Genomic DNA, 54,474 nt, shown 5'->3' on the forward strand with positions numbered 1-54,474 from the left:
CGCGTGGGCGCTGCCCTGGCGGGCGACCCCCGACCAGGTCCGCGAGTACGCCGCCGACCGGCAGGCGAAGGGGTTCAACGCGGTGCTGCTGATGACCGTCCAACCGGACATGCGCGCCGTCGGGCCGCGCGACCGGACTCAGGACGAGGGGTTCGCGGTCGGCTTCGAGGATCTCGCCGACGGTCACCTGAACCAGATGAACGTCGAGTACTTCCAGTACCTCGACGTACTGCTCGACACCTTGGTCGAGCACGGCCTGGTCCCTGTCCTGCAGCCGGTGTTCCAAGGCTTCGGGTGGAAGGGCCTAGACGTCGCGGGCACCGTCGTACCGCCATCCGAGTACGCCGCCTACTGCCGCTATCTCGTCGCGCGGTACGGCGCTCGGCCGGCCGTCTACCTGGTCGGCGGGGACGGCTCTGGTCACGAACCGCAGACTGCCGCCGGAGGTGCTGAGGTGCACGCCGCCGACTGCTACGGGCAGCCGACCGGTATCCATTACCGGCCGCACATCCGCGCGAATGCTCACCAGGACGCGGACTGGCTGGACTTCCAGTGGTGTCAGACCGGCCACACCGGCGAGCACGTACCGGAGCGGGTCGCGGACATGTGGCGGAATGAACCGGTGAAGGCGGTCGCGAACGGCGAACCGACGTACGAGCACACCGGCCGGACAGGTATGGCTGAGGGCTGGTGGCAGGGGCACGAGGCGTGGAGCAACCTGTGCGCGGGCGGCACGATGGGCGTCGTCTACGGTGCGGGCAGCCTGTGGCAGTGGCGACTGCACGCGGAGGAGCCGGGCCACTCCGAGTTCTTCCTCGCACCCGGCGCGGGCTGGCGCGAGGCGATCGACTTCGAAGGATCGACGTACGTCGGAATGCTCGGAAAGATCCTGGACGGGTTGCCGACCACCGACATGGCGCCGGACTGGACCCGGACGATCTCGGGGCGGGCGCTGAGTACGGCGGAGGGCGGCCTGATCGTGTACCGCGAGGACGGCGGACCGGTGATGGTGTTCGACGACACCGTCCCGCTGAGTTACACGATCGTCGATCCCCGTGACGGCTCGGTCGTCGCCACCGGCAAACGCGACACTCCGACGTCTCCCATCCCGGACGAGGGTGGAGCGCCCCGGGTCTACCTGTGCCTGCCTGACCTATAGTCCGTAGACCTGAAACGTTGCGAGGGGGTCGAGGTGAACGCGAACCGCGCGGTGCGCCAGCCCGGGCTGGACGAGCTGCGGCTGCTCGCGAAGGTGGCGCGGATGTACCACGAGAAGGGCATCCGGCAGCCGCAGATCGCCGCCGAGCTGAACCTGTCCCAGGCACGCGTTTCCCGGATGCTGAAACAGGCCGTCGAGGTCGGCATCGTGCACACCGTGGTGACCATGCCGAGCGGCGTGCACAGCGACCTCGAGGACGAGCTGCAGGGCCGGTACGGGTTGCGCGACGCGGTCGTCGTCGACACCCTCGGCGTGGGGGACGACGTACTGCCCGCGCTCGGCTCGGGCGCTGCGGCGTACCTGGATATGACCCTGACCGGTGGGCACGTGGTCGGGATCTCGTCCTGGAGCGAGACACTGATCAGCGCGGTCGACCGGATGCCGCGCAAGAGCGTGCCGGTGGTGGACAAGGTCGTGCAGATCGTCGGCGGGCTGGGCGACGCCGCGGTGCAGATGCAGGCCACCCGGCTGACCGCGCGGTTCGCCGAGCTGACCGGTGGGATGCCGGTCTACCTGCCCGCTCCCGGGCTGGTCGGGACCCCCGCCGTACGCCGGGCCATGATGAACGATGTGTCCGTTCGGGACGTTCTGGGCACCTGGGGACAGCTCACCGACGCCCTGGTCGGGATCGGCAGCCTCGAGCCCTCGCCGCTGCTGCAGCGCAGTGGGAACGCGGTCGCGGAGGCCGACCAGGACGAGTTGCGCAGGCTCGGCGCCGTCGGGGACGTGTGTTTCCGGTTCTTCGACGAAGAGGGAAAGCTCGTGCGCTCGACGTTCGACCAGCGGGTCATCGGGGTGACCGCGAAGGAGTTGCTGGCGGTGCCGCGCCGGATCGGGGTGGCCGGCGGTGACCGCAAGTACTCCGCCATCCGCGCCGCCCTGCTCGGCGGCTGGGTCAACATCCTGATCACCGACCTCGCGATGGCCCATCGCCTGCTCGATGGAGCCTGACGAGCAGCGGGAGGTCTACGCCACCATCGACCTTGCCCTGCGGGTCGGTGAGGTGCTGCTGTCCAGCGGTGCCGGTACGGCGGACGCCACCGCGACGATCCTCGGTGTCACCGCGGCCGGCGGACTGCGCGGCTGCGAGGTCGACATCACGTTCACCTCGATGGCGGTCTCGTACCAGGCCGCGCCGGACGTCGCGCCCGAGACGCACATCCGGCTGGTCCGCTACCGGTCCCAGGACTTCTCCCGGCTGACCGACGTCGACCGGCTGGTACGACGGTTCGCCCGCGGCGACGTGACCCGCGAGGAGGCGTCGCGCGAACTCGCCCGGATGACGTCGGCCGGTCCGCCGTACCCGCGCTGGAGTGCGGTGCTCGCCTGGGGCGTGATGGCCGGCGGCGCGACGCTGCTGCTCGGCGGCGGCTGGCTGATCACGTTGCTGGCGGTCTTGACCGCGATCGTGATCGACCTGAACAACCGGTGGTTCAACCGGCAGCGACTCCCCGCGTTCTACCAGCAGGTCGCCGGTGCGTTCGTGGCGACCGCGGTCGCGCTGGTCCTGTACGCCGTACACGCGCCGGTGAAACCGTCCCTGGTCGTTGCCGCCGGCATCATCATGCTGCTGGCCGGGATCGCCCTCACCGGTGCGGTGCAGGACGCGATCACCGGGTACTACGTGACCGCCGCGGCCCGGAGTCTGGAGGCGATGCTGCTCACCGGCGGGATCATCGCCGGTGTCTCGCTGGGTCTCGCGCTGGGGCTGAAGTTCGGTCTGCACGTCGGGATCGAACCCCAGACGATCCAGCTGGCGAACCTGCCGATCATGGTGATTTCCGGCTCGGTGATGGCGGTCGCGTTCGGGTACGCGTCGTACGCACCCCTCCGCGCGTTGCTGCCGATCGCCGTGATGGGTGCACTGGCCTCGCTGATCTTCACCTTGATGACCAGGGCATCTTTCGGGCCGGCCTGGTCCACCGCCGCGGCTGCCTTCGTCGTCGGTCTGGGCGGCTACTCCAGCGGCCGGCGGACCGGCGTACCACCGCTGGTCGTGGTCGTCGCCGGCTCGATCCCGCTGCTGCCGGGGCTGACGATCTACAAGGGCCTCTACGAGCTGATGGCCGTCGGCCAGCTCATCGGCATCGTCAGCCTCACGACCGCGGTCGCGATCGGCGTCGCACTCGCCTCGGGCCTGATCCTCGGCGAGTACGTCGCGCAACCCATCCGCCGCGAGGCGCGCCGTCTCGAGGACCGCCTGGCCGGTCCCCGCCTCGTCGGCCCCCGCCGCCCGGTACGCCGCCGTACCTCGTCCCGCCGCCGGCGCCGCGCGGCCTAGCTGGCCGGCCCGGTGGCGAAGTACGTCTTGCAGGTCGGGCCGTCGTAGTCGGAGGCGAGTTCGAGGACTGTGCTGCCGTCGGGGGAGACGACCATCGGAGAGCTGTAGTTCGGGCAATAGTTGTTGTACGGATTGTCGACGGCGACCGGTGCGGCCAGCTCGGACCAGTAACCGCTCGTCCCGGTGGTGTTGGCGAGGATGGTGCGGCCGTTGCCTTCGGCCACGGAACCGTCGGCGTTCTGGAGGATCTGGCCGATCAGCAGCAGCTTGCCGTTCGGTGCCAGCGCGATCGTCGGAGCATGGGTGAAGTACCTGCCGTCGGCGGTCTGCGCCCGGACACCGGGTCTGGCGGGCGATCCCCAGTTCCAGCCGTCACGGGACTGGCGGGTGTAGACGGCGCAGTCGTACTGGCCGCCGACGCCACAGACCTCGTACGACATCACGTACTTCCCGCTGGGCAGCTGCCGTACGACGGACATGCCGGGTCGATGTGCGGGCGTCGGGCTCGACACGGTGGGCCGCGGATCCCTCCAGGTGATGCCGTCGGTACTCCGGACCTCCATGAGCTTCTGGCTGTGCGCCGGATCGGTCTCGTCGGAGTAGTGGCAGACGAGCTGGCCGTCGGCCGCGACCGAGAACTCGGGTTCCCACAGGCCGCGGTCGTTCGGCGCGGTCGCGCAACTGGACAGGTACGACCAGGTACGGCCGACGTCGTTGCTCTTCCAGATCCGCAGCGACATCGGCCGCGCGTCCGCGCCCACGGAGGCGGCCCAGAGCAACGTGCCGGGCGGCAGCGCGCCGATGCGCCGTGGAAGCTCGAAGAGCGTCGCGCAGCACAGGCCCTTGCCGTTGGACGCCTGCGGGTCCGCGACCGTGCCCACCTGGGCGAAGCTCGCGCCGTCGGTGGTGCTCTCGTAGATGGCGCCGAGCCCGGTGTTGCCGTTGAACGTCACCACGCTTGCGAGGATCCGGCCGTTCGCCGTGCCGTTGTGTTCGAGCCGGATCGCGCGCGGATAGAGACCGACGCTGTCCCGCAACAACTGTCCGGTCGCGGCCTGCGCCGGTGCCGGCACCAGGACACCGGCGATGATCATCAGTGCCAGGAACAGCCGTTTCATCGGATTTCCTCCAGCTCGACGTCGTCCAGTTGCAGCCAGACGTCCTGCCCGTGGCCGAAGAAGCCGCCGTACAGTTGGACCAACGACTCTCCGCCGGCGTCGAACTCGACGGAGACCTTCGTGTACTGCGGATGCGCGCCACCGGACTGCTGCGCGATCGTGCGTCCGCGGAGCGTGCGGACGCCGAGCATCGTTTCGCTGTTGTTCTCCGCCGTCCGGATCCAGGCGGAGAGCCGGTAGCGGTGATTGGGGCGTACGGCAACGGTCTGCTGGATCTGGTGGGTGCCGATCGAGTCGCGGACGAACGCGTTGTTGGTGCCGGTGTGGCCGAGGTTCGTGCGGTCGATGCCGCCGGTACCGCTCAGTTGCCAGGGTGCGGACGGCGTACCACTGGTCTGGCTCTCGAAGCCGGGATCCGTGACCAGGTTGGTGATCCGGCCGTCGTCGGTGAGCTTGGTGCGCATCAGGAAAACGTTGTACGGATCCCACTGGGACATCGTGAAGTAGAGGTCCGGGCCTGATGACCAGGGGTGCATGAACGATCCGTACAAGCCCGGGTATTCGGAGCCTTTGACAACGACCTGTTCGCCGCTCCACGGGCCGGTGAGGTCCTTCGCCGAGCGCAGCACGATCGCGGCGCGGTGCTCGTCGAGATACATCATCAGCCATTTGCCGGTGTACGCGTTCCACTGCAACGACACCTCGCCGATCGGGCCGACCGCGATCGGTACGGCGGCCGACTCCTGCGGCGACCAGGTCCGGCCGTCCCAGTACCGCCAAGCCTTCTTCTGGAGGACCTGTTGCTCGGGAACCCTCGCGAGATGGGCGTTGCCGAACCGGCCGTTCGGCGTACCGATCATGTAGACGTAACCCTTGTCCTTGACCAGGGCCGTCATCTGGAAGTTGTCGTCCCAGGTCTTGGTGTTCAGCCAGCGGGCGCCTGGGTCCTTGGTCCAGTTCTCGCCGTTGTCGTCGGAGTACGCGAAGCCGGAGTAGTTCGTGAACCAACTGCCGGCCGGACCCCAGTAGTTGACCGACATGTACTGCACGTACTGGCGCTTCCCGACCGAGATCCCCGCGGTCGGGATCACCGTGTGCTCGTCGCGGTCGATCTTCTTGCAGGGCAGGAACTCCTTGGCGTGACCGGGCCGGTCCTCGGCCGCCGAGTCGAGCGTCATCCCGTCGGCCAGGTTGCGGTCCTTGCTGCGGAAGAGCAGGTTGCACCGCCAGTCGATCGTCGCCTGGTCACCGGCACCGCCGCCCGGCCCGGTCCAGCCGCTGCCGTAGCTGTCGCCGAACGCGGTCAGGATCTCGCCGGATCCGTTGTCCCAGAGGATGCCGAGATCGGTCGCCTTCAGGGCGAAGCGCGCCTCGGTGTCGTTGATCGACTCCGGACCGGTGAGCTTGGCGATCCGCTCGACCGGCGACGGTACGGCCGTTGCTTGGGCGGGTGCGGACTGGTCGGCAGGCACCACGGCCGCTCCGATCAGGGCAGGCAGGACGAGCAACCATCGTTTCCGCATCAGGGGCTCCTCGGGCGGTTGCAGAGAGGTGGCATCCAGAAATCGATTGCCCGACCGTAACCGCGGGCCGCGGGGACGGTCAATGGGTCGCGACCTCTGCGCAGGTCGCGGACTGCCTGTCCTCCTGATCTCGGCGCGTGCGTTAGAGTTACTGACTGGAAACATCGGCCGATCGCCGACGAGGAGGATCGACGTGGCACTGGGTAGGACGTCCCCACGGGACCTGCCGTTGTTCGCGGATCTGTCCGGACGCGACATCCGGGACATCTTCCGGGCCGGCGAGGAGGTCTCGGTACCGGCCGGCTGGTCGCTGATCCTGGAGCAGACGCCTCCGGACGCGGCGTACCTGATCCTCAGCGGTACGGCGGCGGTCCGCGAGAAGGGCCAGGAGATCGCCGAGCTCGGCCCGGGCGACATCGCCGGCGAGGTCGCGGTCCGGAAGAACACGTTGCGAACGGCAACCGTCACGGCGAAGTCGCGGCTGCAGCTGCTGCACTTCACCCGGGAGAAGTTCGACGACCTCACCCGCCGGCTGCCGGCGTTCCGGGACGCCATCGACGCCACCATCGCCGAGCGCCGCGGTGGCCACTGACCCTGGGGCGCCGGATCTGGCCGGGTTGACGCGGGAGTTCGAGCAGACCCTGCTGGGCGGGGAACGGAAGTTCACCCGGATCCAGGTGTCCGAGCGGGCCGGGATCTCGATCCAGCGCGCCGAGCGGATGTGGCACGCGCTCGGGTTCGCGACCGTGCCGGACGACGAGGTGGCGTTCACCGACGACGACGTCGAGGCGTTGCGGCTGGTCGCGGCGCTCGAGGACGACGGGTTCATCGAGCCCGAGATGGAGTCGTCACTGGCCCGGAAACTCGGCCAGACGCAGTCGCGGCTGGCGTCGTGGCAGTCGGCGATGTTCCTGGAGTTCCTCGGCGGGTCCAAGCTGTCCGCGGACGAGTCGATCGAGGTTGCCGGCCTGTTGCTGCCGGCCATGGAGCGGCTGCAGACGTACGTCTGGCGCCGGCACCTCGCCGCGGCGGCCGGGCGGGCGGTGGCGGGGTCCGACGAGCTGGCACGTGGGGTGCGGGCGGTCGGATTCGCGGACATCGTCAGCTACACGCGCCTGACGCGGCGGTTGACCGAGGCCGAGCTCGGGGAGCTGATCGAGCGCTTCGAGGGTATGGCCGCGGACGTGGTCGCGCTGAACGGCGGCCGGGTGATCAAGTCGATCGGCGACGAGGTGCTGTTCGTGGCCGACACCGCCGCAGAGGGGGCTGCGGTCGCACTCGCCTTGCAGGACGCGGTGAACGCCGACGACGACCTTCCCGAGCTGCGGATCGGGCTCGCGTACGGCACGATCCTGATCCGGTTGGGCGACGTGTACGGCGAGGTTGTCAACCTGGCCGCCCGTCTCACCACGGAATGCAAACCCGGCCGGGTTCTCGCCGACCGCGAACTCGCCACAGCCCTCGACGGCCATTCGTCGTACGCCGTCCACCGTCTCCGCCGCGTCGCCGTCCGCGGCTACCGCCACCTCGTCCCGTACGCGATCCAACGGGCAGAATGACCGCGTGCACGAGCTTCTGACGACCGCGGCGCTGGCAACGGCGGCTGCGGATGATCCGATGATCGTCTGGGCCGCACAGGGCTTCGGCCCTGGCACTCGCGCCTGGTACGACGGGGATGCCGTGGCGGTTGCCTCGCCGGACGTGTCGAAGCATGATCGGCTCGCGGTGATCGGCCCGGTCGACGACGCGGTGCGGTTGACCGCCGACGTGCTCGCCGAGGTGGGTCCGTCGTACCGGCCGTTCGGCGACGAGGCGCTGATCCGTGAGCTGGCGGAGCGGGTGCCGGGGCTGAGGTTCTCGGCGGCGTTCGGGTGGATGGACTCGGACACGCTCCCGGACCTCACGACGACCGCTGCGTGGGTGGACGATGACTCCGGCCTTGAAGAGTTGCTCGCCGCGGCGTCGCCCTCGTCGTACGCTTGGCCCGGGCATCCCGGCGTACGGCGGTGGGCTGCGGTGACGGGCGAGCGTGGTGAGTTGTTGAGTATCGCCGCGGATGCGTGGAGCGCCCCCGAGGTCGGGTTCCTCGCTGGCGTCGCAACGCATCCTGTTGCCCGTGGCAAAGGACTGTCGCGGCAGGTGTGCGGATTCGTCACCGCCGAACTGGTGAAGCGCCACGGACGAGTCGGACTGATGGTCAACGGCGACAACACGCCCGCGATCAAGGTGTACGAACGCCTCGGCTACACGTATCGCGGGGTCGCGGCCGCGTCAGTCCGTTCCTGGTCACCTGGTGGGCTTCACGGTGAGCGTCGCGCCTGAGGTCGGGGTTGCCGAAGGGGCGACTGGGGTCGGGGCGGTCCGGGTGGCTGGTGCGGGTGGTGGGACGAAGGGGGCCTTCGTGGTCTCCTTGCAGTCCTCCGGGCTGGAATAGCCGTTCTCATCGGGGACGACCACCGCCTGCGGGAAGAGGTTGCTGGTGGTGTCCCGGGACTCCTGCCCGTAGTTGGTCGCGCAGTCCTGCAGCTCCATGCTGATCGGGTTGCCGTCCTGGTCGTACAGCCGGACCGTGACCTGCTTGCCCTGGGCATCGAACGGGTAGATGTTCGAGACTGCGGTGCCGTTCACCACCACGCCCTTGGTCGGTGGTTCGTAGTTCGGCCCGCTGCCGCGGTAGTGGTTGTAGTTGTCCAGGAACCCGAACGACGCGCCGACGTACGCCGCGGCAAGGAACGCCGGGACGGCAACCGCTGCGACGACGTTGAGCGGTACGACGTACCACAGCCAGCGCCGGTCCTGCTGGGTCCGGCGACCGATCCAGATCGAGACCGCCGCACCGGCGATGGCTCCGACCACGGTCACCGAGATGGCGCCGAACAGCGCAAAGAACCCGGCCGCGCCGATCATGCCGCGCGCGACCCACCAGACCGGTTGGCCGATCGTCACCAGTTCGTGCCGGACGTTCGGAGGGACCTGGTCGATCCAGCCGCGGACCGCGGTCGCCCACTGCGCGCCCCGCGGGGTGTCCAGGACGATCCGCGGGTCGTTGCCGTTCAACGCCCGTACGCCGAGGAACGCCGCGACGAACAGCACGCCGAGCCCGAGCAGCCCGAAGAACGCCGTCTCGTCGCTCGACCACGCGAAGATGCTGACGGCAACGAAGAACGGCCCGACAGTGCCGGCGATCAGACCCCAGCGCAGCGCGTTCCAGCCGGACGTGAGGTAGTCCTGGCTGACCGGCTCGGTGCGTGCCGGATAGCCCGCCGCGGTCCGCAGTTCGTCGGCGTACTGCCGCGGCGTGCCGAGTCGTACCTGCAGGTCGCTCAAGGTCGGCTCGGCGTCGAACTCGCCTGCTACCTCGGTGAGGTGGTCGGTGACGTCCTGAAGCACGTCCTCCAGTTCACCCGGCGGCAGGTCGCTGAGCTCGGCTCGCACCTGCGTCAGGTAGATCGCGACCGCTCCGGTCAGGGTGCTGTTCACGCGGCCTCCTCCTCCAGCAGCACCGACATCGTGTCGGCGAAGTGATTCCAGGTCTTGGTCGATCGGGCCAGCAGGTCATGGCCGGTCTTGTTCAGCCCGTAGTACTTGCGGTGCGGGCCTTCCTCGCTCGGTTGCACGTACGACGTCAGCGCGCCGGCCTGGAAGAGCCGGCGGAGCGTCCCGTACACGGAGGCGTCCGCGACGTCCTCGAGCCCCGCGGCGCGCAGCCGGCGAAGTACGTCGTACCCGTAACCGTCGGCGTCCCGCAGTACAGCCAGCACTGCGAGATCCAGTACGCCCTTGAGCAGCTGGCTCGTATCCATCGCGACCTCCTCCGGCACCGGCGGTGCTCCGCTGCGAAGACTACTACACATTGTGGAGTACTCCGTTAACCACTCAGAGGTTCCGCAATTTCGATCAAGTCGGAGGCCGGGTGGTGGGGGCACAGTGGTGGGCATGGCGGATGTGTTCGAGGAATTCGTGGCGGTGGTCGCCGACGGTCTGCGCGGTCTCGACGGTCCGGTGAACGGTGCCGGGCTGGCGGGACGGGTGCATCTGTCCCGGTTCCACTTCGACCGCGTGATCGGTGCGGTGGCCGGCGAATCGCCGTTCGCGTTCCGGCGCCGGGTGTTGCTGGAGCGGGCGGCGTACCGGTTGCTGGTCGAGCCGGTCGCCGTACTGGACGTCGCGGTCGAGGCCGGGTACGGGTCGCACGAGGCGTTCACGCGGGCGTTCGCCAGGGCCTACGGGATGTCGCCACGAGAGTGGCGGCGGGAGTCGTCGCGGATGTTCTTCCTCGCGGCGCCGAGTGGAGTGCATTTCCAGCCGCCGGCCGGCCTTCGGCTGCCGGCTCGTAGAAAGGTGAGAGGCATGGACGTACTTGTCAGGATGGTCGAGCACCACGTGTGGTTGACCGGCGAAATGATCGAACGCGGCGCCCGCCTGGACGCCGCCACACTGGACCGGCCGATCGAGCTCTCCGTCGAGGGGATCGACGACGACATCTCGATCCGCTACCTACTGGACCGCCTGGTCTGGCAGGAGGAGATGTGGCTGGCGTCCGTCGAGGACCGCCCGTTCCAGGTCCCCGAGTGCGGCCGTCAGGTCGTCACCCCGATCCCCGAACTCCGCACCCGCCACGCGGACGCCGGCGCGCGCTTCGTGGCCCTGGTCAACCAACTCAACGAAGACGGCCGCTTCGACGAGAGCTTCGTCGACACCACCTGCGAACCACCCCGCGTCTTCACCTACGGCGGCATGGTCGCCCACGTCCTGACCTTCGCCGCCCACCGCAGATCCCTCCTGGTAGGCGCCTTCCACACCGCCGGCATCACCGACCTAGCCTTCGGCGACCCAATGCACTTCGTAGCCGAAGGCAACTAGTCCGTCGAGTCGTGGGATTTGGCTCTCATCGCTAGCCGATTTCCACGACTCGGTGATGCGGAACGGAGCCAATCGCCACGACTCGGCGGGAGCGGGTCAGGCGGCCAGGTGTCGGTGGCGGATGCGGAGGTCCTCGGAGATGCGGGCGACGACGGTGTGTGGGATCTGGAGGAGGTCGTACGCCGTGAACACCCGGACGAGCCAGCCTTCGCGCTCGAGGTTCTCGCGGCGGCGGATGTCCTGCCGCCACTGACGGGCATCCGTGAGGTGGTGCCGCCCGTCGTACTCGATCGCGAGACTGACCTCCGGGTAGCTCAGGTCCGGTTCGGCCAGCCAGCCGCCCGCGGCGTCGGAGATCACGTAGCCGATCCGCGGTTCGGGAAGGCCGCCGTCAACGAGGAGCAGGCGGAGCAGGGATTCCATCGGGGAGTCCACGCCGGCTCGGACGCGCGCCGCCGCTCGGCGGGCGAGCCGGACGCTCCGCACTCCGATCGCGGCGGCGACAGTCTCGACCAGGTGAAGCGGCTCGACGTCGGTGCGTCGTACCAGGGAGTCGCCCGCGGCGACGAGCTTGGTGAGATCGCAGTACGGCGCCAGGTCGAGGAATGTCCGCTCAGGTGGAGTAAGTGGCAGTCCGTCGCGTAGCGTGCGGTCGAGGTGCTGCACCTCATGCACGCGCAGACCGCTGATTCGCGGAAGGGACAGCCGTGGATCGCGCTGGACCGTCACATGTACGACGTCGCCGGCGCGGTCGTTGGCGGTCCACAGACTCAACGCGGTCTGGTGGCTCACCACCGCCTCGGGCGTCAACAGCAATGCGGCCTCGGCCTGCAACCGGGGCGTGACGGCGACCGTCCCGTCGACGTACACGGAACCCAGCACCCGCCGGTACTGCGTGCCGCGCAGCACACCCCGCGAGATCCCTAACGCCTTGGCATCCGCCGCCGTGAACAACACCCCATCATTGTCCCGATTTCCCCACTCCACGGCGTCCGTTGTCCACAGGCCCCACCGAGTCGTGGCGATTGGCTCCGGACCCATTCATCGAGTCGTGGATCGCAGCTGGTTTTCACAGCCGATTTTCACGACTCGGCGGGTGGGGGAGTTCTAGTTCTTGGGGTCGTGGAGGTTGGGGCGTTGGGTGGGGGTTTTGATCTGGACGTTGATGGTGGGGATTTGGGTGGGTGCCGTTAGGTGGCCGGAGGCTACGGGGATGTTGAGTTTGCTGGCGGCCAGGTCGATGTCGATGGTGGCGCCGGTGGTGTTGGGGGTCGTCCACTCGGTGTCGGACAGGGTGATGGCGAGTCCGACGATGCGGCCCTTGGGGATGATCTGGTCCTGGGCGCGGAGGGGGACGGTGACGGTGGTCCACTGGCCGGGCTTCAGCGGGGTCGGCTGCGAGAGCGACTTGCTGTGGGCGGCGTCGATCCAGCCGCGGCTGACGATGCCGTGATCGCTCTGGGTGGTGACCTTGTCGACGGTGAAGTAGCAGCTGTCGTCGTAGTCGGTGCTCGAGCCCTCACAGGTGCTTTCGTCGGTACGGCGGATGCCGGAGTACCGCGCGGCTTCGCCGTACTCGACGAGTCGTGCGGTCACCGGTGTCGTCGACGAGTCGGACTTCAGCCGGAGCGTGACCGACGGCGTGCCGCTGATCCGCAGCGGTGCGGCGAGCGGCGCGGACAGGAACATCTGCCGTCCCGCGATCACCTCCGACGGGTCCGCGACGATGTCGTCCTCGGTCAGCTCGGGATCGTCCGTGACCATCACCGAACCCTTGCCCGCAGCACCTAGTTTGCCGGCCGCGAGCGGCACCGACACAGGGCGGTTCACGGCCGGCCAGGTCTTGTAGTTGCGCCACACGTCGGGAGCCGTCTCGACCGAGACCATCGGCTCGTTCATGACGCCGTTCTGCAGGCCCTGCAGCCAGTAGTCGAACCACTTGTGCAGTTCGTCCACCCACTCGTCGCGCCGGAACTCGAACGGATCCACGTGGTCCTCGAGACCCAGCCACAGCTTCCGCGGTACGTCGTTCCGCGAGAGCGCCGACCACCACTGTGAGAAGTGGTTGGTCTGCACGTTGTAGTCGCTGAGCCCGTGCGTCATGAAGACCGACGCCTTCACCTTCGACACGTTCTTCGTGTAGTCGCGCTCGGCCCAGAACGACGTGTAGTTGCCGGTGTCGTCATCGTCGTTGTCGCCGAGCTTGCCGCGGACCTCGTCGCAGGCTGCGCTGTCGTGACCGACGTACCCGCCCAGCCAGGGCATGTAATCGTCCGAGTACGGTACGCCGCCGGACCGGGTGTAGTCGTACCACGAGGAGATCGCCGAGATCGGCACGATCGTCTTCAGGCCCCTCACCCCGGTCGCCGCGACACCGTTCGCGAGTGTCCCGTCGTACGACTTGCCGATCATCCCGACCGCGCCGGTCGTCCAGGACGCCTTCACCGGTTGGCCGTTGGCGGTGTGCGCGGTGTTGCGGCCGTTCAGCCAGTCGATCACGTCGACGACCGACTGGATCTCGTCCCGGCCGCCGACGTCGCCGCAGCCGGTGGAGCGGCCGGTGCCGACGACGTCCACGCCGACCATCGCGTAGCCGCGCGGGACGAAGTAGTTGTCGTAGAACAACGGCATTTTCCGGATCACGCCGTCGCCGTCGTACGTCTTCTTCTCGCTCTCGTTGCCGCGTCCGCAGCAGGAGTAGTACGGCGAGGCGTCCATGATGACCGGGATCTTCGTGCCGTTGAGGACGGGCTCGCTCGGCCGGACGATGTCGACCGCGATCACGTCGTCCTTGCCGTCGCTGTCGGTGTCCATCGTGGTGTCGACGTAGACCGACTCGCGGATCGCGTTCGCGTAGTCGTAGACCGGCTGGGTGCTCTTGGTGCGCGCGTCGACGTGCTGCGGCACACTGGGAGCAGCCGGGGCCGGCGTACCGGGTCCGTCCGGGAGCGGAGCAGCCATGGCCGGACCGGCAAGGGTCGTCAGGCTGAGCACAGCGGACGCGACCAGGATCGTCACCCGGGCATGGACGGTCCTCATGGCTGGGAAGGCTAGTCACTCGCGCGCCGCAACGCCAGGTTCTGACCGGATTGGTAGCGACCTGCCCGATACTCAGCGTGAGAACGGGTGAGTTCGGTAGGGTGACCGCCACCGCCCCCGGGGGGACGCACGAAAGGGTAGGCCAGTGAATCTGCGAGCACCGGTGACATTGCTGGACGTGGCGCAGCGTGCGGGTGTGTCGGTCGCGACCGCCTCCCGCGTGCTCAACGGCGGGGACCGGATCCCCCGTCCAGAGCTGCAGGAGCGGGTCAAGGCCGCCGCCGACGAGCTCGGCTACACGCCGAACGCGCAGGCGCAGGCGTTGGCCAAGTCGTCGACGAACGTGGTCGGCATCCTGGTCCACGACATCGAGGACCCGTACTTCGCCGCGATCGCGAACGGCGTGATGCGGGCCGCGGACGAGCGCAACCTGCTGGTGATGATGGCCAGCACGTTCCGTGACTCCGACCGCGAGATCGCCTACCTGTCGTCGTTGCGCGCGCAACGAGCCCGGGCCGCGGTGATGATCGGCAGCCGGCGGACCGACAGCGAGAGCCTGGCGCGGACGGCGACCGAGGTGGAGACCTTCCTCAACTCCGGCGCGGGTCTTGCCCTGGTCAGTCAGTCCGGGATGCCGGCGCACACCGTTGAACCGGACAACCGTTCCGGGTCGGCGGATCTCGCGCGCGGGCTGGTCGGGCTCGGCTGGCGGAAGTTCGCCGTACTCGGAGGGCCGGAGAGCCTTGCGACGGCACGCGATCGGCGGGACGGCTTCGTCGCCGGGCTGGCCGAGGCAGGGTTGGAGCCGGTGGCGGTCGAGTCCGGTGACTTCACTCGCGACGGTGGGTACGCCGCCGCGGAGCAGCTGCTCGACCGCAAGGCCGATGTGGACTGCGTGTTCGCGGTGAACGACGTGATGGCGGTCGGTGCGATGTCGGCGTTGCGGGCGCGCGGTGTCGACGTACCTGGCCGGCTCGGTGTCGCCGGGTTCGACGACATCGCGACGCTGCGAGACGTGTGGCCGGGGCTGACGACCGTACGGCTGCCACTGGAGCAGATGGGCCGCCGCGCGCTGGAGCTCGCCATCGAGGGCGGCGACGCGACGACCGAGACGTTCAAGGCGGAAGTAGTACTGCGGGAGAGCACCGCACGCGGCTGAAATATGCTCGCCGGGTGACCGTCTCCGAGATCTTCGACCCGTCGGCCTGGAAGCAGGTGGACGGCTTCGAGCTGACCGACATCACGTACCACCGCGCGGTCGACGCCGGTGTGGTGCGGATCGCCTTCGACCGGCCCGAGGTGCGCAACGCGTTCCGGCCGCAGACCGTCGACGAGCTGTACCGCGTTCTGGACCACGCCCGGATGTCCACCGACGTCGGCTGTGTGCTGCTCACCGGTAACGGCCCGTCGCCGAAGGACGGCGGCTGGGCGTTCTGCTCGGGCGGCGACCAGCGGATCCGCGGCAAGGACGGTTACAAGTACGCAGAGGGTACGACGGCCGACTCGATCGACCCGGCGCGCGCGGGCCGGCTGCACATCCTCGAGGTACAGCGGCTGATCCGCTTCATGTCGAAGGTCGTGATCTGTGTCGTTCCCGGCTGGGCCGCGGGTGGCGGGCACAGTCTGCACGTGGTCGCGGACCTCACGCTGGCATCCGCGGAGCATGCACGGTTCAAGCAGACGGATGCGGACGTGGCGTCGTTCGACGGCGGGTTCGGGTCGGCGTACTTGGCGCGGCAGGTCGGGCAGAAGTTCGCCCGCGAGATCTTCTTCCTCGGCGACGAGTACTCGGCCGAGGACGCGTACCGGATGGGCATGGTCAACAAGGTCGTTCCACACGCCGAGCTCGAAGCGGTGGCGCTGGAGTGGGGCAAGAAGATCTGCGCGAAGTCCCCGACCGCCCAGCGGATGCTGAAGTACGCGTTCAACCTGATCGACGACGGGCTCGTCGGGCAGCAGCTGTTCGCCGGTGAGGCGACCCGTCTCGCGTACGGCACCGACGAGGCCGCCGAGGGCCGCGACGCGTTCCTGGAGAAGCGATCGCCGGACTGGTCGCCGTACCCCTACGCTTTCTAACACGATCTGGTGGTTAGTTAGCAGAAAAATGCGCGCGAACTGGTGACAGTTCGCGGTAAACGGCTTACGGTCGGGCGCTATGAACAATCTCTCCCGCCGTGGGTTGCTCGCTGGTGCCGGTGCTGTGGTCGTCGCCGGAGCCGTAGGTGCGCCCGCCTCCGCGAATCCGTTCACCCTGACTCCGACGCGCCGCTTCGTGCTGGACGGACCGGGTGGCGAGATGTTCCGCAGCAAGCCGCTGGCGGACGTGACGGTCATGCAGTCGATCGCCTTCGACAGTGCGAACCAGCGGCTCTTCACCGGGCAGTTGCGGGCCGGATCGCCTTCCAGCAGTGGTGATCTCACGCTGACGCAGCTCACGCTCGCCGGTGATGTCGTCGGGCACATGTACCTGAGCGGGTTCGGCCACGCGGTCTCGATCGGTGCGGAGACCGTCGGGCGTACGACGTACCTCTGGACCGAGACCGACGTGGACACGGCGAACGCGCGTGGCCGGCAGATCGCCCGTTTCCGTTGGCAGGACGGCGCGACGCTGACGAAGGACTCGCCGGGGCTGCGCAGCTGGAAGCCGGTCGCGGACGGTGCCGTGTTCACGCCGTCGGTGGATCAGCAGCACGGGCGGATCGGGATCCGGCACACGCTGGCGGACGGGTTCCACATCAACGTGTACTCGCTGGCCGCGGCACGCGCCGGTGACTTCTCACGGATGCTCGCGTCGTTCAAACAGCCCACGATGACCGCGGGCATCGACTTCCAGGGTTGGGCCCTGTACGGCTCGTACGTCTACCTGTGGGAGGGCGAGGCGTACGCCGGTACCTTCGATCCCGATCTGGCGACGTCGAAGCTCTGGGCGTACGACATCAACAAGGGCGAGGTCGTCGAGTCCGTGAAGATCCTGGACGGCGCCGACCTGGTCTACCGCGAAGCCGAGGGCGTGGGCGTGTACGTCGACCCGCTCGGCTGCCCGCGCCTTTGCTTCGGCTTCGCCTCCGGCGTCACCGGCGACCGCCGCGCCAACCTCTTCTACCGCGACACTCTCGTGTGACCTACTGGGCGACGCCGTACAGACGGTCGCCGGCGTCGCCGAGGCCTGGGACGATGTAGCCCTTTTCGTTCAGGTGGGAGTCCATGCCGGCGATGACGAGGTTGCACGGTACGTCGAGGTGGGTCAGTTCGTTCTCCACGCGCTTGACGCCTTCCGGGGCGGCCAGCAGGCAGATGGCGGTGATGTGGTCGGCGCCGCGGTCCACCAGGAACTGGATCGCTGCCGCGAGCGTGCCGCCGGTGGCGAGCATCGGGTCCAGGACGTAGCACTGGCGTCCGGACAGGTCCTCGGGAAGGCGTTCGGCGTACGTCGACGCGGTCAGGGTCTCCTCGTTCCGGACCATGCCGAGGAAACCGACCTCCGCGGTCGGGAGCAGCCGGGTCATGCCCTCGAGCATGCCGAGACCGGCGCGCAGGATCGGGACGACGAGCGGCTTCGGCGCGGCGAGCTTCACGCCCTGCGCCTCCGCGACCGGGGTCTGCACCGTGACCGGACCGGTCCGCACGTCCCGGGTCGCCTCGTAGGCGAGCAGCGTGACGAGCTCCTCGGTCAGCCGCCGGAACGTGGGTGAGTCCGTGTGCTCGTCGCGCAGCGCGGTGAGCTTGTGGGCGACGAGCGGGTGGTCCACGACGAGGATCTGCATAAGGCCGAACGGTACCGTCGGCGATTCGCGGCGGGAAAGCGCGCCCGCTGTCAGACTGGAAGTGCATTGGATTGGCCCTGTCGCCCACCAGGGAGTAGTTCGATGACCGAGAAGACGCCTGAGCAGCTCGACCGGCTGCGCCGCCGCGCCGCCTTTCTGCGCGAGCTCGACGAAATGCGTGCCCTCCGCGACCGGATCGCGCCCCGGCGGGCCCGCGTCCGGCAGTTGCGCGAGGCGATGCGCAGAGCGACGTACCATCACTGAGGCGTAGACCGGTGTTGGCGGATCCGATATCGGCTTGAGATCGCCGGGACGCCGCAGACCTGCGACGATGATGCGGTGTCTGATGCCACGGTTACCGACCTGGACTTCGCGGTCGCTGCGTACACCGAGGACGGGAACTGGACCGTCACGCCGCTGGTACTGCGCGGTGAGCCCGATCTGTCCACGCTGGTGTCAGCACTCCGCCGGTATCCCGGTGAGGCCGGGGTGCTCGGCCTGGTGTCGGTCGACGAGGACTTCTTCGTCCTGGTCCGGGTGCTCGGCGGCCGCGCCCGGCTGCTGATCTCCGACGTGACCGCCGCGACCGAGTGGCCGCTGGCCCGGCAGGTCGTGGACGAGCTCGACATCCCGCTGGCCGATGACGACGACGAGCAGGTGCCGGCCGGCGACCTGACGATCGTCGCCGACCTCGGGATGACCGCGATGGACCTCGGCGCGCTGTGCGACGACGTCGACCTCTATCCGTACGAGATGCTCGAGGAGATCGCCGAGACCCTTGGCTTCGGCAACCAGTTCCACGACGCCATCGAAGCCGTTGGCTAGCCCGATCCTGCGGCAGGCGTGGTCGCGGTTGATGACGCTGGCCCTCGAGGAGGCCGAGCGGGCGTTGCCCGACGTACCGATCGGGGCCCTCGTGGTGGACGAGGGCGGGGAGATCATCGGGCGCGGCCACAACGAGCGTGAGGCGACCGGCGATCCGACCGCGCACGCCGAGGTGCTCGCGATCCGCGACGCGGCCCGCCACGTCGGTGAGTGGCGGCTGACCGGCTGCACGTTGGTGGTCACCCTGGAGCCGTGCACGATGTGCGCCGGGGCGATCGTGCTGTCCCGGCTGGATCGGCTGATCTTCGCGGCGTACGACGAGAAAGCCGGTGCGGTGGGGTCGCTCTGGGACGTCGTACGGGACCGCCGGCTCAACCACCGGCCCGAGGTGATCGGCGGCGTGATGGCCGACGAGGCCGGTGCCCGGCTGCGCGATTTCTTCATCGGCCACAGACCTTGATATTGTCCTCGGCGGTGGCGTGTCCGAGCGGCCGAAGGAGCGCGCCTCGAAAGCGCGTGACGGGCAACCCCCGTCCGAGGGTTCAAATCCCTCCGCCACCGCCATTCGGTCAGATGGTTCCGCACGAAGTGTGGGACCATCTGACCGAATATCAAGTGCTGTGGGATTTGGGAGGAGCCTGCGACGGTTCCCTCCGCCACCGCCAACCGCCCTCCGGGGCGGCCAGATAGGCCGGAGACCCTGATGCTGTGTGATGCGTCAGGGTTTTCGTCTCTCTGGACCTGACTCGGGACGCTCGACGAGAGGGCCCCTATGGATGTTGCGGAGCTCGACGGGATTCTGCTCGCGGGCGCGGCGATTCTGCTCGTCGCCGTGGTCGCGGTGCGGTTCTCCGCGCGGCTCGGGCTCCCGTCGCTGCTGATCTACCTCGGGATGGGGCTGCTCCTGGGGGAGTCGGGTCCGGGGCACATCCATTTCGAGGACGCGCAGCTGGCGCATGCGCTCGGGTTCGCGGCGCTGGTGGTGATCCTGACCGAGGGCGGTCTGACCACCAGGTGGAACGAAGTACGGCCGGTCATGCCGCTCGGGCTCGTGCTGGCGACGGTCGGGGTCGCGGTCAGCGTCGGTGTCGTCGCCTGTGTGGCGCATTTCGTGCTGGGACTGAACTGGCAGTTGTCGGTGCTGCTCGGCGCCGTGACGTCGCCGACGGACGCGGCGGCCGTGTTCTCGGTGCTCAGACGGGTGCCGATCCGTCCGAGGCTGCGTGGGGCGCTGGAGGCGGAGTCCGGTCTGAACGACGCCCCGACGGTCCTGCTGGTCACGCTCGTCAGCACCGGCGAGGTCGGCGAGAAGGGCCTGCTGTGGTTCAGCGGCCTGGTCGTCTACGAGCTGGTCGTCGGCGCGCTGTTCGGACTGCTGATCGGGTGGGTGAGCGTCGGGCTGATCCGCCGCATGGCGCTCGGATCCGCCGGTCTGTACCCGCTGGCGGTGCTCTCGGTGGCGTTCATCTCGTACGCCGGTGGCTCGGTGCTGCTCCACGTGTCGGGGTTCGCGGCCGTGTACGTGACGTCGCTGGTGCTGGGACGGGCGGAGTTGCCGCACCGGATGGCGACCCGGTCGTTCGTCGACGGGATCGCCTGGCTCGCGCAGATCGGGTTGTTCGTGATGCTCGGGCTGCTGGCGTCGCCGGGGCGGTTCCGGTGGGACGACGTACTGGTCGCCCTGGTGATCGGCGTCGCGGTGACGGTCGTCGGGCGGTTCGCGTCGGTGGCGATCTCGGCGGCGCCGTTCCGGTTGCCGTGGCGAGAGCGGACCTTCATCTCGTGGGCGGGCCTGCGGGGCGCGGTGCCGATCGTGCTCGCCACCATCCCGCTCGCCGAACAGGTGCCGCAGGCGCAGCGGATCTTCGACGTGGTGTTCGTGCTGGTGCTGCTGTTCACGCTGCTGCAGGGGCCGTCGCTGCCGTGGCTGGCGAAGCGGCTGGGCGTCCTCGACGAGAACGCGGCGCACGAGGTGGACATCGACGTGGCGCCGCTGGAGTCGCTCGGCGCGGACATGCTTCAGGTGTACGTCCCGAGCGAGTCCCGGCTGGCGGGGGTCGAGATCACTGAGCTGCGGCTACCGCCCGGTGTCTCGGTCGCGCTGGTGATCCGCGGCGAGCGCGCCTTTGTCCCGGACCGCCGTACCGTGCTCCGGGCCGCCGACAACCTGCTCGTGGTCGCGCCCAGTCCGGTCCGCGAACAGACCGTCCGCCGCCTCCGCGCCGTCTCCCGAGCCGGCCGCCTGGCCGGCTGGTTCGGCGAACGCGGCCGCGAGAACAGTTAGTTGGGGTTCTGGCCTGACGGGATCGGCTGCGGGCTGTGGATGACCGGGAGGCAGACCGTGGCGCCGGGGGCGACCGTGACCGACGGGATGCCCTTGAGCTTCACGGAGCCGAAGCCGGCGCCGATGACCAGGTCGACGGTGTGATCGGTGCGACCGTCGGCGACCATGACCGCCTTCTGGTTCAGCTGACCCGCGACCAGGAGCATCTCGGGCGCGTCCGCGGCGGCACCGCGCAGCGCCACCACGTCGACCTTGTCCCCCTTGGGCTCGTTCGCGACCTTGTCGATGTTGAACCCACGCTGCTTGAGCGCCTCGGCCACCCGGCCGGCCGATCCCGCGCGGGCCCCGCCGTTGTAGACGTTCAGCACGACCTGCTTCGGGACCAGACGGTTGTTGGTCAGTTTCTGCTCGGTGCAGGTCGGCTCGGCGCTACTGTTCACGAGCGAGTTCCAGCCCCACCAGCCCCCACCGACGAGGATCCCCAGCAGGATCACCATCGTGATCGGCGTACGCCACCGGATCCGCGAGTGCGGTCTCGGTTGCGGATGGATCGCTGTCATTTGCTCCTCCCCCCGTGAGCGGCAGCCATTGGTCAGTCCACTACCAGTACCCGTGCATGCAGGACCTGACGCTGCTGCAGCGCCGCACGGAGTGCGCGGTGCAGGCCGTCCTCGAGGTACAGGTCGCCCTTCCACTCCACCACGTGCGCGAACAGATCGCCGTAGAAAGTCGAGTCCTCGTCGAGCAGCGCGTTCAGGTCCAAAGTGCCCTTCGTCGTGACGAGTTCGTCCAGCCGCACCTGCCTGGGCGGCAGTGAAGACCAGTCCTTCGGCCGCAGCCCATGGTCCGGGTACGGCTTGTCGTCCCCGACACGCTTGAAGATCACCCACCGAAGTCTAGCGGTGTGAAAGGTCCTGCGAGGAGGTCACGAATGTCACCGGAATAGTCCGCTGAGCGACTCAACCTTTCGATGCCGTTGGACGTCCCACAGGAACAGGGCACAGTGAGCGCGGTTCCGCGCCCACGACCATGGGGGTGAACGGTATGCGAATTCTTCCCGAACTCGGCCTCGCAACCGCGGCGATCGCGTTGATCGGACTCGGTACGACGGTGCCGGCCGAGGCGATCACGGTGTCTCAGGTGAAGACGGCCCAGACCCGCCTGAACGGTCTCGGCTGCACCTCGGGCCCGGTCGACGGCAAGGTCGGTGCGATGACCCAGGCGGCGACCGTCCGGTTCCAGTCAGCCAACGTCCTGAGTCAGACCGGTTCGCTGAACAGTACGACGTACGCCCGGCTGATGGCCTCGACCGCGAAGCGCTGCGACGTCCGCCCCGTGCCCGGTCGCTCGGGGACCGGGCGCCGGATCGTGATCAGCCAGACGCAGAACTGGGTGTGGCTGATCGATGCCCGGGGCAAGGTGGTCCGGCAGGGCGGGATCATCGACAACCCGATGTACCTGAAGGCCGGCACGTATTCGAGCGGCTCGAAGTGCGGGCGGGCGGCGCGGGTACTGCGGAACACCGACGGCGGACGGCTCTACCTGAACCATTTCGTCCGGTTCGCACCGTGCGGGGTCGGGTTCCACCAGATTCCGACGTACCAGTCGAACGGGCAGCAGATCCACGCCGACTGGCTGCTCGGGACGAACTACCGGGCCTCCCACGGCTGCATCCGGGTCTCGGCCTCGATGTCGGTCGCCATCTGGTCCTTCGCGGCGGGCGCGACGCGTGTGGTCGTGATGCGCTGACTGCGGAGGGCTAGCATTCGAGCGGGCAATTCCGTCAACCGGGGAAAGGCGCGCTCAGATGGCCGAGAAAGCCGACGTCGTGGAGACCGTGAAGCAGGGGTACGCGTTCGAGGGGGCGGCGCTCGAGCTGGGTGCGCTGCTGGTCGACGACGAGCCGGCACCGGAGGCGGCGGTCCGGATCCCGCTGGGAATGATGAACCGGCACGGCCTGGTCGCGGGTGCTACCGGTACCGGTAAGACGAAGACTCTGCAGTTGATGGCCGAGCAGCTGTCCGCGGCCGGTGTCGCGGTGTTCGCCGCCGATATCAAGGGCGACCTGTCCGGCGTCTCGCAGCCGGGTGAGGGCAACGACAAGCTGCTGGTCCGGACCAAGTCGATCGGCCAGGACTGGACCGCGACCGGCTTCCCGACCGAGTTCTACGCGCTCGGCGGGCAGGGGACGGGCATCCCGATCCGCGCGACGATCACGTCGTTCGGCCCGGTGCTGCTGTCCAAGGTGCTGGGGCTCAACGACGTCCAGGAGTCGTCGCTCGGGCTGATCTTCCACTACGCCGACAAGGCCGGGCTGACGCTGCTCGACCTCAAGGACCTGCGGGCCGTCATCACGCACCTCACGTCCGACGAGGGCAAGGACGACCTGAAGGAGCTGGGCGGGCTGTCCGCGGCGACGGCCGGCGTGATCCTGCGATCGCTGATCGGGTTCGCGGACCAGGGCGCCGAGGCGTTCTTCGGCGAGCCGGAGTTCGACACGGCGGACCTGCTGCAGCAGCGTGACGGCAAGGGCGTCATCTCGCTGCTCGAGCTGCCGAACCTGCAGGACCGGCCGGCGCTGTTCTCGACGTTCCTGATGTGGCTGCTCGCCGATCTGTTCCACGACCTGCCCGAGGTCGGCGACGTCGACAAGCCCAAGCTGGTGTTCTTCTTCGACGAGGCGCACCTGCTGTTCAACGACGCCTCGAAGGCGTTCCTGGACTCGATCGCGCAGACCGTCCGGCTGATCCGGTCGAAGGGCGTCGGCGTGTTCTTCGTGACCCAGACGCCGAAGGACGTGCCGGACGACGTCCTGGCGCAGCTCGGTTCGCGCGTGCAGCACCAGCTGCGGGCGCACACGCCGAACGACGCGAAGGCGCTGAAGGCGACGGTGTCGACGTTCCCGAGCTCGTCGTACGACCTGGGTGAGGTGCTGACCCAGCTCGGGATCGGTGAGGCGATCGTGACCGTGATGAACGAGAAGGGCGCGCCGACCCCGGTCGCGTGGACCCGGCTGCGGGCGCCGCAGTCGCTGATGGCGCCGGCGTCCGCGGAGCAGCTGACCGCGACGGTGCAGGCGTCGGCGAACAACGCGAAGTACTCGCAGACGCTCGACCGCGAGTCGGCGTACGAGGTGCTCGCGGCGAAGGTGCAGGCCGGTGCCGCGCAGGCCGAGGCCGAGAAGCAGCAGCAGGAGCAGGCCAAGCAGGAGCCGCGGCCGCGGGCGCAGAAGCAGGAGAAGTCGATGGTCGAGCAGGTCGTCGGGTCGTCCGCCTTCAAGCAGTTCGCCCGTTCGGCCGGCCGGGAGATCGTCCGCGGCCTGTTCGGCGCAGCCCGCCGCCGGCGCTGAAAGCATCGGCGATCGTTCTCAAGTCGTCATCCACAGCCGCGCCGACACCGATTGGGACCTGACGCCCGCACGTCGTACCGTGTGAGGTGATGGTTGCACAGAGTAGGCGAGCGATACGTTCCTGGGCGCTCTGGACCCTGACGGTCCCGGCGTTCGCCGTTGTCGTGCTCGTCGATCTGGCCGCGATCGGGTACGGCGTGCACGCGTTCACCGACCGCCCGACCTGGCACGGGCTGGACGTCGTGTTCGCGCTGACCGTGTCCGCGCTGATCTCCGTCGAGGGCGCTCGCCGGGTGGAGCGCCGGCGGCGGCGCGGCGGCGCACTGCACAAAGACATCGCCCCGGCGTGGATGATCGCCGCGGCGCTCATCCTGCATCCGGCGCTGGCGATCCTGGTCGCGGTGCTGCTGCGGATCTGGTGGCGGATCCGGGCCGGCAAGTGCATCCCGTACCGCTGGGCCTTCTCGACCGCCGTCCACGTCCTCGCGGTCGGCGCCGCGCACGCGGTCTTCGTCTCCGCGCGCGGCCTGACCGCCGACAGCGGCCTCGGCCTGGTCGTCTCGATGGTCGGCGGCGCGATCGCGTACGTCGTGACCGACACCCTGCTGTGCGGACTCGCGATCTCGCTGATCATCCCGGGCAGCAACCGCCGCGAGACAGTCGGCGGGCTGGACGATCTGTGCACCGACGCGACGGCCGCCACCTTCGGCTGCCTGCTCGCGGCGGCCTGCCTGATCAGCCCGTGGTTCGCGTTCGTCGCGATCCCGATCACGCTGACCGCGCAGCGCGCGCTGCTCCTCGGCCAGTTGGAGACCGAGGCCCAGACCGACCCGAAGACCAGCCTGACCCGGGTCGACTGGTGGCGCCGCCGGACCGAGCAGATGCTGCGCACCTCGCGGAACCAGCACGAGTCGATGGCAGTGCTGCTGATCGACATCGACCACTTCAAGCAGGTCAACGACCGGCACGGGCACCTGGTCGGCGACGAGGCGCTGCGCGCGGTCGCGACGATCCTGCGCAGCGCGATCCGGGCGAAGGACGTGATCGGCCGGTTCGGCGGCGAGGAGTTCGTGATCGCGCTCCCGGACACCGGCCTCGACGAGGCGACGGTGACCGCCGACCGGCTCCGCAACGCGGTCGCCAACAGCCCGCTGGCCGCGATGTGCGCCGGCGTACTCGACGACCCGGACCTGGACCCGGACACCTTTCGCCTGACCGTCAGCATCGGGGTCGCGGTGTACCCGACCGACGGGGCGACCGTGGACGACCTGCTGCTCCGCGCCGACCGCGCGATGTACGCCGCGAAGGCCGCCGGCCGGAACCGGGTCCGCCTGGCCGCCGACACCGTCCCGCTGCCCCGGCTGACCGCGTCGAGGCAATTCTCGGAACAGACAGAACCTTTGGCGCCCGCTCCGCGTCCTGTGAGGTGAGGACGGCAGGACGGAGCGCACATGGCGGTAACGGGGAGTCGTGACGACGACTTCACGGCGTTCGTGCTGGCCAGATCCGCGCGGTTGGTGCACTTCGCGCGGGTGCTCTGTGGTGACGCCGGCCTCGCGGAGGATCTGGTGCAGACCGCGCTCGAGAAGGCGTACCTGCGCTGGGACCGGATCGAGATGGCCGACCCGTTCGCATACGTCCGGCAGGCGGTGGTCAACCAGCACCTGTCCTGGGTACGGCGCCGGCCGTGGCGTGAGCGTCCCAGTGGCGACGCGGCGGAGCTCGACCTGCTCCTCGAAGCGGCCGTCGATCCGAGTGGCGGGGTCCATCGGCGAGTGGCGGTCGGGGCCGCGCTCGCCACGCTGAGCCGGCGCGAGCGAGCGGTCGTCGTACTGCGGTACGTCGAGGACCTCACCGAACGCGAGACCGCGGCGGTTCTCGGAGTAGCGATCGGGACGGTGAAGAGCGCGAACGCGCGAGCCCTGGACAAGCTACGGGCCGCGCCGGAGCTGAGCGGCGTGGGGGAGCGAACATGAACGACGAGCGCGGGACGCCGGCCGAGGAGCGGCTTCGGGTCGTGCTGGCACCGGACGATTCCATCGCGCCTCTCGATCCGGCGCGGGTGATTGCTGGTGCCCGTCGGCGGCGGACCCGGGGGCGGGTCGCTGCGGCTGGGGCTTCGGTTGCGGTCGTCGCTGTGGTGGCGGTCGCGGGAATCGCGGGCAGTGATCAGCTGCGGGGCGACGTACCGCAGCCGGCGAATCCTGGTCCGTCGCCGACTGTCCGGACTCCGACCCCGACACCGACGCGCGCGACCCCCACCACACCTGAGCCGACGCCGACGATACCGCCCGGCGTGCGGCCGACCGGGCCGCCCACGGCGCGACCTACGAGTACTCCGTCGGGTTTGCCCACCTCGACGCGCTCTGCCCGCTGAACAGAACCTTTTCGCGACCCGGCTGCGTCCTTCAGCCCGACCGAACATCAAAAAGGTGCGGAGGGCAACAATGAACGAGGTAGGCCGGAAGCGGCGGATGACCCGGATCCTGCTGGGCGGGCTCGCGGCCGCGGCGGTGGTGGGCGTCGCAGTCGCCGGTACGGCGATGGCGCGCAGCGGCAACTCAGCCGCCGACACATCCGTCCAGGGCGGACCAACCGCCGCAACCCCCTCGCAGGCGACCCCAACCGCAGCCACCCCGAGCGAGGCCGCCACCCCGACCCGCTCACCATCGTCACGGCCGGTCCCCCCGACCCTCCCGCCGACCCTCCCGCCAACCCTCCCGCCAACCCTCCCGTCAACGCCGTCTCCCACGTGCAGCCCAACCGCAGCGCCAACGCGCCCACCGACAGCGACGCCGAGCCTCCCGCCGACCGCGACGCCGACTCGTCGGCCGGTTCCTACGCCTACCCGCTCACCGAGGGACTCTTCCTGCGCGACGCCGACGGTCTCGCCGACGCGGCCGCCTGCGCCGCGGGCGACTCCGACGCGGTCTCCGCGTGCGGTGCGGCCGACGCCGACGGTGCCGGCTACCCCGTCTGTCGCGCCGACCCGGTGGTCTGAGCCGCGGGCGACTCCGACGCAGCCGCCGACGGTGCCGTCGCGCGGTAAGTAGGGGCGGACCTCAGGCACTCACCAAGCCGACAGCCGCACGCCCACCGAGCAGTCGGTGAGCGTGCGGCCGTGGTGTTGGTGAGTGGCTGACGTTCAGCAGGCGCCGAAGCTGCCCGCCGAAACCCACGCCTTCGCGACGTACATGCCGGCGTTGACCCGCAGCCACACATTGCTCGTGCCCTGCGACCCGGTGACGCTCTCCCCAGTGGTCTGGCACTCGACGGTGACCTGAGCCGACTTGCCGGCCATCCCAACGACCGCGCCGGTCGAGTTCGGCGCGTTCCGCACGTTCAGATACCCGGACGAGATGGATACCGTCCCGCGCCCGCCGTCGCCGGTCCACAGGTACGTGACGTCGACCCACGAGTTGTCGGCCAGCTTGAGCGCGTCCCAGAACACGCCGTCCGCGAGGTCGATCCCCGCCGGGTTCGCGACGGTCCGGCCGAACTGGTCCTTCCCGCCGTTGTACCCGCTCTGGTACGCCGCCTGCGCCTCGGGCTTGCCCTGCGGCAGGTCCTTCCACATCTCGCGGGTCGCGCTCGGGTTCCAGTAGTCGTCCTTGGTGTTCCACGGTCCGACGTCCCACACCGGCTCGAACGCGCAGCGCGACGCGGTGCAGACCTTCACCGAGTACGTTCCGGATCCGGCGCCGGACAGGCCGCGTCGTGACGGCAGGGCGACGAAGTGGTCCCGGCTCACGATCACGTGGCCGTTGGCCGTCGTACCGCCGACCAGACCTTCACGCGTGGCGAAGACGTGCGACTTGAGCGGTGCCGCTTGGATCGTCATCCGTGGTACGGCGGCCTGGTCAGTGGGCTGCACCGTAACGTCGCCGACCCATGGGCTCGCGCCGGTCGACGGGGCGCTGACGATGATGCGGACCTGGACCTGGTCGCTCGCGCCGGGCAGCGCGGTCGGTGTACCGGCCTTGGCAGCCGTCCACTCCGACCACCTGTTGTTGACCCACGACCGTACGTCGACCTCCGCCGACGAACCGTCCGGCGTACCAGAGGCGTAGCCGACGACCACGGCCGACGTGGGATCCGCGAACCGGACCGGTATGAGTTCGGCCAGGCCGGAGCGTTGCTTGATCTCGGTGGATCCGATCGCGGCCGGCGCGTCGCCGAGGACGATGTGGCTGCCGTCGACCTTGACGTTGCTGGATCCCGCGACGGGTCGGGCCGCGACCGAGACGGGGTCAGGGGTGGCGGCGGCGCTGGGCAAGGTTGCCGTAAAGATCGCGGCGGTCATCGCCAGACAGGCGGTGAGCGCGGTTGTACGGGTGATACGCATGGGCGGAACCTCCGGGGCGGTGAAGGCTTGAGCACCCAATGTGACTCACAAACACCTCTTCTGCATAGCCCGTGAATAAATTTCTCGTGACTAGGCAGAACCCGATCGGTCACCCAGCGGGTTTGGACCGGTGTGACAGAGGCTGAGGAGAATCGATGACCCGGACCGCGGACGCCGACTTCGAGCGATTCGTCGTGGCGCAGTCGACCCCCTTGCTCCGCTTCGCGGAGATGCTGTGCGGCGATCGGCACACCGCCGAGGACCTGGTGCAGCAGGCGTTGATGCGGTCCTACCCGAAGTGGCACCGGCTGGAGGGCGACCCGTTGCGGTACGTCCGGCGGGTGCTGGTCAACCGATTCCTCTCCCAGGCCCGCCGGCGCTGGAACAACGAAGTACCCAGCGACCCGGTGCAGAACGACTGGGACCAGCGAGCGGTGGCGGACTTCGCCGGGGCGGTCCAGACCAGGGAGGCCGTGCTCTCGGCTCTCAGTGGTCTGACCGTCCGGGAGAGAGCCGTGGTCGCGCTGCGCTACTCGCAGGATCTCTCCGAGGCCGAGACCGCCGAGCTGCTCGGCATGGCGGCCGGGACCGTGAAGAGCACGGCCTCCCGGGCGCTGGCCAAGTTGCGTCTGGCACCCGACCTGATCGATACCGGAGTTGGAGGAAACTGATGAGTGACGAGCAGCGGGTACACGACGCGCTCACGTACGAGATGGAGCCGTGGCAGCCGGACGCCAGCGACCTGATGCGGCGCGGCAAGCGGCTGAGCTGGCTGCGGCGCGGACTGGCCGCGGCGGGTGTCACCGCACTGGCCGGAACCGTTGCGACGGTGTCCGCCGCGGTCGGCGGACCGGCCCTGCCGGTGAAGAACCTGCTGGCCGGTGGCGGAAAGCCTCCGGTGCCGGCGGTGATTCCGACCGGTACGCCGACGGCGCCGTCGGTGGACCCGACGTGCCTGCCGCAGAAGCCGGAGAAGCCGCAGCTGCCCAAGGTGACGGTCTCGGTGAACAAGACCATCGACCCGAACAACCCGCCGACGCCGACGGTCCCGGGCAAGCCCAGCCTGCCGACCGCCAAGCCGACGCTGCCCGGCAAGCCGAGTCTTCCGACCACTCCGCCGTCGCTGCCGGGTAAGCCGCAGGTTCCGACGACCAAGCCGACACTGCCGACGCCGAGCTTCCCGACGACCAAGCCGAGCTGGCCGACCACGAAGCCGACCGGGAAGCCGACGCTGCCGACGGCCAAGCCGACGCTCCCGGGAACGCCGACCGTGCCGACCGCCAAGCCGACCCTGCCGACCCTGCCGACCCTGCCGACGACGAAGCCGACACTGCCCGGGAAGCCCACTCTGCCGACCGCCAAGCCGTCGCTCCCGACGACGAAGCCCAGCCTGCCCTCGGCCAAGCCGGTCCCGACGCCGACGGTGCCGGACTGCGTGGACGGCGTACCGACCGCGAAGCCGACCGCGCCGAAGCCGTCACTGCCGACCTTGCCGACGGTGCCGGGCAAGCCGACCGCCAAGCCGACTGCGCCGTCCCTGCCGACGGTCACGGTCTCCGGTGGCGTGGAGGTGACCGTCGACCCGGGCAAGTCGCAGACCGCCGAGCCGACGCTCCCGGGCAAGCCGTCGATTCCGACGACCAAGCCGACGTTCCCGACCCCGTCCGAGAAGCCCAGCATCCCGACGCCGAGCTTCCCGACGACCTTCCCCACCGGCCACCCCTCCTCAAGCCGGTAGGGCACCCGCCACCGGCGAGTAGGTCACGCAGCCCTACTCGCCGGTGGCACCATCCACCAGCTCGCGGGCCACGTCCAGGTGGCCCGCGTGCCGTGCGTATTCCTGTAAGACGTGGAACAGGATCCAGTTCAGGGTCGGCCGGTCGTCGGTCCCGAAGCGCCCGCCGGCCGCCGCGACCGTTGCCGGATCCTCGCCGGCGACCACGCTCCGGGTGAACTCGCCGCCCGCGTGCAGCTGGGCCAGCAAGCTTTCCAACGTGTCGTCGGGTTCGAGTGTCCAAGGGTTGTCCGGATCGTCCGCGGAGTCGCCCCAGGGGTGATCGACGGACTCGCCGGTGAAGCCCCAGCGCAGCCAGCGCCGCTCCATGAAGACCAGGTACTTCAGTAGCTCCAGCGGCGCCCATCCCGACGGCAGCCGACTGTTGCGCAGCTCGGCGTCGCTGAGCCCGACGAGCTTCGTCTCGATGATTTCGCGGTAGCGATCGAGGTACTGCAGATGCAGCTCGATCGTGTCGGCCAGATCGCGCGGGGGCTTCATGACAGTGACCGCAGATACTCGGCGGTTGCGTCGTCGGACGGGTAGAAGGACTCGATCATGAGCTCAGACACCGTGACGTCGAGCGGTGTGCCGAACGTGGCGATGGTGGTCAGGAGCGACAGTTCGCGGCCGTCGTGGGTGAGGTTGAACGGTACGACGACCTCGGCCGGCCCGGGTGGTGCCGGTTTGTCGTCGACGGCGTACCCGCGAAGTTCGTCGTACAGGTCCTGGAGTTCGGGGTCCGCGGTGCCGGCGACCTGGCGTTGCAGGCTCGCGAGCGCGGCGGCGCGGACCTCGGCGATGTTGGCGATCCGCCGGGCCAGGCCGTCCGGGTGCAGGGTCAGGCGGAGTGCGTTGATCGGTGCCTGTAGCAACTTCTCGTCGACGTCCGTGGTGAAGATCGCGATCCCGGTGTTGGCCTCGACGATGTTCCACCAGCGGTCGACGACCAGCGCCGGGTACGGCTCTTGTGCCTTCAGCAGACGACGCAGCGTCGTACGGATCGCGAGCATCGACGGTGAGTGCAGTGACGCCTCGCTGTAGACCGGCGCGAACCCGCCCGCCAGCAGCAACTGGTTGCGGTCCCGCAGCGGTACGTCGAGATGCTCGGCCAGCCGCATCACCATCTCGCGACTCGGTTTCGACCGCCCGGTCTCCACGAAACTCACGTGCCGCGTGGACACCTCGACCCGGTTCGCCAGCTCGAGCTGGCTGAGCCGCCGGCGCTCCCGCCAGCCGCGCAGAAGCTCACCGACAGGGCGCTGGAACGTCTCCTCGATCGTCGCTGCCATGCTCCGACCGTAGCGGGTGGCCCTCGACCTGACATAGACAGCGCCATTACCTCTGACGTCATCGACGGTACGCCGGACCTGGCGGCAAGGTTCTGGTCATCGCAACCGATCGAGGAGGAAACACCATGAACGCAACGACTCTCGCCGACCAGTACTTCGCGATGTGGAACGCCGCCGACGCCGACCACCGGGCCGAGCTCATCGCCGGGACCTGGACCGACGACGCAACCTTCCAGGACCCGAGCTTCGAGACCGCCGGGCATGACGAGCTGAACAAGCTGGTCGGCGCCGCGCAGCAGATGTTCCCGGGCTTGTCGTTCGTCCGCATCGGCGACATCGACGAGCACCACAACTACCTCCGCTGGGCCTGGCACCTGAAGGCCGAAGGGCAGGAGGCAGTCGCCGGCGGCACCGACATCGTCGTGCTCGACGCCGACGGGAAGATCCGGCAACTCATCGGGTTCCACGACTTCGCGCCGGAGCACTGAGGCACATTAATTCGGTGGAGGGTGCTCGCCGCACGTGCGCAGGATGGAACATGCTCACCACCGAAGAGCTGGACGTTTTCGAGCGCGACGGGATCGTGAAGATCCCGTCCGCGTTCTCCTCCGACGAGGCCGCGGGGATGCGGGACGTGCTGTGGAACGAGCTGTCCGCGCGGCATGCCATGGATCGCGACGACCGTTCGACCTGGACGCCGTTGCGACCGACCGGTCTGAAAACCACCAAGTTCGATCGGCGCGCGCACGCGATCCTCGGTCCGCGGGTGCGGTCGGCGCTCGACGGGCTGCTCGGCGAATGGGTCGAGCCGAAGCACCAGGGCCAGGTGCTGGTCACGATGCCGGAGGGCGTGCCGTGGGCGGTGCCGCATCGGCAGTGGCACACGGACGCCGGTTTCGAGAGCGAGACCGGCGCTGTGAAGATCTGGGCGTTGTACGGCGATGTCGGACCGGGGGGCGGCGGGACTCCGCAGGTCGCCGGCTCGCACAAGGTGATCGAGCGGTTCTTGACCACGACGGACGAGCGCGACTTCAAGACGGTCCGCGATCAGGTGCTGCGGTCGGATCCGTGGTTCCGCAACCTGACGTCGGAGCAGCGCACGGTCGACCCGATGGAGCCGGCCGAGCTCGACGGACTGCCGGTCCGCGTCGTCGAGCTCACCGGTCAGGCCGGTGACGTGTACCTGACGCATCCGTGGATCCTGCACTCGATCGCGCCGAACGCGGCCGACACTCCACGGATGATGCGCAGCCGGTTCATCTGGAAAGCTCAGTGACCAGTCGCGCGCACCGCACCGGGTCCTCGGTGAGGCCGACGGAGAGTCCCCAGAGCCAGTAGTCGACGGTTCGCCAGATCACCCAGTCGCGCGCCCGGTCCCGATCGAGACCCGCTTCCCGGACCGCGATGTCGAAGTACCGGACGATGTCGTCCATCTTGTCGAGGTCCCACCACAGCACCCGGCCGAGGTCGTACTCGATGTCCCCGCGGAACAGCACCGGGTCGACGGTCAGCCACTCCTCCCGTTGCCCGGCGAGCACCTGACCGGAGTGGAAGTCACCGTTGACCGCGAGCGTCGAGGTGGTCTCGGACGGCGCGACGTCGAGCGCCTCGCGCAGGATCGCGATGTCGAACGGCCGGCCGAGTCGCTCCCATTCCGGCTCCAGTTGCGCCGATCGCGTCGTGACGATATCCGTGGTCGATCGCGCGTCGTCCGGCGCGGGTACGGCGAGCCGGCGCATCAGCTGCCCGAGTACAGCGACCGCCTCGTCGACGGGCCGGGTCGTCAGCGGTGTGGACAACCGCTCCAGCAACATCGCTCCGGCCTCGACGTCGGCGTCGTACAGCTGGGCCATGCCCCGGCCTGCCCACCAACGGAGCGCCCAGGCCTGCTCGGCCACCTCCACTCCCGGCGGCGACATGCGCAGTACGAACTCCTCGCCGCTCCGCGTGACCGGTACGACGACCGCGTTCGACCCGTGTGCAACCGCTCCCACGACCGTCAGATCCCACCGCCCGCACTGCCGCTCGACCGCCATCGGCAGATCCCGCAACCAGTCCGCGCCCTCGGTCCACCACCGCGGCATCCGCAGAAACTCCTCAGGCAACTCGATCACCCGGTCACCGTAGCGGCTGCCTGAGAGCCCCGCGCCTACTGCGCGGCACCCGGCGGGCACCTCGCCGCACTGGAGGAAAGGCCACGATGAAACCACATCGAGGCCTTCCCTCCAGCACGCCGAGGCACTCCGCCGGGCACCTGCTCGCTACGGCGCAGGGCTCCCAGGCACCCGCGCCGGGGCAACCCGGGGCATTCAGCTGATTTGGAAATGCCCTCCCCGGCGGCGGGATCGAGGATCATGATGTTGGGCATGGGCGGAGAGGTTGACCAGGACGGGTTGCAGTTCGACGCGGAAGTTTCCCGGCAGATCGAAGCGGTCTACACCACGTCGGACATGGTCGAGCAGCGTCGGGCGGTGCGGGCGGCACTGGCGTTGCGTCCCGGCGACCGGGTGCTGGACGTCGGCTTCGGGCCGGGGTTACTGGCTGCGGAGATGGCCGGCGAGGTGGGACCGAGCGGGCGGATCTGCGGGATCGACATCAGCGAGAGCATGCTGGCGATCGCCCGGACCCGCGCCGACGTCCCCGGCGGACCGGGCCTCGAACTCGAACTCGGCTCGGTCGCGCGGATCCCGCACCCCGCGGAGAGCTTCGACGTGGTGGTGTCCACGCAGGTCTTCGAGTACGTCGACGACGTCGCGGCCGCACTGGAAGAGGTACGGCGGGTGCTCCGGCCGGCGGGTCGCGTCGTACTGCTGGACACAGACTGGGGTTCGGTGGTCTGGCGATCGAGTGACGACGAGCGGATGGCCCGCGTACTGACCGCGTTCGAGGACCACTTGGCGGATCCGCATCTGCCCCGGACGCTGGCCGACGTACTGGCGAAGACCGGTTTCACGCCGACCCATCAGCAGGTGGTGCCGATCCTCAACACGGCGTACGACCAGCACACGTACAGCGGCGGGTTGATCGACATCGTGTCGGACTTCGTCCCCGGACATGCCGGCGTGACGGAGGAGGAGGCGCTTGCCTGGGCGGACGATCTGCGCGGTCTCGGCGCGAGCTACTTCTTCAGCCTGAACAGGTACTTGTTCGTCGCCTCGGCGCTCTGAACTTTCCGGACCTCGGCGGGCGCATCCTGGGAGAGACACACCCGCCGGGCCGGTCGTTCTCCCGCCCCTCAGTGGGAGAACTCGCGGCTCGGTGAACACCACCCATGCCCGAATGGCACTGACCGAACCGCGGGACCACCTACAGGTACCCCACTTCGCGGCTCCGCACACACCCCGGCACGCGATCCGGTCGGAAAACTTCACGTTCCTCAAACCTTCGCCGGTAGTACCTGACCTGACAGCGGCCTAGGCTGGTTCGCGATTTTCGCGGTGCGCGGGCACCAAGGGGGAGGGAACAGCAATGCCGGAAGGGTTCGACGACGAGTTGACCGAAGAGCAGCTGGACGAGTTGGAGGCGCTCGGCGCGGCCGAGGACGCGGAGCGGATCCTCGGGGCCGGGGCCGGTGGAAAAGATGCCTGAGGCAAGGATTTCCTGGCGCGGCTTCACGATGAACAAACGCACCGTGGCGATGGCCGAGGCCGCGGAGCAGCTGTACCACTCGAAGTTCGCGATCCTGCAGGGGTCGTACAACGCCGGCGGCGTGGACGCCTCGGCCGGTACCCACGACGGCGGTGGCGCGGTCGACATCGACGTACGGACGAAGAGCGCCGCGCAGCGGGTCGCGGTGGTGAAGGCGCTCCGGCAGGTTGGGTTCGCTGCCTGGTTGCGGACACCCGCGCAGGGCAACTGGCCGTATCACGTGCACGCGATCGCGGTCGACGACAAGGACCTGTCCCGCGGCGCCGCGCATCAGGTGGCGGAGTATCACCGGAAGCGGAACGGGCTGGCCGACCGCGGCCCGGACGACGGACCGCCCGGGTACTACGGGATGACCTGGGAGCTCTACCTGAAGGCGCACCCGCCGAAGGAGCCGGTGCCGGACTCGACGATCTCGCTGGCCGCGATGGAGTACGCGCGCACGCACGACGCGATGACCGGCGTGTGGGGCGCGGACCGGGCCCGGGTGATCGCCTGGGCGGCGCACCCGCGGGTCGGTGCGATCACGAAGGCCGAGACGGTGCCGGCGGCCGGCGTACCGTGGCACCTGCATTTCCAGCGGGTGATCCGGAAGGTGCAGCTGCACTTCAAGCTCGAGGTGACCGGGATCTTCAACACCGCGGTCGCCGGGGTGATGAAGCGGTACGGGTACAAGATCGTCGCTTGAGCATGCCCGACCAGGTACGTCGCTTGAGCATCGACAAGGCCCCACCGGTAGCAGCCGGTGGGGCCTTGGTGGTCCACTACCGCCCGGGCATCCCCGGTGCAGCTGTGGAGGTGGAGAGCGGAACCGACGCCGATGCAGGGGTCAAGACGTCAGCTCCGCTTGCCTGTGTGGAGTTATCTCGAGTCGGCCGCCCAGACGTGCGCCTGGTGGAACTCGAGGTGTTGCCGCATCGCCGCCGGAGTGCCGGCGGTGCTGCCGAACCCGAGGTGGTTCATGGTCGGTACGACGACAGCGTGGACCTCGGACCGCTTCACCTCGTCGAGCAGCGCGTGGAACGCCGCGGACTCGGCCGCATCGCGCTCGGTGTAGACGGTTCCGAGGGTGAACCCCTCGGCGCTGGCGAAGGCGACGAGTGAATCGGTCGCCGCGGCCAACTCCTCCGCGCAACTCAGCGCGTCGGCCCGTACGTACCCGAGCAGCGTCGGCCGGGTGGTCATCGGTCTGCGTCCACCAGCACCGGCTCGCTCGTCACCCGGAGGGACGCGAACCGGCGGCGCATGGCTTCCTCGTACTGCACTGCCTGCTCCGCCATGGCGGTGTGATCCGCGATCGGGTGAGCGCCGAACCAGACCCGCACGCGACGGTGCGTTGTTGGGGTCTCCAGCGTCTCGGTCATCGCAGTTCCTTCGGCGTCTAGGTCCTACGCCGGACGGCTTTGTCCGGCGTTGAGATAAAGAACACCTCACTGGTGGGCACCTTCGGAACACTTTGGTAGGGACCTTTACAGAGGCCTAACGCAGAGTAGGGAAACCCTACGAACGCGCAGGTCAACGCCCTCTCAGTCGGACCGTCAGGCGGCCCGGAAACTCTGTCAAGAATGGTTGCAGCTATTTGCAGATAACGATTCGGCGTCGCGAATTGTTCGACGGGCAAAGAAATGTGGATGTCCTGCTAACTGTTTGCACCGGCGCGCTCACGCACCGGAATGCAGGCCGTCACAACGCCGAGCACAGCGCCCGCCAGGGGTACTGCGAGCCCGGTGCGGAATCCGCCGGCGGTCAGTTCGTCGCCCGCCGCCAGAACCGCCGCCACCGCGGCCAGTCCGAGTGCGGATCCGAACTGGAACGACGTCGTCAGTACGCCGCTCGCCAGCCCCTGCTCCTCCTCGGCGACCCGCTCGGTCGCGGCGATCGTCAACGGCCCATAGGCGAGCGCGAAGGCGAGCCCGAGCAACAGGAACCGTTGCCGAATCGGGTCACCAGCCACGGCGTGAGGGTCGGTGCGAGAACGGCGTCGATGCCGTCACCATCAGGGCCAATCCGGTCTCCAACTCGGACCAGCCACGCAATTCCTGCAGGTAGAGCACCGCGATGAACTGGAATCCCACGAACGATCCAACCAGGAGGATCGCCCCGAGATTCGCCCGGATCAGGGCCGCGTTCCGCAAGAGTCCGAGCCTGATCAACGGCGCGTCGACCCGCCGCTCGATCGTCACGAAGGCCCCGAGCAACACGAGCCCGGCGGCAGTGGTGGCCACTGTCTGTGCGGCCGGTACGTCGGGCGCCCGCACTACGGTTGCCACCAGCAACAACATCGATCCGGTCAGCGTCAACGCCCCGGCCAGGTCGAAGCCGCCGCGGTGCACGGTTCGCGCGGTGTCCCGGGGGATCAGCGCGACGGCACCGGCCAGGATGACGGCCGAGACGATCACCGGCGCGAAGAAGACCCATCGCCAGTCGATCGCGGTGAGCAGTCCGCCCGTGACCATACCCAGCGAGAAGCCTCCGGCGGCGGTCCCGGCGTACACAAGCAAAGCCTGGTTGCGTTGGGGTCCGTCCGGGTAGGTCGTGGTGATGATCGACAAGCCGGCCGGGGTCATGAACGCGGCCGCGATTCCAGTGACGAAGCGCGCCAGGATCAGTACCCAGCCCTCGGTGGCGAACCCGCCGAGGCCGCTGAACAGCAGGAACACCACCAGCCAGCCGACGAACATCCGGCGTCGGCCGAGCAGGTCGGCGGCGCGACCGCTGGGCAGCACGAACCCGCCGTAGCTGAGGGCGTAGGCGCTGACGATCCATTGCAGTGCGCCGGTGGTCAGGCCGAGCTCGGCGCGGATGGACGGCAGCGCGACGCCCATCATCGACACGTCGATGCCTTCCAGGAAGATCGCGCCGCAAAGGACGAACAGAACGGCCCAGGCGCGGCCGGTCAGCCGCTCCGGGGTGACGGTTGACGACACGTGAGACTCCCCGGACCGGCGACAAGTGGTCCCTGCTGGTGATTGCGCTGCTGGACAACCGGTGCATGCGGTTCACCGAGCTGAAGAAGACGATCGACGGCATCAGTCAGCGGATGCTCACGGTCACGCTGCGCCAGTTGGAACGTGACGGCCTGGTCAGCCGGACAGTGCACCCGGTCGTGCCGCCGCGCGTCGACTACGAGCTCACCCCGCTCGGCGTCACGCTGCACGCGACGATCCAGTCACTCGTCACCTGGACCGAGACCCATCAGTCAGAGATCGCCACTGCACGGGCCAGGTATGACGCGCTCAGCTCCTCGTGAAGCTCGCTGGATGCCTTGGTACGACGAGCAGCGTCAGCCCCGCGGCGCAGACAGCAAGTCCTGCGATGACGTTGAGCGTGACGGGCAGACCGAGTGCAACCGTGGTCGCGGGTGCTGCTAGCGCACCGATTAGCAGTGCGAGTGAGTCGGCGGCGAAGAAGATCGCGCTCACGCTCGCGAGCACTTCCCGTGGGGCGGTGCGCTGGATGGTGGTCTGGGCAGTAATGAGGAGGATGCTGCCGGGGAGGCCGATGAAAGCCGCGCCGACGATCGCGATCGGGATGTTCGGGGCGTTGAAGAGTCCGAAGAACGCTGCGGCTGTGGCGAGTTGGGTCAGGGTGAGGAGTTCGCGGGTTCCGAGGAGGCGGGCGGCTTTCGTGCTCAGGGCGGCGCCGATGAGGTATCCGGCGCCGAGGCCGGAGATCAGGTAGCCGACGACGTACCCGGGCGCTTGTAGGCGGTTGACCGTGAACGGTACGAGGAGCGCGGTCAGGCCGGCGTTCGCGGTGAGGAAGACCGTCTGGCCGACGAGGATGCCGCGCAGGGCGCGGTGCCGGATCGTGGCGCGGAATCCTTCGAGCGGTCGTGGTGGTGCGCCCGTGGTCGCGTGCCGGCGGGTGCGGACCGTCGCGATGGTTGCTGCTGACAACAAGTAGCTGGCGATGTCGACGGCGAGCACGAACTTGATCCCGGGGCCGGCCAGCAACAGCGCGCCGAGCGGCGGTGCGGCCAGGCGGATCGCGCTGCTGGTGACGGCGTTGATCGCGTTCGCGGTGGCCAGTTCCTTGCCGGTGCCGACGACCGCCGGGAGCAGTGCGCGGGCGGCCGGACGGAAGACCGTCGTCGCGGTGTTCTCGAGCAGGATCGCGAGGTAGATCGGCCAGACGTGGTCGCGGTCTGCGAACAGAATCAGTCCGACCGCGGCCGCGCTGACGAGATCGGCGATCCACATCGCCCGGGCCAGGTTCCACCGGTCCAGCAGTACGCCGGCCCACGGGCCGATGAGGAGCGCCGGAAGGGCCTCAAGCGCCAAGGTCAGCCCGGTCGCCACCGCCGACCCGGTCAGCGCGAACACGTGGAACGGAATCGCGACCACCAGGAGCCAGGACCCGATCCCTGAGATCGCGCCGCTGAACCATAGCCGCCGGAAGTCCCTCACGCCGCCGGAATCTATCTTGTCGAGATAGACAACGGCAAGAGTGTTCTGTGAAGATAGGTCGTATGGAGCTTGGTGACGTCCTGCGCGATCGGCGGAAGGCGGCCGGGCGGACGATCGCGTCGGTCGCCGTCGACGCCGGCCTGTCCGTGCCGTACATCGCGAACCTGGAGAACGGGCGCGGAAATCCCACGATCGCCGCGCTGGACCGGCTCGCGACTGCGCTCGGGGCGCGGCTCGACGTACGCATCGGCGACGAGGCTCCCTCACCGTCGCCGTCGGTCGGCGCCGAACTGGTGGCGGGCTCCGAGCGGGTCGACAGGGTTCTCGCCGCGGTGGCCGGTGGAAGGTCGCGAGCCGCCACCCGGCGCGAGTTGATCGCGACTCTCGACGCGCTCGCCGTACTGCTGGGCCGTCCGCCGGGCCCCGCTGACCTGAGCCGGCTTCTCGACCTGCTCCAGCTCGCCTGACCCGGCCGCGCTCTCGCTGTCTCGGTCGCGCTGGTTCATCGAGGGTCGTAGGGTCCTGGGTATGGAGATCGGTGCGCGGATCGCCGCGGCTCAACTGACCGGAGCCGCACGATCGAAACGTCAGGTGGTCGCCGGGCCCCTCGCCGGTCTGCTGCACGACAAGGACGACTGGTACCTGTCCGGCCTGCTCGCGGCCGAACCTGGTCAGCCGTTCTCGCCGGACGACCTCCCGTGGGCGCTCGACACGATCCGCCAGGCTTTCGCGGCCGAAGGGCGCTGGCTGAGCGCGGAACTGGTCGAGGAGGCGAACCCCGGTCTGGCCGAGGCGCTCGCGGCGAACGGGATGACGCTCGTGTCCCGCCTGCCGCTGCTCGTCGTCTCACCGGCCGAGTTGGTCGTGCCAGAACTCCCGGACGGCGTGACGGTGCGCGTCGTGGCGTCGGACGAGGAGCAAGAGGTGGCGAACGCGGTGTCGGCGGAGGCGTACGAGATGGATACCGCCGGCTCCGCGTTCAAGCCGGATCCTTTGGATGGCGGAGCAGTTCTCGTGTACGCCGACGACGTACCGGTAGCGACCGCGGCGTGGACCGCGGTCGCTGACGAGGTGTCCGAGGTTGCGGGGGTCGGGACGGTTCACAGTCATCGACGGCGCGGGTTCGGTGGCATCGCGACGGCGTACGCGACGTTGAAAGCGTTCGAGCTGGGTGGGGTGACGCTCGCTTGGTTGACACCGGGGGACGACGGCGCGGACCGGGTGTACCGGCGGCTGGGATATGGGCCCAGGGCAACGGCTGTGCACCTTGGCGATCCTGGTGGTCATCTGGCCGACTTGCGCTGATCATGACGGTGCGGGCGGAGATTGTCGCCGAGGACGGCTCGGGCTGGCTCCGGCTTTGCGAGGGCCTGTCTGAGGAGCAGGTGGATCGGCTTGTCGAGCTCTGGGTGGGGGAGGCTGCGTCGCCGCGGGCGTCTGTTGAGCGTCTGCTGGCCGGCGACAGGAGTGTGTTCGGTGGGGTCCGGTTGACCGATGCTGGAGCACGGGTCGATCCGGGTTGCTGCCTGCTGCTGGAGGACTGGCGGAGTTGGGTCGGGGTCGAGAGCGGCGGTTGGCCGGACGTCGGGCACGACGGCCCATGGCCGGAACGCGACGCTCTCGGGCTGACGATCTGGCCTCGCGGTGCGGAGGACTGGCGTTCGGAGCCGGTGCGCGAAGGACTGCCGGTGCGGGTCCTGTACGGCGAGGTGCCTGAACTGCGCCGCTCGGTCCAGGCCGACCTCTTCGGCTTCCTCGAGAGCCTGCGACGCTGGGCCAACACCCACTGCCCCGACCGCGCCGCTGCCGTGGTCGCGCACGCCGACCACGTCTTCGCAATCACCGCCCCGGCCTAGCTGACTCCCTGCATACACGTTTCCTGGCACGCCGATCATGTGATGTTTCCCCTTGTGGATAAGGGAAAACAGCCTGGCACCTTGTCTCCATGAAGCATAGAATCGAACACATGTTCGAGGAAGATCTGGAGTCGCTCCCGACCCGCGACCTGCTGGAAGGCGCCGCCGAATGCCGCGCCATCGCCAGCCGGGCCGACGCGCGGCTGCTGGAATGCGCCCAGGTCTACGCCGACCGATTCCACCCCTCCGTCTGCGAACCCCGCCCGACCCGCCGCGCCGGCGACGGCCGCGAACGCGCCGTGGTGCTCGGCGGTGACGGCTGTCCGGAGATCGCCGAGTTCGCGATCGCCGAGTTCGCCGTCGTCATCGGGGTCTCGCCCGGCATCGGCCGCGACCTGCTCGCCGACGCCCTCGCCCTCCGCCACCGCTTCCCCCGCACCTGGACCCGCATCCAGGCCGGCGACGCCACCCCCTGGAAAGCCCGCCAAATCGTTCGGGCCTGCACAAAACTCGACCACGCCGCCGCGGAATACGTCGACCGCAAGGTCGCCGCGATCATCGACACCATCTCCCCGTACCGGCTGGAAAAGATCGCCCGCGCCGCCCGCCACCACGCCGACCCCACGCGCGCCACAGACGAGGCCACCGACGCCGCCGACGACCGCGGCGTGCACATCGGCCGCGGCGACGCCCACGGCAACAAAACCATCTACATCAAAGCCGCCGCCGCAGCCGTCAACCGCTGCAACGCCACCATCACCGACATCGCCGAAGCCCTCAAAACCCTCGGCGACACCCGCCCGGTCCAACACCGCCGCGCCGAAGCCATCGACATCCTCGCCGACCCCCGCTTCACCCAAGAACTCCTCACCCAAGCCCACAACCAACCCCACCCAACCCCGCCAGACACCAAGCACGAACCCCCAACACCCGACAACCCAACGATGCCGGAGGACGCGGCGGCGCAAGACAACTCAGTGGTGCAGCATCCAGTGGTGCGGGACGACGCGGTGGTGCAGCACCATGCGGCGGGGCCGAACGGTGCGCTGGGGCATGGCAGCCCGGCGGTGCAGGACAGCCCAGCGGTGCAGGACAACGCGGTGGTGCTCGAGCCAGCAGCCTCGCTCGAGACACCGGACTCTCTCGAACGTGCGGGGTCGCTCGAACCACTGGACTTGCCGGAGTCGCCGGGGTCGCTCGATCTGCTGGAGCCGGCGGGTCCGCCGGACGATCCGTGGCTGGAAGCCGCAGCGCCGTACAACCCCGACCCACCAACCGACCCGTTCGACCGACGGACACCATCCGAACCCGCCCACTCACGAACCGAACCCGGTGAGGGTCCGGCGATAGATGCTGCCGCGCTGCGGTCGCTCCGCGCCCGGCTCGCGCAGATCAAGAACGACGCCTACGCCAACCCGAGCTACCCCAACCACCCCAACGCCCAGAGCGGTCAGCCCGAACCAGGCGGTCCGCATGGTCTCGGCAGTTCAGGTAACCCGGGCAGCTCAGGCGAGCTCGCGTGCCCAGAGACTCCAGCGCAACCGGTCGGCGAGACTAAGGGACAGTTGCGCCCGGGGATGGCGCGGACAGGACGGGCACGGACAGGACAGGCACGTCCGGGGCAGACCGAGGTGGTCGTGCATCTCACCGATCACACTCTCGCCACCGGAACCGGCGTACTGCGCGCCGAAACCATAGGACCGCTGCTCGCGACTCAATTGGCCGAGGTCATCGGCTACGGCCCCTACACCGTCAAGCCCGTGATCGACCTGAACGATGCGGTCAGCGTCGACGCGTACGAGATTCCCCCCCGCATCCGCGAACGCGTCAAACTCATCCACCCCGTCGAACTCTTCCCGTACGGCACCCGCGAAACCACCAACACCATCGACCTCGACCACATCGAGCCGTACGACCCCCATGGACCCACCGGGCAGACGAGCACCAAGAATCTCGCGCCTCTCGGCCGCTTCGGGCACCGGGTGAAGACCCACGCCCGCGGCTGGACCGTCCACCGCATCGACTACAAGACACTCAAATGGACCACACCCCACGGCTTCACCTTCCACGTCGACCCCACCGGCACCCACCGAGTTGACCCACCGAGTTGACCCGCCCGAGTTGACCCCGCCGAGGTGAGCCGCCGAGGTGACCCGCCGAGGTGACCCGCCCGAGTCGCCGCGTCCCAGCTGAGTCGCCCGCGCAGACCCGGACAACCCACCGGGCAGAACGCCGCACCGAACGGTGCTGCCCCCGACGCCACCGTCGAAGCGCCGTTCGAGCCGCTGATAGAGCGGCCCCCTCCCCGGATGAGGCACCGGGTAGACCCGGATGAGGCGCCGCGCTGATCCGGTTGCGTGGCCTGCGTGGGGCGGCGTGACGCCGGGCACGCGTTATGCGGGGGCGGGGCAGCGGCGCGGCGCGCGGCGGGCTCCGCGGCGGGGCGTCGCGCGGGGCGGGTTTCTCGCGGCGGGCAAGCGGCGTGGGGCAGGGTGATGCCGGGCAGGCGTTATGCGGGGGCGGGGCAGCGGCGGGGTACGGCGACCGCCGCCGGCCACCTCGCCCTCGAAGCCGACGGTGCCGTCACCGGTGCCGGGTGCGGCGAGGGCGTGGGGCGCCGGGACGTCGCGCGGGGCGGGTTGCTCGCGGCGGGTAAGCGGCGTGGGGCGGCGTGATGCCGCACGGGGCGGCGGCGCGGGGGCGTGAGGCGGGGCGGGTGTGATGCGAGGGTGGGGTGGCGCGGGGGCGTGAGGTGGGGCTGAGCGTGCGGTGGCGCGGGGGCGTGGTGTGGGGGCGGGGTTACTGCGGCTTCTCGGTTGGTTGTAGGAGGCGGGTGATGGTTGTGTGGAGGGTTTTGTTGGCGGTTCGGGTGGTGAGGCGGCCGGTGGATACGGATTCGCCGGCGGCGTGGCCGAGGGTGATGAGGGTGGTGACCAGCCAGTGGGCGGGGAGGTCGCGGGTGATCTCGCCGGCGCGTTGACCTCGGCGGATCAGGCGCTCGAAGCGGTCCGCCACTGGGTCGTGGCGCTCGTCGTGGGTGCGGCCCGGCGGCGTGTTGTGGGATAGGTGTAGCAGGAGCGGGTGGCGTTCGAACGTTCGCCAGGCCAGGTCGACGAGGCCTAGGACGTTGCCGAGAGCCGGGCCTTGGTCGAGGTCGAGTGCGTCGATCGCTTCGAGGGTCTCAGCGGTGAGCTCGTCGAGGGCGGCGTTCAGCAGTACGTCGCGGGACGAGAAGTGCGCGTACACGGTCTGCCTGGTGACGTGGGCCGCCTCGGCGATCCGTTCCAGGCTCGCGTCGGGCTGCTCGTCGAGCAGGGCGATCGCCGCGGCCAGGATCGCCGTACGGCTTCGGTCCGCGTCCGCTCGGCGCCGGCGTCGTACCGGCTTGTTCTCTGACACCTTGTCAAGGTTAGTGGAACGACTTATCTTTGACAGCATGTCAGATTTAAGCGCACGGGAGTTCGTGGCGGACTTCTTCGAGTCGTTCACCCGGGAGGTCGTCGCAGGGGGCGACGCGGCGACGGTCGTGGACCGGTACTACACGCCTGACATCGAGCAGGTCGCCGACGGCATCACGCTCGACCGGCAGCGGCTGATCGACCACCTCCGACCGGTGCGGAAGAATGTGGTCTCCTGCTCGTACGACGTGCACGAGGCGATCCGCACGAGTGATCGGGTGGCCGCGCGATTCACGATCCACGCGGAGCTGCGGCGCGGGCGGAAGATCTCGACCGAGGTGTATCTGTTCGGCGAGCTGGCCCCGGACGGCCGAATGCGCCGTACGACGCAGGCGACGCGCGATGTGAGTGCGTCATGACAACGTTTCGGGTGCTGGGGATGACGTGCAGCCACTGCGTCGGGTTCGTCACCGAGGAGCTCGAGACGCTGCCCGGTGTCGAGTCGGTCCAGGTGGATCTGCCGACCGGAATGGTTGCCCTGGTCACCGATCGGCCCGTCGACCCGGCCGCGATCCGGACCGCTGTGGAGGCGGCCGGCTACGAGGCCGAGGTGTGACGAGCCGCGCGACGGTAGGTGAGTAGGGCGACGCCGCTAGGGAAGGACCGAGAGTCGGTCAACGTCAGCGGCAGTGGTGAGTTGTCCGGGAAGAGGCGGCGGCCGGTGGCGATGACGGTGGGGTAGATGAACAAGCGGTACTCGTCGACGAGCTCCGCCGCGATCAGTTGATGGGTGACGTCGATGCTGCCCGTGCAGATGATGTCCCCGCCGGTGGTGTCCTTCAGGCGGCGTACGTCGTCCAGCCCGCGAAGAACCGTGGTCGGTTCCCATCCCGGATCGTCCAGTGTCGAGCTCACGACGTACTTCTGGACTCGGTTCAGGTACGCCGAGATGCCCGACGAATCGTCCGTCTGGGCAGGCCAATAGCCGCGCATCTGCTCGAACGTCACGCGGCCGGTCAGGAACGCGTCCGCTCGCGTCATCTGTTCGCGCAACGCGTCGAGTACCTCCGGTCCGCTGTCGGCCGGTCCGAACCAGTCACCCGCTTCGATCACACCGTCGACGGTGACGTTCTGGGTGACGATCAGGTCGCGCATCAGGATCCTCCTTGCTCGATTCACCCGGTACGTCGGAGCCGATCGTCACCCTTCGACGTCAGCGGACAGTAAAACCGGCCTTGCGGAACGCGTCGGCGAGCGAGGTCTCGTCCATCGGCGTCTCGGACTGGTTGCCGCGACCACCGGACCCCCGGTTGCCGCCGCGACCACCCTGACCGCCCTGGCCGCCGGACCCGCCGGGTCCACGGCCCTGCCCACCCGGTCCGCGGCCGCCGGGGCCCCGCCCCTGACCGCCCTGGCCGCCACCCTGACCACCGCCTTGACCGCGGCCCTGGCCGGATTGACGGCCGCCCTGGCCCCCGGTCTGACGCCCGCCCGAGCCCAGCTCGTCGTCCAGGCGCAGCGTGAGGGAGATCCGCTGGCGCGGGATGTCGACCTCGAGCACCTTCACCATCACGATGTCGCCCGGCTTGACCACCTCGCGCGGGTCCTTCACAAAGTTCTTCGACAGCGCCGACACGTGCGCCAGCCCGTCCTGGTGCACACCGATGTCGATGAACGCGCCGAACGCGGCCACGTTCGTGACCTGGCCCTCGAGCTTCATCCCCGGCTTCAGGTCCGCGATCTTGTCCACACCCTCGGCGAACACCGCGGTCTTGAAGGCCGGCCGCGGGTCCCGGCCCGGCTTCTCCAGCTCGGCCAGGATGTCGGTCACCGTCGGCAGACCGAACATGTCGTCGACGAAGTCCGCCGCCTTCAGCCGCTTCAGCTCCGTCGACCCGATCAGCGACTTCAGGTCGGAGCCGGTCGCGTCGAGGATCCGCCGTACGACGGGATAGGCCTCCGGGTGCACGCTGGACGCGTCGAGCGGGTCGTCGCCGTCGGGGATCCGGAGGAACCCGGCCGCCTGCTCGAACGCCTTCGGTCCGAGCCGCGGGACCTCCTTCAGCGCCGTACGCGACGTGAACGGGCCGTTGACGTCGCGGTGCTGGACGATGTTGTCCGCCAGGCCGGGCGTGATGCCGGAGACCCGGGTGAGCAGCGGCGCGGACGCCGTGTTCAGGTCGACGCCGACCGCGTTCACACAGTCCTCGACGACCGCGTCGAGCGAGCGGGACAGGGAGTTCTCCGGGAGGTCGTGCTGGTACTGGCCGACGCCGATCGACTTCGGGTCGATCTTCACCAGCTCGGCCAGCGGGTCCTGCAGGCGGCGCGCGATCGAGACCGCGCCGCGCAGCGAGACGTCCATCCCAGGCAGCTCCTGGGACGCGAACGCCGACGCGGAGTAGACGGACGCGCCGGCCTCGGACACGACGGCCTTGGTGAGCTTGAGCTCCGGGTGCTTGGCGATCAGCTCGGCCGCCAGCTTGTCGGTCTCGCGCGACGCCGTACCGTTGCCGATGGCAATCAGCTCGACGTTGTGCGCGGCCGCCAGCGCGGCCAGGGTGGCGATCGACTTGTCCCACTGGTTCTGCGGGACGTGCGGATAGATGACACCGGTGTTGACGACCTTGCCGGTCGCGTCGACGACGGCGACCTTCACGCCGGTGCGGAAGCCCGGGTCGAGACCCATCGTGGCGCGGGTGCCGGCCGGGGCGGCCAGCAGCAGATCGCGCAGGTTGGCCGCGAACACCCGGATCGCCTCGTCCTCGGCGATCTGCCGCAACCGCATCCGCAGGTCGATGCCGAGGTGCACCAGGATCTTCGTCCGCCACGCCCAGCGGACCGTCTCCACCAGCCACTTGTCGGCCGGGCGGCCCTGGTTCTCGATGCCGACCTTGCGGGCGATGGTCGTCTCGTACTCCGTCGGCCCGTCCGCTTCCACACCCGCGGGCAGCGGCTCAACGGTGATCGTCAGCACGTCTTCCTTCTCGCCGCGGAACAGCGCGAGGATCCGGTGCGACGGCATCTTCGTGAACGGCTCGTCGAACTCGAAGTAGTCCGAGAACTTCGCGCCGTCGGTCTCCTTGCCCTCGCGGACGGTGGAGGCCAGCCGGCCCTGCTGCCAGAGCCGCTCGCGCAGCTCACCGATCAGGTCGGCGTCCTCGGCGAACCGCTCGACGAGGATCGCCCGGGCGCCGTCGAGCGCGGCCTGCGGGTCGGGTACGTCGGCGTTCACGAACACCGCGGCGGCGGCGATCGGCTCGACGTCCGGGTCGGCCATCAGCCCGTCGGCGAGCGGCTCGAGGCCGTTCTCGCGGGCGATCATCGCCTTGGTACGGCGCTTGGGCTTGAACGGCAGGTAGATGTCCTCGAGCCGCGACTTGGTGTCGGCCTCCAGGATCGACGCCTTCAGCGCGTCGTCGAGCTTCCCCTGGCTCTCGATCGAGTCGAGCACGGTCTGCCGGCGCTCCTCGAGCTCCCGCAGGTACCGCAGGCGCTCCTCGAGGGTGCGCAGCTGGGCATCGTCCAGCATCCCGGTGACCTCTTTGCGGTACCGCGCGATGAACGGGACCGTCGACCCCTCGTCCAGCAGCGCCACCGCTGCCCGCACCTGGTTCTCACCGACCTCCAGCTCGCCGGCAATCCGCTGCTCGATCGACTGCACCACCACGTTCGATTCCCCTCTACCGACAACAACCACCGAGCATTCTGCCCCGGTCAGGCCCCATATCCTTCCCCATCCCACCCCCCACCCCGAAACCGCACCTCATCCACCTGTGGACAACCCGTGCGATCATCCTCTCGGGGAGGGAACAGATGAGCCAGTTCAGCAAGTTCGTCGAGCGCAGCTTCACTCCGCCGCCGGCAGCGGCCCGGGCCATCAACGTGCTCTTGCTGACGGGCGTGACCGTTCAGGCGGTGGGGACGCGTCGCTTGGAGGACGTCCTGCTAGCTATATTCCTGTTCGGGATGTTGGTGCCTGCAGGCATTAGTGCAAAGGGCTTCACTTGGCTGATCGGACGCATGCAGGCCCACCCGGTGCTGAGCTCGGTGTACGTGGCGCTGCTGCTGACCTGTGGGGGCTTTGCGCTCTTGGCCCACGTCCTGCCCCGGCGGACGAGTCTTCTGGTGGCTGTCGGGCTGGCGTTGTCGTCCAGGGTCGTCGCTGAGATCCGACGCCGCCGGGACGCCGCGAGCTCCCCGCGACTGGATGGGCGCGGGGAGCTCGGTTAGTAGGGATCAGGCGGCTTCGAGGACGAGGTCCTCGTTGTCGGACTGCTCTGCGGGCTGCTGCTTGGCCGGGCGCATGACCGTGACGGCGATGGCTACTGCGGCGGCGACGATTACTGCGGCGATGGCGAAGGAGAGGTGGTAGCCGTCGGTTAGGGCGTCCAGGGCGGGCTTGGTGTCGGCTACCGCGGCGGTGCGGGTGGCGGACAGGGTGGCCAGGACGGCCAGGCCGAGGGCGGCGCCGACCTCGCCCATGGTGCCGATGAGGCCGGACGCCAGACCGGCGTCCTCGGGCTTCACGTCCGACATCGACAGGCCCATCAGAGCCGGGAAGCAGATGCCGCCACCCAGACCCAGCAGCACCAGCACCGGCAGGACGTGGACGACGTAGTTGCCACCGACCGGTGCCTGTGTGAACAGGGCCAGTCCGACCACGATCAGCGACAGCCCGAAGATCAGCGGGCGGCGCGGGCCGAACCGCATCACCAGCTTCTCGGAGTACCTGACCGACAGCAGCCCCATCACCACGGTGGTCGGCAGGAACGCCAGTCCGATCTCCAGAGCGTCGTACCCGAGCACGCGCTGCAGGTACAGCGAGCCGAGGAAGAAGATGCCGAACATCCCGGAGGCGGACAGTGCCTGGACCAGGTTCGCGCCGGTCAGGGTGCGGGAGCGGAAGATCCGCAGCGGCACCAGCGGGTTGGCGGCGGTCGCCTCGCGGACGATGAATCCGGCCAGCAGCACCAGCGTCACCGCAGTCAGCACCAGCGTCCGCGGAGCGGTCCAGCCGAGCTCAGCAGCCGGCTTGACGATGGTGAACACGCCGACCATCAGCGCCGCGGTGATCAGCACCGCACCCGGTACGTCGGTGCCCTTGCCGATCCCCAGGCCCTTGTCCTTCTCGATCAGTTTCACGGCGAAGACGATGGTCAGCACGCCGATCGGCAGGTTCACGAAGAAGATCCAGTGCCAGCTGATCGCCTGCGTCAGTACGCCGCCTGCCAGCAGGCCGATCGACCCACCGGCGGACGCGACGAACGCGTACATGCCGATCGCCTTGGCCTGCTCCCGCGGCTCGGGGAACAGTGTCACGATCATGCCCAGGATCACTGCCGAGGTCAGCGCGCCGCCAACCCCCTGGATGAAGCGGGCGATGACCAGCATCTCCTGCGACTCAGCCAGACCGCAGAGCACAGAGGCGGCGGTGAAAACAACCAGTCCGGCGGTGAAGACGTTCCGCCGACCGAGGAGGTCGCCCAGCCGACCGGCCAGGAGCAGGAGGCCGCCGAACGCGATCAGGTACGCGTTCACGACCCACGCGAGGGAGGAGCTGGTGAAGCCCAGGTCGTCCTGGATGGCCGGCAGGGCTACGTTCACCACGGTCACGTCGAGCACGATCATCAACATGCCCGCGCAGAGGGTGTAGAGCGCCAGCCAGCGCGAGCGGCCGCCCTGCGCAGCCGGCGCAGTCGCCAGGGTGTCGGTCGTCGCGTACATTCCGGTTCTCCTTGAGTTCGTCGTAGTGGCCTTACACCTCTACGTCGAACCAGGAGGGGTCAGATTGACACGTCTTCAGAAGTTTTTTCTCGAGGCGGTCGAGACAGCGCGTACGCCGTGAGTGCCGGGACCAGTCCGGACCCCACAAGGAGCAGTGTCGGCACCTGTGACGACAGCGCGAACCAGGTGAGCAGTACGACGACCCCGCCGGCCACGGGGAGCGGCCGGCGCAGCAGGAACAGGTTGGCGGACCGGAACAGCGACTTGAACGTGGAGGTCTCCGGCGCCGCGGGCAGGATCGCCAGCCCGCTCAGGTACAGCCCCAGGATCATTCCGGTGAGCGGGACCAGGACGGCGAGCGCGAAGATCCGCACCGGACCCTGCGCGTTCGCCCAGAAGGAGAGGCCGAACGCCAGCAGCACTGCACCGACCCACAGGCCGAACGCGGGCAGCCAGAACTGCTTCATCGCCCAGCGGAACTCCCGGAAGAACCGCCGCATCAACTTCGGCTTCTCCTGGCTGATCGCGTCCGGCACCACCCGCTGCATCGCGAACGCGGCCGGGAACAACGTCAGGATGCCCAGACTGATCACCACGAAGACCAGCTGCAGCATCAGCAGGTCGCCGACGACCGTGAGCCGCGAGAGCACGCTGGTCGTCCGGTTGGCCTTCTCCACCGATCGTCTCCTCGTTCCGTACGGGCGGGTCCTGATCGTATGATCACGAACAATCACGTAGAGATCAGGGGACTGCATGCTTGCACAGGAGCGCCACGAGCTGATCCTGCGTAGCCTGCGCCGGCACGGGCGGCTGCGGGTGGCCGACCTGGTCGCCGAGCTGGGCGTCTCCGCGATCACAGTACGCCGGGACCTGGCCGAACTGGACTCAGCCGGGCTGCTCCGCCGGGTGCACGGCGGCGCGATCGGCACCGGAACCGCCGAGCAGGGGACGCACGGGAGCCGCCTGACGATCGGCATCGTCGTACCGAGCGCGACGTCGTACTACTCCGACGTGATCCGCGGAGCCGAGGCGATGGCCGACCGGTACGGCGCGCGCCTGGTCCTCGGCGTTTCCGGGTACGACGTGGCGACCGAGCGCGAGCGGCTCGACAAGGTGCTCGGGATCGGGGTCGCCGGCCTGCTGATCAGCACCGCGCTCGGCGACGGCGACGCGGACCGGCTCGACTCGCGGCTGGACGACATCGACGTACCGGTCGTGCTGATGGAGCGCGCGTTCGGGTTTCCCCAGGTGGCCCGCGAGTACGACTACGTCCGCACCGATCACGCGTACGGCGCGATGCTGGCGCTGCGGCACTTCGTGGCGCTCGGGCATCGCCGGATCGCGATCAACCTGCAGGCCACGGTCACGGCGTACTGGCTGCGTCGGGGGATCGAGTCGGCCGCGAAGGCGCTCGGCGTGGAGGTGTTCCTCTCGCCGGTCGACCTGCCGATGCGCGGCGACGACCCCGGCGCGGTCGCCCAGCTGGACGCGTTCCTCGCCGAGTGCGAGTCGTTCGGCAGTCGCGCCGTACTGGTCCACTCCGACGAGCACGGCGCCCGCCTGGTCGAGCGCGCGATGGAGCGGGGCCTCCGCGTCCCCGAGGACCTGGCCGTCGTCGCCTACAACGACGTCACCGCCGCGCTGGCCGTCGTCCCGCTCACCGCGGTCTGCCCGCCGCGCCATGCCCTCGGCGAGACCGCCTGCGACCTGTTGCTCCGCAAACTCCAGGCGCCGGCGATGCCCGTACAGCACCTCAGCCTGCTTCCGACGCTCAACATCCGGACCTCCTGCGGGACCGCGACGGCGGAACAGAATCTCGCCGTGTTCCGGTTCTGATCGAATGTGATCATTCGAGCGCCAAGGTATTGACGAGGAAAGCCCTTTCCCATACTTTCGCTGCACTTGGGGTCGCGGGCCCCGGCTGAACAAGTCAGCGAAGGAGTTCCCCTGTGAGACGTGGAGTGGGACTGACCCTGCTGGCCGCAGCGCTCAGCGTTCTGGTCAGCAGTTGTGGCAACGGGGTGATCGACAAGAGCACCGACGGGGTGCCGCCGGCCGAGGCGACCGGGACCCTGCGGGTGCTGGTCCCGTCGTTCCCGCCCAGCACCAAGGGCCGGGAGGCGTTCCAGAAGGTCGTCGACGACTTCCACAAGACCTATCCGAAGATGAAGGTCGAGCCGGACTTCGCGACGTACAAGAACCTCAACGAGAAGATGTCCACCTCGATCGCGGCCGGAATCCCGTACGACGTGATGGTCACCGGCGTCGGCTGGGTGCAGCCGTTCGCCTCGAAGAACATCTTCGAGGACCTCGGCAAGTACGGCGTGACGCCCGACGTCATCAAGGAGAAGAGCACTCCCGCGCTGATCCCGGCAGTGACGTACGACAAGAAGCTGTACGCGTACCCGCTGGTCGCGGACGCCCGCGCCGTCGCGCTCCGCAAGAGCGCCTTCCGCGAGGCCGGTCTCGACCCGGACAAGCCGCCGACGTCGCTGGCCGACATCAAGGTCGCCGCCGAGAAGCTCACCAAGCGGGACAAGAACGGCAACATCACCCGCAGCGGCTTCGACCTAGCCTCCGCGACCGGCTTCCGGCAGTCGTTCACCACCTTCCTGGCCGCAACCGGTACGCCGCTGTACGTCGGCGGCGAGCCGAACTTCGACAACAAGGCCGGCCTGGACACCCTGCTGTGGATCAAGTCGATGATCAACAACGTCCAGCCGTACGGCCAGACGAACGCCGCTCAGCAGCCTCTCGTGCTCACTGGTGAGGCCGCGATGGGGATCGTCAACGGCGGCGTGGACTGCTCGGCCGACGGCATCGGGCAGAAGAACTGCGACGACCTGAAGTTCTTCCGCTTCAACAGCGGCAAGGAGATCGAGTACGTCGGCGGCGACCTGGCGTCGATCGGGTCGCGCAGCCGGCACAAGGACGCGGCCTGGTCGTTCATCCAGTCCATGACCAAGCCGACGAGCCTGGATCTGATCGCCAAGCTGAACAAGAAGGTCCCGGCGTACAAGGACGCGAGCAACTCGCCGCAGGCGAAGTCGAACCCGTTGAGCCAGTTCGTCGCCGACGGCCTGGTCTACGCGGTCAACGAGAACGAAGTGCCGTCCAACTGGCTCGAGATGCGCGGCAACTTCGACATCCAGCTCACCCAGGCGGTCCTTGGACAGAAGGATCCCGCCAAGGTGCTGCACAACCTGGCAGGACAGTCCCGATGAGTACAACTCTTGAACGTCCCGCGCTCGCCGCGCCCCGCAAGGTGACGTCGTCCAAGGACAGCCGGACCCTGATCCGCAGCCAGGCGCGGGCCGGCTGGGCGCTGCTCGCGCCCGCGTTGCTGCACTCGGCGGTCTTCATCGTGATCCCGGTGATCGCGGTGCTGGTCCTCAGCCTGACCGACTACAGCTTCGGCGACACCTGGTCCTGGGTCGGGTTCGGCAACTACGCCGACCTGTTCCGCGACGTCGACTTCCTGGCGTCGCTGTGGCACACCGTGCTGTACGCGATCGTGGTGATCCCGATCTCGATGGCGATCTCGCTCGCGGTCGCGATCGGGCTGAACCAGAAGATCCGCGGCCTGGGGTTCTTCCGGACCGCGTTCTACATCCCGACCGTGACCGCGACCGTCGCGGTGGCGACCATCTGGCTGTGGATCTACAACCCGGGCTCCGGCCTGGCGAACGGGTTCCTCAGCCTGTTCGGGTTCGCGCCGAACCGCTGGCTGGCCGATCCGGCGACCGCGCTGCCGTCGCTGATG

The 54,474-nt window shown here is 68.9% G+C and carries 61 protein-coding genes and 1 tRNA gene (2 of these 62 running past the window's edge); 39 read left to right on the forward strand and 23 right to left on the reverse strand.

Annotated features, from left to right (window positions below):
- The 3 genes in view from EV137_RS18995 to EV137_RS19005 are tightly spaced (at most 33 nt apart) and all read left to right on the forward strand, a layout consistent with a single transcriptional unit that may run on beyond the window.
- Positions 1-1,159: the 3' portion of a glycoside hydrolase family 140 protein gene (locus tag EV137_RS18995; RefSeq protein WP_134130200.1), read on the forward strand. Its footprint begins 329 nt before the window's first position; 1,159 of the gene's 1,488 nt are visible here — the last part of the coding sequence; its start codon lies off the left edge, out of view; its stop codon occupies positions 1,157-1,159.
- Positions 1,160-1,192: 33 nt separating this feature from the next.
- Positions 1,193-2,170, forward strand: coding sequence for a sugar-binding transcriptional regulator (locus tag EV137_RS19000; protein WP_202871043.1), 978 nt, complete (start codon positions 1,193-1,195; stop codon positions 2,168-2,170).
- On the forward strand, positions 2,160-3,500 hold the full coding sequence (locus EV137_RS19005; protein ID WP_134002186.1) for a threonine/serine exporter family protein: 1,341 nt from the start codon (positions 2,160-2,162) through the stop codon (positions 3,498-3,500). The genes EV137_RS19000 and EV137_RS19005 overlap by 11 nt, the downstream gene beginning before the upstream one ends.
- On the opposite strand, the gene EV137_RS19010 is transcribed toward EV137_RS19005, so the two are convergent.
- Both EV137_RS19010 and EV137_RS19015 read right to left on the reverse strand, forming a co-directional pair.
- Positions 3,497-4,618 (reverse strand): sialidase family protein, encoded by a 1,122-nt coding sequence (locus tag EV137_RS19010; protein WP_134130201.1) that lies wholly within the window; start codon positions 4,616-4,618, stop codon positions 3,497-3,499. The genes EV137_RS19005 and EV137_RS19010 overlap by 4 nt on opposite strands.
- Positions 4,615-6,141: a DUF4185 domain-containing protein gene (locus tag EV137_RS19015; RefSeq protein ID WP_134130202.1), complete on the reverse strand. Its 1,527-nt coding sequence runs from the start codon at positions 6,139-6,141 to the stop codon at positions 4,615-4,617. Before EV137_RS19015 ends, EV137_RS19010 begins: the two co-directional genes overlap by 4 nt.
- A 193-nt stretch (positions 6,142-6,334) precedes the next feature.
- Between EV137_RS19015 and EV137_RS19020 the strand changes: the two genes are divergently transcribed.
- From EV137_RS19020 to EV137_RS19030, 3 genes are read left to right on the forward strand one after another with little or no spacing between them, the layout of a single operon-like run.
- The gene (locus tag EV137_RS19020) at positions 6,335-6,733 is read left to right on the forward strand and encodes a cyclic nucleotide-binding domain-containing protein (RefSeq protein WP_130386825.1); all 399 of its coding nucleotides are present in this window, start codon (positions 6,335-6,337) and stop codon (positions 6,731-6,733) included.
- The gene (locus EV137_RS19025) at positions 6,723-7,700 is read left to right on the forward strand and encodes an adenylate/guanylate cyclase domain-containing protein (protein WP_134002192.1); all 978 of its coding nucleotides are present in this window, start codon (positions 6,723-6,725) and stop codon (positions 7,698-7,700) included. The genes EV137_RS19020 and EV137_RS19025 overlap by 11 nt, the downstream gene beginning before the upstream one ends.
- 4 nt (positions 7,701-7,704) lie before the next feature.
- Positions 7,705-8,463: a GNAT family N-acetyltransferase gene (locus EV137_RS19030; RefSeq protein WP_238175414.1), complete on the forward strand. Its 759-nt coding sequence runs from the start codon at positions 7,705-7,707 to the stop codon at positions 8,461-8,463.
- Here the strand turns inward: EV137_RS19030 and EV137_RS19035 are convergent.
- Positions 8,428-9,621: an HAAS signaling domain-containing protein gene (locus tag EV137_RS19035; protein WP_134130203.1), complete on the reverse strand. Its 1,194-nt coding sequence runs from the start codon at positions 9,619-9,621 to the stop codon at positions 8,428-8,430. The two genes, EV137_RS19030 and EV137_RS19035, sit on opposite strands and share 36 nt — an antisense overlap.
- Positions 9,618-9,944, reverse strand: coding sequence for a PadR family transcriptional regulator (locus EV137_RS19040; RefSeq protein WP_130386830.1), 327 nt, complete (start codon positions 9,942-9,944; stop codon positions 9,618-9,620). Before EV137_RS19040 ends, EV137_RS19035 begins: the two co-directional genes overlap by 4 nt.
- Positions 9,945-10,077: 133 nt before the next feature.
- On the opposite strand from EV137_RS19040, the gene EV137_RS19045 reads away from it, so the two are divergent.
- Positions 10,078-11,004, forward strand: coding sequence for a helix-turn-helix domain-containing protein (locus EV137_RS19045; protein ID WP_134130204.1), 927 nt, complete (start codon positions 10,078-10,080; stop codon positions 11,002-11,004).
- A gap of 96 nt (positions 11,005-11,100) precedes the next feature.
- On the opposite strand, the gene EV137_RS19050 is transcribed toward EV137_RS19045, so the two are convergent.
- Both EV137_RS19050 and EV137_RS19055 read right to left on the reverse strand, forming a co-directional pair.
- Complete coding sequence (locus EV137_RS19050) at positions 11,101-11,961, reverse strand: hypothetical protein (RefSeq protein ID WP_134130205.1); 861 nt, start codon at positions 11,959-11,961, stop codon at positions 11,101-11,103.
- A gap of 150 nt (positions 11,962-12,111) precedes the next feature.
- Positions 12,112-14,043 carry a Xaa-Pro dipeptidyl-peptidase gene (locus EV137_RS19055; RefSeq protein WP_134130206.1) on the reverse strand — a complete coding sequence of 644 codons (1,932 nt, stop codon included), beginning with the start codon at positions 14,041-14,043 and terminating at the stop codon, positions 12,112-12,114.
- A gap of 145 nt (positions 14,044-14,188) precedes the next feature.
- Here EV137_RS19055 and EV137_RS19060 point away from each other — a divergent pair, with 145 nt between their 5' ends.
- The 3 genes from EV137_RS19060 to EV137_RS19070 all read left to right on the forward strand — a co-directional run bounded on the left by EV137_RS19060 (position 14,189) and on the right by EV137_RS19070 (position 17,164).
- On the forward strand, positions 14,189-15,202 hold the full coding sequence (locus EV137_RS19060) for a LacI family DNA-binding transcriptional regulator (RefSeq protein ID WP_134130207.1): 1,014 nt from the start codon (positions 14,189-14,191) through the stop codon (positions 15,200-15,202).
- A 14-nt stretch (positions 15,203-15,216) separates the two neighbouring features.
- On the forward strand, positions 15,217-16,119 hold the full coding sequence (locus EV137_RS19065) for a 1,4-dihydroxy-2-naphthoyl-CoA synthase (RefSeq protein WP_134130208.1): 903 nt from the start codon (positions 15,217-15,219) through the stop codon (positions 16,117-16,119).
- 79 nt (positions 16,120-16,198) lie between these two features.
- Positions 16,199-17,164, forward strand: coding sequence for a phage baseplate protein (locus EV137_RS19070; RefSeq protein ID WP_134130209.1), 966 nt, complete (start codon positions 16,199-16,201; stop codon positions 17,162-17,164).
- A 1-nt stretch (position 17,165) separates the two neighbouring features.
- Here the strand turns inward: EV137_RS19070 and upp are convergent, their stop codons facing one another.
- Positions 17,166-17,807 carry a uracil phosphoribosyltransferase gene (upp, locus tag EV137_RS19075; RefSeq protein WP_134002207.1) on the reverse strand — a complete coding sequence of 214 codons (642 nt, stop codon included), beginning with the start codon at positions 17,805-17,807 and terminating at the stop codon, positions 17,166-17,168.
- 102 nt (positions 17,808-17,909) lie between these two features.
- Here upp and EV137_RS40635 point away from each other — a divergent pair, with 102 nt between their 5' ends.
- From EV137_RS40635 to EV137_RS19095, 5 genes are all read left to right on the forward strand, one after another.
- On the forward strand, positions 17,910-18,071 hold the full coding sequence (locus EV137_RS40635) for a hypothetical protein (RefSeq protein WP_166679932.1): 162 nt from the start codon (positions 17,910-17,912) through the stop codon (positions 18,069-18,071).
- 75 nt (positions 18,072-18,146) lie between these two features.
- Positions 18,147-18,632 carry a tRNA adenosine deaminase-associated protein gene (locus tag EV137_RS19080; protein WP_133786636.1) on the forward strand — a complete coding sequence of 162 codons (486 nt, stop codon included), beginning with the start codon at positions 18,147-18,149 and terminating at the stop codon, positions 18,630-18,632.
- A gap of 31 nt (positions 18,633-18,663) precedes the next feature.
- Positions 18,664-19,092, forward strand: coding sequence for a nucleoside deaminase (locus tag EV137_RS19085; protein WP_134004253.1), 429 nt, complete (start codon positions 18,664-18,666; stop codon positions 19,090-19,092).
- A gap of 13 nt (positions 19,093-19,105) precedes the next feature.
- Positions 19,106-19,196 (forward strand) — tRNA-Ser (locus tag EV137_RS19090).
- 208 nt (positions 19,197-19,404) lie between these two features.
- Positions 19,405-20,916 carry a potassium/proton antiporter gene (locus EV137_RS19095; protein ID WP_134130210.1) on the forward strand — a complete coding sequence of 504 codons (1,512 nt, stop codon included), beginning with the start codon at positions 19,405-19,407 and terminating at the stop codon, positions 20,914-20,916.
- Here EV137_RS19095 and EV137_RS19100 read toward each other — a convergent pair.
- Entirely contained in the window at positions 20,913-21,476 is a 564-nt protein-coding gene (locus EV137_RS19100; protein WP_134002211.1) for a LytR C-terminal domain-containing protein, read from the reverse strand. The genes EV137_RS19095 and EV137_RS19100 overlap by 4 nt on opposite strands.
- A gap of 32 nt (positions 21,477-21,508) precedes the next feature.
- Complete coding sequence (locus tag EV137_RS19105; RefSeq protein ID WP_133786633.1) at positions 21,509-21,802, reverse strand: type II toxin-antitoxin system VapB family antitoxin; 294 nt, start codon at positions 21,800-21,802, stop codon at positions 21,509-21,511.
- 158 nt (positions 21,803-21,960) lie between these two features.
- On the opposite strand from EV137_RS19105, the gene EV137_RS19110 reads away from it, so the two are divergent.
- From EV137_RS19110 to EV137_RS19130, 6 genes are all read left to right on the forward strand, one after another.
- On the forward strand, positions 21,961-22,665 hold the full coding sequence (locus tag EV137_RS19110; RefSeq protein WP_134130211.1) for a L,D-transpeptidase family protein: 705 nt from the start codon (positions 21,961-21,963) through the stop codon (positions 22,663-22,665).
- 58 nt (positions 22,666-22,723) lie between these two features.
- Positions 22,724-24,265, forward strand: a complete 1,542-nt coding sequence (locus EV137_RS19115) for a helicase HerA-like domain-containing protein (protein WP_134130212.1) — start codon at positions 22,724-22,726, stop codon at positions 24,263-24,265.
- An 89-nt stretch (positions 24,266-24,354) separates the two neighbouring features.
- Positions 24,355-25,695 (forward strand): GGDEF domain-containing protein, encoded by a 1,341-nt coding sequence (locus EV137_RS19120; RefSeq protein ID WP_134002217.1) that lies wholly within the window; start codon positions 24,355-24,357, stop codon positions 25,693-25,695.
- 21 nt (positions 25,696-25,716) lie between these two features.
- Complete coding sequence (locus EV137_RS19125; protein WP_134002219.1) at positions 25,717-26,241, forward strand: SigE family RNA polymerase sigma factor; 525 nt, start codon at positions 25,717-25,719, stop codon at positions 26,239-26,241.
- Positions 26,238-26,642, forward strand: coding sequence for a hypothetical protein (locus tag EV137_RS40640; RefSeq protein ID WP_166679933.1), 405 nt, complete (start codon positions 26,238-26,240; stop codon positions 26,640-26,642). The genes EV137_RS19125 and EV137_RS40640 overlap by 4 nt, the downstream gene beginning before the upstream one ends.
- Before the next feature lie 375 nt (positions 26,643-27,017).
- Complete coding sequence (locus EV137_RS19130; protein WP_134130213.1) at positions 27,018-27,266, forward strand: hypothetical protein; 249 nt, start codon at positions 27,018-27,020, stop codon at positions 27,264-27,266.
- A gap of 144 nt (positions 27,267-27,410) precedes the next feature.
- Here the strand turns inward: EV137_RS19130 and EV137_RS19135 are convergent, their stop codons facing one another.
- A complete protein-coding gene (locus EV137_RS19135) occupies positions 27,411-28,610 on the reverse strand; it encodes a DUF8814 domain-containing protein (protein WP_134130214.1) in 1,200 nt (399 codons plus the stop codon).
- A 155-nt stretch (positions 28,611-28,765) separates the two neighbouring features.
- Between EV137_RS19135 and EV137_RS19140 the strand changes: the two genes are divergently transcribed.
- The gene (locus EV137_RS19140; protein WP_130386848.1) at positions 28,766-29,281 is read left to right on the forward strand and encodes a SigE family RNA polymerase sigma factor; all 516 of its coding nucleotides are present in this window, start codon (positions 28,766-28,768) and stop codon (positions 29,279-29,281) included.
- Entirely contained in the window at positions 29,281-30,348 is a 1,068-nt protein-coding gene (locus EV137_RS19145) for a hypothetical protein (RefSeq protein ID WP_134130215.1), read from the forward strand. Before EV137_RS19140 ends, EV137_RS19145 begins: the two co-directional genes overlap by 1 nt.
- Before the next feature lie 33 nt (positions 30,349-30,381).
- Here EV137_RS19145 and EV137_RS19150 read toward each other — a convergent pair whose 3' ends face one another.
- Both EV137_RS19150 and EV137_RS19155 read right to left on the reverse strand, forming a co-directional pair.
- Positions 30,382-30,885, reverse strand: a complete 504-nt coding sequence (locus EV137_RS19150; RefSeq protein ID WP_134130216.1) for a DinB family protein — start codon at positions 30,883-30,885, stop codon at positions 30,382-30,384.
- Positions 30,882-31,676, reverse strand: coding sequence for a helix-turn-helix domain-containing protein (locus EV137_RS19155; RefSeq protein ID WP_134130217.1), 795 nt, complete (start codon positions 31,674-31,676; stop codon positions 30,882-30,884). The genes EV137_RS19150 and EV137_RS19155 overlap by 4 nt, the downstream gene beginning before the upstream one ends.
- A gap of 125 nt (positions 31,677-31,801) precedes the next feature.
- On the opposite strand from EV137_RS19155, the gene EV137_RS19160 reads away from it, so the two are divergent.
- On the forward strand, positions 31,802-32,164 hold the full coding sequence (locus tag EV137_RS19160) for a nuclear transport factor 2 family protein (RefSeq protein ID WP_134130218.1): 363 nt from the start codon (positions 31,802-31,804) through the stop codon (positions 32,162-32,164).
- Positions 32,165-32,214: 50 nt separating this feature from the next.
- On the forward strand, positions 32,215-32,952 hold the full coding sequence (locus EV137_RS19165; RefSeq protein WP_134130219.1) for a phytanoyl-CoA dioxygenase family protein: 738 nt from the start codon (positions 32,215-32,217) through the stop codon (positions 32,950-32,952).
- Here EV137_RS19165 and EV137_RS19170 read toward each other — a convergent pair.
- Entirely contained in the window at positions 32,933-33,790 is an 858-nt protein-coding gene (locus EV137_RS19170) for an aminoglycoside phosphotransferase family protein (protein ID WP_134130220.1), read from the reverse strand. The genes EV137_RS19165 and EV137_RS19170 overlap by 20 nt on opposite strands.
- Positions 33,791-34,042: 252 nt before the next feature.
- Between EV137_RS19170 and EV137_RS19175 the strand changes: the two genes are divergently transcribed.
- Together EV137_RS19175 and EV137_RS19180 are read left to right on the forward strand one after the other, a co-directional pair.
- Complete coding sequence (locus EV137_RS19175) at positions 34,043-34,843, forward strand: methyltransferase domain-containing protein (protein WP_134002238.1); 801 nt, start codon at positions 34,043-34,045, stop codon at positions 34,841-34,843.
- Positions 34,844-35,256: 413 nt separating this feature from the next.
- Positions 35,257-36,009, forward strand: coding sequence for a hypothetical protein (locus tag EV137_RS19180; RefSeq protein WP_134130221.1), 753 nt, complete (start codon positions 35,257-35,259; stop codon positions 36,007-36,009).
- A 173-nt stretch (positions 36,010-36,182) separates the two neighbouring features.
- On the opposite strand, the gene EV137_RS19185 is transcribed toward EV137_RS19180, so the two are convergent.
- From EV137_RS19185 to EV137_RS19195, 4 genes are all read right to left on the reverse strand, one after another.
- A complete protein-coding gene (locus EV137_RS19185) occupies positions 36,183-36,506 on the reverse strand; it encodes a hypothetical protein (protein ID WP_134130222.1) in 324 nt (107 codons plus the stop codon).
- Entirely contained in the window at positions 36,503-36,685 is a 183-nt protein-coding gene (locus EV137_RS19190) for a hypothetical protein (protein ID WP_131295223.1), read from the reverse strand. The genes EV137_RS19185 and EV137_RS19190 overlap by 4 nt, the downstream gene beginning before the upstream one ends.
- 275 nt (positions 36,686-36,960) lie before the next feature.
- Positions 36,961-37,275 (reverse strand): hypothetical protein, encoded by a 315-nt coding sequence (locus tag EV137_RS41470; protein WP_238175415.1) that lies wholly within the window; start codon positions 37,273-37,275, stop codon positions 36,961-36,963.
- Entirely contained in the window at positions 37,265-38,248 is a 984-nt protein-coding gene (locus EV137_RS19195) for an MFS transporter (RefSeq protein ID WP_238175416.1), read from the reverse strand. Before EV137_RS19195 ends, EV137_RS41470 begins: the two co-directional genes overlap by 11 nt.
- Between EV137_RS19195 and EV137_RS19200 the strand changes: the two genes are divergently transcribed.
- Positions 38,239-38,571, forward strand: a complete 333-nt coding sequence (locus EV137_RS19200) for a winged helix-turn-helix transcriptional regulator (RefSeq protein WP_202871044.1) — start codon at positions 38,239-38,241, stop codon at positions 38,569-38,571. The two genes, EV137_RS19195 and EV137_RS19200, sit on opposite strands and share 10 nt — an antisense overlap.
- On the opposite strand, the gene EV137_RS19205 is transcribed toward EV137_RS19200, so the two are convergent.
- Entirely contained in the window at positions 38,558-39,730 is a 1,173-nt protein-coding gene (locus tag EV137_RS19205) for an MFS transporter (RefSeq protein ID WP_166679934.1), read from the reverse strand. The two genes, EV137_RS19200 and EV137_RS19205, sit on opposite strands and share 14 nt — an antisense overlap.
- 62 nt (positions 39,731-39,792) lie before the next feature.
- Between EV137_RS19205 and EV137_RS19210 the strand changes: the two genes are divergently transcribed.
- From EV137_RS19210 to EV137_RS19230, 5 genes are all read left to right on the forward strand, one after another.
- Positions 39,793-40,197, forward strand: coding sequence for a helix-turn-helix domain-containing protein (locus tag EV137_RS19210; RefSeq protein ID WP_134002246.1), 405 nt, complete (start codon positions 39,793-39,795; stop codon positions 40,195-40,197).
- 61 nt (positions 40,198-40,258) lie between these two features.
- Positions 40,259-41,035, forward strand: coding sequence for a GNAT family N-acetyltransferase (locus EV137_RS19215; RefSeq protein WP_134002248.1), 777 nt, complete (start codon positions 40,259-40,261; stop codon positions 41,033-41,035).
- 2 nt (positions 41,036-41,037) lie between these two features.
- Entirely contained in the window at positions 41,038-41,586 is a 549-nt protein-coding gene (locus EV137_RS19220) for a hypothetical protein (protein WP_134130224.1), read from the forward strand.
- Positions 41,587-41,696: 110 nt separating this feature from the next.
- The gene (locus EV137_RS19225; RefSeq protein WP_134130225.1) at positions 41,697-43,697 is read left to right on the forward strand and encodes a DUF222 domain-containing protein; all 2,001 of its coding nucleotides are present in this window, start codon (positions 41,697-41,699) and stop codon (positions 43,695-43,697) included.
- Positions 43,698-44,081: 384 nt separating this feature from the next.
- The gene (locus EV137_RS19230) at positions 44,082-44,261 is read left to right on the forward strand and encodes a hypothetical protein (protein ID WP_134130226.1); all 180 of its coding nucleotides are present in this window, start codon (positions 44,082-44,084) and stop codon (positions 44,259-44,261) included.
- 124 nt (positions 44,262-44,385) lie between these two features.
- Here EV137_RS19230 and EV137_RS19235 read toward each other — a convergent pair whose 3' ends face one another.
- Entirely contained in the window at positions 44,386-44,985 is a 600-nt protein-coding gene (locus tag EV137_RS19235) for a TetR/AcrR family transcriptional regulator (protein ID WP_202871045.1), read from the reverse strand.
- A 37-nt stretch (positions 44,986-45,022) separates the two neighbouring features.
- Between EV137_RS19235 and EV137_RS19240 the strand changes: the two genes are divergently transcribed.
- Together EV137_RS19240 and EV137_RS19245 are read left to right on the forward strand one after the other, a co-directional pair.
- Positions 45,023-45,403, forward strand: a complete 381-nt coding sequence (locus tag EV137_RS19240; protein WP_134130228.1) for a nuclear transport factor 2 family protein — start codon at positions 45,023-45,025, stop codon at positions 45,401-45,403.
- Positions 45,400-45,600, forward strand: a complete 201-nt coding sequence (locus EV137_RS19245; protein WP_134130229.1) for a heavy-metal-associated domain-containing protein — start codon at positions 45,400-45,402, stop codon at positions 45,598-45,600. The genes EV137_RS19240 and EV137_RS19245 overlap by 4 nt, the downstream gene beginning before the upstream one ends.
- Here EV137_RS19245 and EV137_RS19250 read toward each other — a convergent pair.
- Together EV137_RS19250 and EV137_RS19255 are read right to left on the reverse strand one after the other, a co-directional pair.
- Positions 45,582-46,139, reverse strand: a complete 558-nt coding sequence (locus EV137_RS19250) for a dihydrofolate reductase family protein (protein ID WP_134130230.1) — start codon at positions 46,137-46,139, stop codon at positions 45,582-45,584. The genes EV137_RS19245 and EV137_RS19250 overlap by 19 nt on opposite strands.
- A gap of 58 nt (positions 46,140-46,197) precedes the next feature.
- On the reverse strand, positions 46,198-48,654 hold the full coding sequence (locus EV137_RS19255) for a Tex family protein (protein WP_134130231.1): 2,457 nt from the start codon (positions 48,652-48,654) through the stop codon (positions 46,198-46,200).
- Positions 48,655-48,800: 146 nt separating this feature from the next.
- Here EV137_RS19255 and EV137_RS19260 point away from each other — a divergent pair, with 146 nt between their 5' ends.
- On the forward strand, positions 48,801-49,217 hold the full coding sequence (locus EV137_RS19260; protein WP_134130232.1) for a hypothetical protein: 417 nt from the start codon (positions 48,801-48,803) through the stop codon (positions 49,215-49,217).
- 6 nt (positions 49,218-49,223) lie between these two features.
- On the opposite strand, the gene EV137_RS19265 is transcribed toward EV137_RS19260, so the two are convergent.
- Complete coding sequence (locus EV137_RS19265; RefSeq protein ID WP_134130233.1) at positions 49,224-50,711, reverse strand: DHA2 family efflux MFS transporter permease subunit; 1,488 nt, start codon at positions 50,709-50,711, stop codon at positions 49,224-49,226.
- A gap of 59 nt (positions 50,712-50,770) precedes the next feature.
- The gene (locus tag EV137_RS19270; protein WP_238175417.1) at positions 50,771-51,388 is read right to left on the reverse strand and encodes a DUF624 domain-containing protein; all 618 of its coding nucleotides are present in this window, start codon (positions 51,386-51,388) and stop codon (positions 50,771-50,773) included.
- A 76-nt stretch (positions 51,389-51,464) separates the two neighbouring features.
- Between EV137_RS19270 and EV137_RS19275 the strand changes: the two genes are divergently transcribed.
- The 3 genes from EV137_RS19275 to EV137_RS19285 form a co-directional block, all read left to right on the forward strand.
- Positions 51,465-52,547 (forward strand): substrate-binding domain-containing protein, encoded by a 1,083-nt coding sequence (locus EV137_RS19275; protein ID WP_134130235.1) that lies wholly within the window; start codon positions 51,465-51,467, stop codon positions 52,545-52,547.
- Between the two features lie 113 nt (positions 52,548-52,660).
- The gene (locus EV137_RS19280; protein WP_134130236.1) at positions 52,661-53,935 is read left to right on the forward strand and encodes an extracellular solute-binding protein; all 1,275 of its coding nucleotides are present in this window, start codon (positions 52,661-52,663) and stop codon (positions 53,933-53,935) included.
- On the forward strand, positions 53,932-54,474 hold the 5' portion of the coding sequence (locus tag EV137_RS19285) for a carbohydrate ABC transporter permease (protein WP_133786602.1). The gene runs 396 nt beyond the window's last position; the window shows 543 of its 939 coding nt (coding positions 1-543); its start codon is at positions 53,932-53,934; the stop codon falls past the right edge of the window. The genes EV137_RS19280 and EV137_RS19285 overlap by 4 nt, the downstream gene beginning before the upstream one ends.

Source organism: Kribbella pratensis, from assembly GCF_004366075.1.
GTDB classification, from domain to species: Bacteria; Actinomycetota; Actinomycetes; order Propionibacteriales; family Kribbellaceae; genus Kribbella; species Kribbella pratensis.

Coding starts and splice junctions, on each gene's coding strand:
- EV137_RS19210 (WP_134002246.1), top strand. CDS start 39,793: ATGGAGCTTGGTGACGTCCTGCGCGATCGGCGGAAGGCGGCCGGGCGG.
- EV137_RS40640 (WP_166679933.1), top strand. CDS start 26,238: ATGAACGACGAGCGCGGGACGCCGGCCGAGGAGCGGCTTCGGGTCGTG.
- EV137_RS19260 (WP_134130232.1), top strand. CDS start 48,801: ATGAGCCAGTTCAGCAAGTTCGTCGAGCGCAGCTTCACTCCGCCGCCG.
- EV137_RS19120 (WP_134002217.1), top strand. CDS start 24,355: ATGGTTGCACAGAGTAGGCGAGCGATACGTTCCTGGGCGCTCTGGACC.
- EV137_RS19250 (WP_134130230.1), bottom strand. CDS start 46,139: ATGCGCGACCTGATCGTCACCCAGAACGTCACCGTCGACGGTGTGATC.
- EV137_RS19240 (WP_134130228.1), top strand. CDS start 45,023: ATGTCAGATTTAAGCGCACGGGAGTTCGTGGCGGACTTCTTCGAGTCG.
- EV137_RS40635 (WP_166679932.1), top strand. CDS start 17,910: ATGACCGAGAAGACGCCTGAGCAGCTCGACCGGCTGCGCCGCCGCGCC.
- EV137_RS19070 (WP_134130209.1), top strand. CDS start 16,199: ATGAACAATCTCTCCCGCCGTGGGTTGCTCGCTGGTGCCGGTGCTGTG.
- EV137_RS19055 (WP_134130206.1), bottom strand. CDS start 14,043: ATGAGGACCGTCCATGCCCGGGTGACGATCCTGGTCGCGTCCGCTGTG.
- EV137_RS19155 (WP_134130217.1), bottom strand. CDS start 31,676: ATGGCAGCGACGATCGAGGAGACGTTCCAGCGCCCTGTCGGTGAGCTT.
- EV137_RS19275 (WP_134130235.1), top strand. CDS start 51,465: ATGCTTGCACAGGAGCGCCACGAGCTGATCCTGCGTAGCCTGCGCCGG.
- EV137_RS19100 (WP_134002211.1), bottom strand. CDS start 21,476: ATGACAGCGATCCATCCGCAACCGAGACCGCACTCGCGGATCCGGTGG.
- EV137_RS19015 (WP_134130202.1), bottom strand. CDS start 6,141: ATGCGGAAACGATGGTTGCTCGTCCTGCCTGCCCTGATCGGAGCGGCC.
- EV137_RS19145 (WP_134130215.1), top strand. CDS start 29,281: ATGAGTGACGAGCAGCGGGTACACGACGCGCTCACGTACGAGATGGAG.
- EV137_RS19215 (WP_134002248.1), top strand. CDS start 40,259: ATGGAGATCGGTGCGCGGATCGCCGCGGCTCAACTGACCGGAGCCGCA.
- EV137_RS19160 (WP_134130218.1), top strand. CDS start 31,802: ATGAACGCAACGACTCTCGCCGACCAGTACTTCGCGATGTGGAACGCC.
- EV137_RS19125 (WP_134002219.1), top strand. CDS start 25,717: ATGGCGGTAACGGGGAGTCGTGACGACGACTTCACGGCGTTCGTGCTG.
- EV137_RS19220 (WP_134130224.1), top strand. CDS start 41,038: ATGACGGTGCGGGCGGAGATTGTCGCCGAGGACGGCTCGGGCTGGCTC.
- upp (WP_134002207.1), bottom strand. CDS start 17,807: ATGCAGATCCTCGTCGTGGACCACCCGCTCGTCGCCCACAAGCTCACC.
- EV137_RS19230 (WP_134130226.1), top strand. CDS start 44,082: ATGCCGGGCAGGCGTTATGCGGGGGCGGGGCAGCGGCGGGGTACGGCG.
- EV137_RS19085 (WP_134004253.1), top strand. CDS start 18,664: ATGACGCTGGCCCTCGAGGAGGCCGAGCGGGCGTTGCCCGACGTACCG.
- EV137_RS19115 (WP_134130212.1), top strand. CDS start 22,724: ATGGCCGAGAAAGCCGACGTCGTGGAGACCGTGAAGCAGGGGTACGCG.
- EV137_RS19150 (WP_134130216.1), bottom strand. CDS start 30,885: ATGAAGCCCCCGCGCGATCTGGCCGACACGATCGAGCTGCATCTGCAG.
- EV137_RS19225 (WP_134130225.1), top strand. CDS start 41,697: ATGTTCGAGGAAGATCTGGAGTCGCTCCCGACCCGCGACCTGCTGGAA.
- EV137_RS19135 (WP_134130214.1), bottom strand. CDS start 28,610: ATGCGTATCACCCGTACAACCGCGCTCACCGCCTGTCTGGCGATGACC.
- EV137_RS19140 (WP_130386848.1), top strand. CDS start 28,766: ATGACCCGGACCGCGGACGCCGACTTCGAGCGATTCGTCGTGGCGCAG.
- EV137_RS19185 (WP_134130222.1), bottom strand. CDS start 36,506: ATGACCACCCGGCCGACGCTGCTCGGGTACGTACGGGCCGACGCGCTG.
- EV137_RS19095 (WP_134130210.1), top strand. CDS start 19,405: ATGGATGTTGCGGAGCTCGACGGGATTCTGCTCGCGGGCGCGGCGATT.
- EV137_RS19110 (WP_134130211.1), top strand. CDS start 21,961: ATGCGAATTCTTCCCGAACTCGGCCTCGCAACCGCGGCGATCGCGTTG.
- EV137_RS19175 (WP_134002238.1), top strand. CDS start 34,043: ATGGGCGGAGAGGTTGACCAGGACGGGTTGCAGTTCGACGCGGAAGTT.
- EV137_RS19165 (WP_134130219.1), top strand. CDS start 32,215: ATGCTCACCACCGAAGAGCTGGACGTTTTCGAGCGCGACGGGATCGTG.
- EV137_RS19045 (WP_134130204.1), top strand. CDS start 10,078: ATGGCGGATGTGTTCGAGGAATTCGTGGCGGTGGTCGCCGACGGTCTG.
- EV137_RS19190 (WP_131295223.1), bottom strand. CDS start 36,685: ATGACCGAGACGCTGGAGACCCCAACAACGCACCGTCGCGTGCGGGTC.
- EV137_RS19005 (WP_134002186.1), top strand. CDS start 2,160: ATGGAGCCTGACGAGCAGCGGGAGGTCTACGCCACCATCGACCTTGCC.
- EV137_RS19245 (WP_134130229.1), top strand. CDS start 45,400: ATGACAACGTTTCGGGTGCTGGGGATGACGTGCAGCCACTGCGTCGGG.
- EV137_RS19010 (WP_134130201.1), bottom strand. CDS start 4,618: ATGAAACGGCTGTTCCTGGCACTGATGATCATCGCCGGTGTCCTGGTG.
- EV137_RS19180 (WP_134130221.1), top strand. CDS start 35,257: ATGCCTGAGGCAAGGATTTCCTGGCGCGGCTTCACGATGAACAAACGC.
- EV137_RS19265 (WP_134130233.1), bottom strand. CDS start 50,711: ATGTACGCGACGACCGACACCCTGGCGACTGCGCCGGCTGCGCAGGGC.
- EV137_RS19040 (WP_130386830.1), bottom strand. CDS start 9,944: ATGGATACGAGCCAGCTGCTCAAGGGCGTACTGGATCTCGCAGTGCTG.